Source organism: Scytonema sp. PRP1 (genome assembly GCF_036697665.2).
Taxonomy (GTDB): Bacteria; Cyanobacteriota; Cyanobacteriia; order Cyanobacteriales; family Nostocaceae; genus Kalymmatonema; species Kalymmatonema gypsitolerans.
Window position 1 is genome coordinate 114,632 of record NZ_JBAHYJ020000059.1, and the last position, 57,671, is coordinate 172,302.

Annotated in this window: 16 protein-coding genes and 4 pseudogenes (2 of these 20 running past the window's edge); 3 read left to right on the top strand and 17 right to left on the bottom strand. The window is 42.9% G+C overall.

Annotated features, from left to right (window positions below; translation table 11 throughout):
- The 3 genes in view from V5G28_RS11955 to V5G28_RS11965 are tightly spaced (at most 45 nt apart) and all read right to left on the bottom strand, a layout consistent with a single transcriptional unit that may run on beyond the window.
- Positions 1-3,191: the 5' portion of an amino acid adenylation domain-containing protein gene (locus V5G28_RS11955; RefSeq protein WP_332997525.1), read on the bottom strand. Its footprint begins 1,072 nt before the window's first position; the window shows 3,191 of its 4,263 coding nt (coding positions 1-3,191); it begins with the start codon at positions 3,189-3,191; the stop codon falls past the left edge of the window.
- Positions 3,192-3,193: 2 nt separating this feature from the next.
- Complete coding sequence (locus V5G28_RS11960; RefSeq protein WP_332997527.1) at positions 3,194-11,116, bottom strand: amino acid adenylation domain-containing protein; 7,923 nt, start codon at positions 11,114-11,116, stop codon at positions 3,194-3,196.
- Positions 11,117-11,161: 45 nt separating this feature from the next.
- Positions 11,162-15,400 (bottom strand): SDR family NAD(P)-dependent oxidoreductase, encoded by a 4,239-nt coding sequence (locus tag V5G28_RS11965; RefSeq protein ID WP_332997529.1) that lies wholly within the window; start codon positions 15,398-15,400, stop codon positions 11,162-11,164.
- Between the two features lie 366 nt (positions 15,401-15,766).
- Here V5G28_RS11965 and V5G28_RS11970 point away from each other — a divergent pair.
- A pseudogene (locus V5G28_RS11970) lies at positions 15,767-15,919 on the top strand (reverse transcriptase N-terminal domain-containing protein); the annotation flags it as partial.
- On the opposite strand, the gene V5G28_RS11975 reads toward V5G28_RS11970, so the two are convergent.
- From V5G28_RS11975 to V5G28_RS12035, 14 genes and pseudogenes are all read right to left on the bottom strand, one after another.
- Entirely contained in the window at positions 15,919-17,979 is a 2,061-nt protein-coding gene (locus tag V5G28_RS11975; RefSeq protein ID WP_332997531.1) for an ABC transporter ATP-binding protein/permease, read from the bottom strand. The pseudogene V5G28_RS11970 and the gene V5G28_RS11975 overlap by 1 nt on opposite strands.
- 378 nt (positions 17,980-18,357) lie before the next feature.
- Positions 18,358-19,536, bottom strand: a complete 1,179-nt coding sequence (locus V5G28_RS11980) for a 2-isopropylmalate synthase (protein WP_332997533.1) — start codon at positions 19,534-19,536, stop codon at positions 18,358-18,360.
- A gap of 202 nt (positions 19,537-19,738) precedes the next feature.
- On the bottom strand, positions 19,739-19,888 hold the full coding sequence (locus tag V5G28_RS11985; RefSeq protein ID WP_332997534.1) for a hypothetical protein: 150 nt from the start codon (positions 19,886-19,888) through the stop codon (positions 19,739-19,741).
- A pseudogene (locus tag V5G28_RS11990) lies at positions 19,875-25,252 on the bottom strand (amino acid adenylation domain-containing protein). Before V5G28_RS11990 ends, V5G28_RS11985 begins: the two are co-directional and overlap by 14 nt.
- Positions 25,253-25,515: 263 nt before the next feature.
- Positions 25,516-33,228 (bottom strand): amino acid adenylation domain-containing protein, encoded by a 7,713-nt coding sequence (locus V5G28_RS11995; RefSeq protein WP_332997538.1) that lies wholly within the window; start codon positions 33,226-33,228, stop codon positions 25,516-25,518.
- A 111-nt stretch (positions 33,229-33,339) separates the two neighbouring features.
- Positions 33,340-35,583, bottom strand: a pseudogene (locus tag V5G28_RS12000) (non-ribosomal peptide synthetase); the annotation flags it as partial.
- Between the two features lie 16 nt (positions 35,584-35,599).
- Positions 35,600-36,811 carry a condensation domain-containing protein gene (locus V5G28_RS12005; protein WP_336230445.1) on the bottom strand — a complete coding sequence of 404 codons (1,212 nt, stop codon included), beginning with the start codon at positions 36,809-36,811 and terminating at the stop codon, positions 35,600-35,602.
- A 119-nt stretch (positions 36,812-36,930) separates the two neighbouring features.
- Positions 36,931-43,518: an amino acid adenylation domain-containing protein gene (locus V5G28_RS12010; protein WP_332997543.1), complete on the bottom strand. Its 6,588-nt coding sequence runs from the start codon at positions 43,516-43,518 to the stop codon at positions 36,931-36,933.
- 740 nt (positions 43,519-44,258) lie between these two features.
- Positions 44,259-44,654, bottom strand: coding sequence for a hypothetical protein (locus V5G28_RS12015; RefSeq protein ID WP_332997545.1), 396 nt, complete (start codon positions 44,652-44,654; stop codon positions 44,259-44,261).
- An 895-nt stretch (positions 44,655-45,549) separates the two neighbouring features.
- Positions 45,550-45,939, bottom strand: coding sequence for a hypothetical protein (locus V5G28_RS12020; protein ID WP_332997547.1), 390 nt, complete (start codon positions 45,937-45,939; stop codon positions 45,550-45,552).
- A gap of 168 nt (positions 45,940-46,107) precedes the next feature.
- Positions 46,108-47,439 carry a 3-isopropylmalate dehydratase large subunit gene (locus V5G28_RS12025; RefSeq protein ID WP_442994256.1) on the bottom strand — a complete coding sequence of 444 codons (1,332 nt, stop codon included), beginning with the start codon at positions 47,437-47,439 and terminating at the stop codon, positions 46,108-46,110.
- A gap of 78 nt (positions 47,440-47,517) precedes the next feature.
- Positions 47,518-47,661 (bottom strand): annotated as a pseudogene (locus tag V5G28_RS36675) (3-isopropylmalate dehydratase); the annotation flags it as partial.
- Positions 47,662-47,800: 139 nt separating this feature from the next.
- The gene (locus V5G28_RS12030) at positions 47,801-48,892 is read right to left on the bottom strand and encodes an isocitrate/isopropylmalate dehydrogenase family protein (RefSeq protein WP_332997551.1); all 1,092 of its coding nucleotides are present in this window, start codon (positions 48,890-48,892) and stop codon (positions 47,801-47,803) included.
- 198 nt (positions 48,893-49,090) lie between these two features.
- Positions 49,091-51,316, bottom strand: a complete 2,226-nt coding sequence (locus tag V5G28_RS12035) for a patatin-like phospholipase family protein (RefSeq protein WP_332997553.1) — start codon at positions 51,314-51,316, stop codon at positions 49,091-49,093.
- 1,504 nt (positions 51,317-52,820) lie between these two features.
- Between V5G28_RS12035 and V5G28_RS12040 the strand changes: the two genes are divergently transcribed.
- Both V5G28_RS12040 and V5G28_RS12045 read left to right on the top strand, forming a co-directional pair.
- Positions 52,821-56,126 (top strand): non-ribosomal peptide synthetase, encoded by a 3,306-nt coding sequence (locus tag V5G28_RS12040; protein ID WP_332997556.1) that lies wholly within the window; start codon positions 52,821-52,823, stop codon positions 56,124-56,126.
- Positions 56,123-57,671 carry the 5' end (the start) of a non-ribosomal peptide synthase/polyketide synthase gene (locus tag V5G28_RS12045; RefSeq protein WP_332997558.1) on the top strand. The gene runs 15,752 nt beyond the window's last position, so 1,549 of the gene's 17,301 nt are visible here — the first part of the coding sequence; it begins with the start codon at positions 56,123-56,125; its stop codon lies off the right edge, out of view. Before V5G28_RS12040 ends, V5G28_RS12045 begins: the two co-directional genes overlap by 4 nt.

Below are 57,671 nucleotides of genomic sequence, written 5' to 3' on the forward strand. Positions count from 1 at the left end.
TTTGACCAGATTTGCACTAGTTGCAGTTCTAATTGGTTACGGGGTACGACAAATCTGTCTGACCTGGTGCTAATAGAAGGTGCGGGTAAAGCACGGCGGTTTACCTTGCCGTTAGGAGTTAGTGGCAAACTATCTAAGAATACAATACTTGAAGGTACCATATACTCGGGCAGTTTCTGTTTGAGTACATGGCGTATCTCGTTAGTTGTAAGTGTTTGTATGGCAACAATATAGGCTACTAACTGTTTGTCGCCTGATACATCTTCGGTGGCTATAACCACAGTTTCGCGTACACTAGGATGTTGAGCGATCGCTGCTTCAATCTCTCCTAACTCAATACGGAAACCCCGAATTTTGACTTGAAAATCTTTTCGTCCTAAAAATTCTAGGCTACCATCTGGTCTCAAACGACCTAAGTCTCCTGTGCGATAAATTCGCCTCGAACTAAATTCTGGGTCGGGGAGAAAGGCAACTTGTGTCAGGTTGGGTTTCTGCCAATAACTCAGGGCAACGTAGGCACTTCTAATCGCAATTTCACCGTAGATATCAGTTTTTTCACCAGCTTCATTAAGTAAGAAAATTTCAGTTTCCTCAACTGGATAACCAACTGGTACGGTATTTCGAGTGATTTCTGTTTGCTGATTGAGTAAATACAGCATAGTAATACTAGATTCTGTCGAACCGATACAATTGACAAAGATACTTTCCTCCGAAAAATGTTCTTTATATGAATCAACATCTGTTTTAACAACTTCTTCTCCGCCTAAAACAACTAGGCGAATTTGATTGAGCTTCTCATCTTGGACCAGACTCCTAATAAAGTGCCGATACAAAGTTGGTGTTGAGTGATAGATAGTAATATGATGCTGTTGTAAAACCTCAAATAGATATTTGAAACCTTCTTCCTTTATATTGATTGGGTATAAACTTGCACCATTTAAGATAGCAGAAAATATATCCACAATTGCAGCATCAAAGCTATAAGATGATAACAGCGTCAACCTGTCCCGTTCATTGATGTGAAGATTATTAGTGTAATTTCTAATGAAATGCAGAACATTGCGATGGTTTTGAATTACCCCTTTCGGCTGTCCTGTGGAACCTGATGTATAGAGAATGTAGGCAATAGTATCCGGTGATATTTCCAGCTTGACTTCATTATCAGAGTCAGTAAAACTGATGTCATCTATATTAATGAGTGGGATAAAACCTTTAGTTAATTCTTGGGCACGAGCTAAGTTCTTGTTGTTAGTGAGAACCGCACTAGCCTGGGAATCTTCTAGAATGTAAACAACTCTGTCACTGGGATAATTTGGGTCTAGGGGAACATAGGTTTTCCCAACCTGCAAAACTCCCAAAATCCCAGCAACCATTGGTGCATCATGTTCAAACAATAGAGCGATTCTTTCTTCTTTTAATGTGCATTGTTTCAGGATTGCCTGTGCAACTTGATTGGCATGGTAGTTCAAGTCACTATACGTCCAATGGTAATTATTGGTATGGACGGCGATATTATCGGGATATTTCCTAACTTGCTCCTGAAACCTCGCTGGAATTGATTGTTCAATATCTTGTTTGTCGAAGGTAATGAAAGGGTTGGATGGATAAACGAAGTTACCACAGCTTTTCAAATAGTAACATTCTGTTTCTGTTAATAAGGGCAAGGTAGAAATTTTCTGTTCTGGGTCAGCGACGATGCTTTCTAGCAAGGTTTGGTAATGCAAAAGCATCGTAGCAATCGTATCACTATTAAACAAATCGCTATTGTAGACTAATTCCAGTTTTATTCCTTGTTTTTGTTCTTTAACATACAAGCTTAAGTCAAACTTGGAAGCTTCTTCTGGTATCGATATAAATTCTACAGACAGTCCAGACAGTTCCAGTTGATTATCTCCCAAGTTAAGTAGATTAAACCACACTTGGAAGATTGGGTTATGGCTGAGATCTCGTTGTAGTTGCAATGCTTCCACCAACAGTTCAAACGGCAAATCTTGATGTGCATATGCTCCTAGAGCCACTTCCCGCACCTGTGATACTAGCTGCCTAAAACTGGGATTGTCTCCCAAGTGGGTACGCAACACAAGGGTATTGACAAAAAAGCCAATCAGTCGTTCAATTTCTGCACGGTTGCGGTTGGCGATCGGCGTACCTATGCAAATATCATCCTGCCCACTATAGCGCCATAGCAATATTTGGAATGCTGCTAACAGCGTCATAAATAAGGTGGTACTTTCTTTTTGACTCAATTGTTGGAGTGCAACAGTGAGCTCTTTTGAAAGTGCAAACTCTTGATGTGCGCCGTGGTAAGTTTGCACAGATGGTCTAGGTCGGTCAGTAGGTAACGACAATAAACCTGGTGCGTCTGCCAATTGTTTTTGCCAGTAAGACAGTTGCTTTTGCAGTACATCACCTTGTAACCATTGTCTCTGCCAAAGGGCAAAGTCAGCGTACTGGATGGGTAATTCCGCTAAAGGGTAGGACAATCCTTGAGTGTAAGCTTCATAGAGTTGAGATAACTCCCGGATGAAGATGTTCAAAGACCAGCCATCATAGATAATGTGATGCATCTTCAACAGGAAGATATACTCTTGCTCGTCAAGTTGCAGTAGGGTGAATTGTAATAAAGGCCCAACAGCCAGATCGAAGGGTTGGGATGCAAGAGACTTCGCTATTTGTTCAATCTGAGCAGTTTGCTCTTGGGCTGACAACCCCTCCTGCCAGTCTATAACTGGCAAAGTTAGGGTAGGGGGAGGGGCAATATTCTGGACTGGTTTTCCGTTAACTGTGGGGAAAGTGGTTCTTAAGACCTCGTGACGGCGAATCAATTCATTGAGACTCTTCTCCAATGCAGGGACATTCAGCGACCCGCTTAGCCGCAGAACCAGTAGCATGTTGTTAAAAGAACTGTCGGGTGACAACTGGTGCAAAAACCAGAGTCGCTGTTGAGCAAAAGACAGTGGTAGCTCACCGTCCCGTGGCACTCTTTGAATGGGCAAGTGATGAGAAGCTTTCACCTGCTTTGCTTTTTGCAATAGCTGAATAATTTCTGTTTTGCGCCCGGCGATTTCCTGTCGTAGCTTTGGAGTTAACACTCCTTCAGGCGCATGGCAACGCAGGCGATCGCCATCGTTTTCTAGATTAATATTCAAGCTACTCAGGTGAGAAAGGAATTCAACGGTGCTGTTAGTCATGCTCAAAACTCCACTATTTCGCCACTGACTTCTTTTACTGATAAATCTTGTGTTGCCCAATCCATGACTTTGAGGTAGGCTGCTAAACCAGCTACTGTGGGAGACTCAAACATCGTCTGTATGGGTAAGTCAAGTCCAAAAGCTGAGTTGACCCGTGACATCACTTGGGTAACTAGCAGGGAATGCCCCCCTAGTTCAAAGAAATTATCCTTAACGCCAATGCGTTCAACTCCCAAGACTTCACTCCAGATTTGAAGTAGTTGAGCTTCAATGGGCGTTCGCGGTAGAACAAAGCCCGTTGAAAGATTTCTAGTAGCTGTATCCGGTGTTGGTAGGGCACGACGATCCACCTTGCCATTGGGTGTCAAAGGTAGGGCATTGAGGACGACAAAAGCTTGCGGCACCATGTAATCGGGTAGCTTTTGTTGGATAAACGAGCGTACTTGCGGCACTAACTTCTGGACTAACTTGCCGTGTAGGGGATTGTTAGTGTAGTCAGTCCAGGGTTTGATAGTGACTGTTGAAATATCCCAAAAAGCGATTGCGTTGGCGTCGCCTCTCCAAGAGTTGCCCAACCCAGGCATCGCTTGATGTCCTGGCGTTGAACTGTTGCGGCACAACACCACATCATAACAACCATCTTGACTACTCTCCCACCAACTCAGGTGAACAGTATAGCCGAGATGCTGCCCCAGTTCCCAAAACTCTTCGGGATTGATGCCAACAGTTGGCTGTTGTGCTAGCAGTTGCCGTAGTTGCCCCACTGTTTCGACAGCTGGGGGATGTTCTAACCATTGCCAAATCTGTAGTGCTTGCTGTACCCGTTGATTAGGCACACCCCTGATTCCTAACAATTCTGGCTGTTGCTGGTGCAGTTGATTTTCAATTTGTGTCAACTCAAGCCCGTCTAGTTGCCAGTTTAACCAAGGAACTACCGTTTTTTGGACATCACTATCCACATGCAGGGTGACATCATAACGGAATTGGGTTAGCTCATTTTGACTGTTACCGCGTTTGGGCTGAATCTCCACCCAAGTAATCTGAGGAAAACGTGTTTGGAGGGCGATGAAGAAACCAGGATCAATCACCAATTCTTCTTCGGCAGCTACACTAGAGTGTACCATTCGCTGCCATTGTTCAATAGTTCTTTCTTCAGAAGCTTCGGACAACTGCACGGCGGCATGGAATGGCTGTAGTAACGGCAAGCTGCGGACATCGCCCACAAAGATAGTACCAGACGCGCCAATTGCCGCCATTGCTCCTTCGAGAACTTGCAACAAATACTCAACGCTGGGGAAGTATTGTATTACTGAGTTGACAATTACAGTATCAAATTCTCCTTTGGGGATACCTGCAAAGTTATCTGCCATTTGGTGCAGCAGTCGCACATGTTCTAGACCCTTAACCGTGTTGCATACCTGCTCAACGTGCTGTATAGCAGCGCTGGAATAATCACATCCCCAATACTGTTGACAGTGCTTGGCAACGCGGGATAGCAATAACCCCGTTCCACAACCAATTTCTAATACTCGCTGTGGTGACAGGGACAGGATTCGGCTCACTGTATTCTCAACCCACTCCTGCATTTCCCAATCTGGGATCGGTTGCTTGGTGTAACTACTGTTCCAACCACTAATATTAAACGTGAGATCATCTGCGGATGCTTGAGCTTGCCCGTATGCTTGCTCATAGAGTATTTGCCAGTCACTCACGTACTCACTCTGCCATTGAGCCAGCTGCTGGGGTAATACTTTGTTTTTGAGATCTGGCACTAAGTAAGCCACCAGCTGTTTATCACCAGTAGTGTCAACTCTGGCGACGACGACACCTTCCTGTACCAACGGATGTTGGCTCAAAACTGCTTCAATTTCCCCTAACTCGATACGGAAGCCGCGCACCTTAACTTGATTATCGATGCGTCCCAGGTATTCAATGTTGCCATCCGGTAAATAACGTGCCAAGTCCCCAGTTTTGTAAAGTCGAGAATTTGGCTCATCGCTAAAGGGATTGGAGATAAATTTCTCAGTTGTCAATTCCACACGGTTGAGATAGCCTCTTGCTAACCCTACACCACCAATGTGCAGTTCTCCGGGTACGCCAATCGGCACTGGTTGTAAGTACGAGTCTAAAATGTAAATTTGCGTGTTGGAAATTGGACGACCAATTGAAATTTTCTTGTCGTCAATACTGCATTTTGCCACTGTGGCACAGACGCTAGCTTCTGTTGGTCCGTAGGCATTGAAGAAGTTTCTGCCAGCAGACCATTGTTTTATAAGTTCAGCAGAACAAGCTTCTCCGGCGACAATGATTGTTTGCAGTGCTGGAAGTTCTTCCACAGGCAGAACTGCTAGTGCTGATGGTGGTAGGGTGATATGGGTAATGTCATAATTGCCTAATCGCTCAATTAACGGCGTACCCGGCATGAGAGAGTCTTTTGTTCCCAGGTAAAGTGTTGCTCCTGTTCTCAGAGCCATGATGACTTCCCAGATACAAGCATCAAAACTCAAGGAGGCAAACTGGAGAACGCGATTATCAGAATGTACGCCAAAAGCTTGAATCTGAGCTTGAGCTAGGTTGCACAATCCCCTATGTTCAACCATCACGCCTTTGGGTTTACCTGTGGAACCCGAAGTGTAAATCACATTAGCTAGATCGGAAGCTGTGGCTCCAATAGTCAGGTTATCTTGGTTGTTTTGGCTAATTTGTGACCAGACCTGATCTAAAAAGACAAGGTTTGCTTGATTTGGGGGTAGTTTATCAATAAGTTGCTCTTGAGTCAGGAGCAGTGAAACTTGAGTGTCCTCTAGTATAAAGCTCAGACGGTCAGTAGGATACTCTGGGTCAAGCGGCACGTAAGCACCACCCGCCTTGAGAATTGCCAACAGTCCTATGACCATTAAAAGCGATCGCTCCACACACAACCCCACCAGTACATCTGCTCCCACACCCAAAGACCGCAAGTAGTGCGCCAATTGGTTAGCACGGCAATTCAACTGGTGGTAGGTGAGTTGTTGGTTTTCAAACACCACCGCCACTGCATCTGGGGTACGCGCTACCTGTTCTTCAAACAACTGATGAATACACTTATTCTGCGGATAGTCTGCTTGAGTCGAGTTCCACTCCACTAACAGTTGATGGCGTTCCTGCTGGGTGAGCAAGGGCAGTAATGCTACTGGCTGTTGTGGATTTGCCGCGTTTGCGCCAGCGTGCTGTAGGCATATCGCTTCTAGCAAATTCTGGTAATGGTTCATCATGCGGGCAATAGTCGCCGCATCAAATAAATCACTGCTGTAACAGCAAAAGCCCTCAAGACCTTCTGGTGTTTCCCAAAAGTGTAATTCCAGGTCAACCCGAACCGTGTCCAGATGCCAAGGTATCTCCTCGACGCTTAAACCAGGCAAATCCCAAGGGAAGGTAGGAGCATTCTGGAGAGCAAACACCACCTGCACCAGTGGGTTACGATTCAATTGTCGCTCCACTTGCAACTCTTCCACTAATATCTCGAAGGGCAAATCCTGGTGTTCATAGGCATTCAGGGTGACTTGTCGCACTTGCGCCAGTAAGGCTTGAAAGGACGGTTCTTGGGACAGATCGAACCTCAGTGCTAAAGTGTTGACAAAGAATCCAATCAATGATTCTGTTTCCTGACGGTTGCGATTGGCAATAGGAGAGCCAACAACAAGATCCGTTTGTCCACTGTAGCGAGAAAGTAAGACGACAAAACCTGCCAACAACGTCATAAACAGAGTGGCTTCTGACTCTTGGCTGATCTGTCTAAGTTGAGAAGTCAGCAAGACATCTACTTGAAAGCGCTGTACACTTCCTCGAAAAGTCTGTACAGCTGGGCGAGGGCGGTCTGTGGGTAGTTCTAATAGAGGTGGTGCTCCAGTTAACTGTTGCTTCCAATAGCTTAACTGACGCTCTAGTACCTGATTTGTCAGCCACTGACGCTGCCACAAGGCGAAGTCGGCATACTGCACAGCTAACTCTGGTAAAGTGACAGAACTACTGGTGGAAATAGCTCGATAATGGTCAGACAGTTCGCGGATCAAGACACCCATTGACCAGCCATCAGCAGCAATATGATGAATCGCCAACAGCAGTATGTACTCGTCTTGAGCAACTTGCCACATCTTGACTCGCAGTACAAGACCATTCGCCAGATCGAATGGTTTGCGGGCTTCTTTGATTGCCTCTTGCTCCACTTGTTTCCTTGGATCTGGCAGATTCTGTAGATCTACTACTGGCAATGTGATGGTAATCTCAGGGGCTATGACCTGTACTGGTTTGTTATCTTTGACCTCAAAGCGAGTACGCAGAACCTCATGCCGCCGCACCATTTCTTGGAGCGCCCCTTCCAAAGCTTTGACATTCAGATTTCCCACCAGACGAGCGGTACAAGACATTGTGTAAGCACCACTTTCGCCTTCCAAGTGATGGAGAAACCACAGGCGCTCCTGCGCCCATGATAGGGGTATGTCCTTGTCTCTGGGGAAGGGCACAATCGCGGGCACTGTTAGAACTGAACCAGTTTGCAGCTCAGTTAAGATCGCCTCACTTAACTGGGCAACTGTAGGTGATTTAAATAGATAGCGCAGTGGCAACGAAATTTGAAAAGCTTCCTGCAAGCGAGAAATTACTTGTGTAGCTAGCAGGGAATGTCCGCCTAGTTCAAAGAAATTATCATTAATACCCACTTGCTCTACTCTCAGCACCTCAGCCCAAATTTGTGCCACCGTTTTTTCAATTGATGTGCGCGGGGCAACAAATTTGTCTGACATTTGCAGATCTAAATCTGGTGCTGACAGGGAACGGTAGTCTACCTTGCCGTTGGGAGTTAGTGGTAAAGTTTCTAGAATTACAAAAGCCGTTGGCACCATGTAAAGTGGCAGTTGACTGGAGAGGAAATTCCGCAGTTCACTGTTAATGTCTGTATGCTGTTGATGTGGCACCACGTAGGCGACTAAGTATTTCTCACCCCTGATGTCTTCACGGACAATCACACAAGATGCCTGGACATTGGGATTTTGGCTCAGAACTGTTTCTATTTCTCCCAACTCAATGCGGAAGCCGCGGATTTTTACTTGGTTATCAATGCGTCCGAGGTATTTTATGTTACCAGATAGCAAATAGCGTGCCTTATCTCCAGTTTTGTAAAGACGGGAATCAGGGTCAGTGCTAAAGGGATTGGAGATAAATTTCTCTGCTGTCAACTCTGTCCGGTTGAGGTAGCCTCTAGCTAAACATATTCCACCAATATACAATTCACCTGCTACACCGATTGGCACGGGCTGGAGATATCGATCCAGGATGTATATTTGGACATTATTAATCGGTCGTCCAATTGGTAATTGTAGTCGTGTATCTTCTAGCACTAACTCTGACAATTTGCAAAGGGTGACTCCTACGGTTGCTTCACTGGGGCCATATCCGTTGATCAACAGTGGAGGTTCCTCCAGCTTGTCGCAACGCAATCTATCGTCCACATACTTTCGCCACTGTTTTAATTTTTCTAGCAGCGCTTGTTCTCCCCCAATAATCACCAGTCGTACTGATGTAGGCAAGATTTCATTTATCATAGCCAATTCAGAGGTCAACTCATGCCAGTACGCTGTTGGCAGTTCCAAAACCGTTAGCTTCCACTCCCAACACTTTTGCAAAAATGTAGAGACAGAATTCAACATTTCATCGGTACGCAGCACCAGTGTTCCACCACAACTCAGGCAGTGACAAATCTCCTCAACTGCCGAATCAAAACTGATAGATGAAAATTGTAAGACGCGATCGCTACTGTTAAATCCAAATACAACCTTTGTTGCTGCAATTAAATTCACCAAAGACCGATGTTCAATCATCACTCCTTTGGGCTTACCAGTAGATCCAGAAGTGTAAATTACATAAGCTAAGTTATTCGCTTGCACATCTGCGGTGGGATTGTCCTGACTGGACTGGGAAACCAGATGCCAGTCACTATCCAAGCAAACAAGCGGTGCTTTTTGCTCAGGTAATTTCTCAACTAGATGGTGTTGGGTCAGCAGCACTGACACAGCCGCATCAAGGAGCATGAAACTCAAACGCTCTTGGGGATACTCTGGGTCAACTGGTACATAAGCACCACCCGCCTTTAGAATGCCAAGAAGTCCAATGACCATTTCGAGCGATCGCTCTACACACAACCCGACCAGTACATCTGCTCCCACACCCAAAGACCGCAAGTAGTGTGCCAATTGATTGGCACGACAGTTCAACTGGTCATAGGTTAGTTGTTGATTTTCAAACACAACTGCCACAGCATTAGGTGTCCGCTGAACCTGCTCCTCAAACAATTGATGGATACACCTATCTAGTGGATAATCCGCCTGAGTATCATTCCACTCCACTAATAACTGATGCCGTTCTTGTGAGGTTAGCAAAGGTAATTCCCCAACTCTGTGATTGGGATCGCTGACTATTGTTTCTAACAGAGTTTGGAAATGAAGAGTCATCCTAGCAATTGTATCCGCCTCAAACAGATCGCTGTTATATTCCCACGACCCAATTAATCCTTTTTGTGTCTCCCAAATCGAGAGGCTCAAATCGAACTGAGCCGTACCCCGGTCTACCATCTCTGGAGTCAGACTAATACCAGATATCTCTAAAGTATCGAGCGAGAAATTCTCCAAGACAAACATTACTTGAAACAAAGGATTGTAGCCGAGTGAACGTTCCGGTTGTAATGCTTCTACCACTCGTTCAAATGGAACATTCTGGTGTGCCTGGGCATCTAAAACAACAGAAGACACCTGGGCGAGCAACTCCTTAAAACTGGGATTGTCTTTAATTTGAGTACGCAACACTAAGGAGTTAATAAAACAGCCAATGAGGGGTTCAACTTCTGTGCGATTGCGGTTAGCAAAAGGAGAGCCAATACAAATATCATCCTGACCACTGTAACGATGAAGTAAGACTGCAAAAGCTGCTAGAAGCGTTACAAACAGAGTAGTTCCTGACTGTTGGCTCAAGGTTTTGAGTTGTGCAGTTAAATCCGAGTTGAGTTTCCATTTTTGAACCGCACCAGAGAAATTCTCAACCGAGGAGCGAGGATAATCTGTTGGTAGTTCCAATAACGGTGGTGCGTCTGCTAATTGTTGCTTCCAGTAGTCAAGCTGCTGTTGTTGCAATTCCTCTGTTAACCATTTTCGCTGCCAAACAGCAAAGTCAGCATACTGGATGGTTAACTCTGGTAATGAAGTTGGAGAACCAGTAGAAAAGGCTTGATAAATGGCTGACAATTCTTTGATGAATATTCCCATTGACCAGCCATCTACAATAATGTGGTGTAGGGTTAGTATCAGCAGATGCAACTCTGACTTCTGACGCAGTAGACTGACTCGCAATAAGGGCTGTTTGCCTAAATCAAAGGGCTGGCGAACTTCTTTAGTAACTAGTTGTTGAATTTCAGCTTCTTCTAATCCTTGTAAGTCTACGACTGGGATGTTTATAGTCAAAGTAGGGACAATCCGTTGCACCACCAATCCATCTACTGTTGGGAAAATACTCCGCAAAGCTTCGTGGCGACGGATAATTTCGTTGAGAGTTTGCTCTAGTGCTGCTACATTTAGCGTACCAGTAATCCGAAATTGGAAACTTTCATTATAAGATGGGTTTTGGCTATCTAACTGATTGAGCAACCACATCCTTTGTTGACTAAAAGATAAAGGTAAATCGCAATTTCGGTTAATAGATAATATGGGTTCAAAAGCTATTTTTTTCGCAGTTCTTGCTTCTTGAAGACAACTAAATATTTCTGCTTTCCGCTCCATTAACTCCTGTTTGAGGGCTGAAGTCATTACTCCCTTAGGAGCGCGATAGCGTAGCTGGTCGTCTTCAATCCAAACTTTTATATCTAAACTGTGTAGTGAAGATAAAAATTCAAATACTGTCATTTTATATGTATCCTTCTTCCTATTCAAAATTGAACTGTTGTGACTTTATAAACATCCTTCTTCGTATTCTTCTTCTATGTTAGTAATAAATGTATTTTCATCTTCTGCTGCAATTCGCAGTACCTCAATGTTACGAGCCAACTCACCTACAGTAGGAGATGTAAATAAACGGTGTAAAGACAACTCTATAGAGAAAGCATCGCGCAACCGAGAAATTACCTGCGTCCCCAAGAGGGAATTTCCTCCTAGTTCAAAGAAGTTGTCGTGAATGCTAAAAAGCGGTGTGCCTAAAACTTGCTGCCAAATTTGAGCAATTTGTTGCTCTACCTGGTTCCGGGGTGCTACATGGGTATCTGTTTGCTGACGAATAAACTGCCGAATCAATTTGTCTTTATCAATTGCACCACTTAGGGTGAAGGGCATCTCGTTAAGCTGTACTAAATTGCAGGTGCAAGAAGTTCCAAAGCGGTCTTGTAGCTGAAAGTCTGGTAATTTTATAACCTTGTCATTGCTACTAGAGGTAAAATAGGCAGTTAACTTTTGTAAGCTAAAGGCTTGAGGCTGCCAACGTTGAATGTTCTGGTTGCTCCCGTCCAAACCTATGAATATATGTGCTTGCTGATGTTGTAAACTTGCAAGCATTGAAGATATTCCTTGGGACAAAGACATAACATAGTAACCTTTGGCTCGGATCAGATTCTTCATCTGATATCCTTGGCTCATGCCTGTTTCGTCCCACATACTCCAAACCAAACAATAGCTCGATAATCCACTGTTGTATTTTTGATAATGGGAAAAGCTATCAAGAAAACTATTGGCAGCAGCATAAGCCCCGACAGCAGTGCTGCCAAAAAAACCGTGTGCTGAAGAAAAGTTGATAAAAATGCTGTCCTTATTGCCTTTAACCAATTGATGCAGCGCCCAAGCACCCAGCATTTTGGGACGCAGCACTGATGCTAAGTTCTCCTGGGTTTCTTCAAGTACAAGCTGCTCATGAAAAGTTCCGGCTAAATGGATTATGCCATCCAAATTCTTCCCCCATCGGGATTTAGCTTTTTCAACTATTATTTGCAACTGCTTGAAGTCACAGATATCAACAGCTTCGTAAATTACCTCTCCCTCAAGCTGCTCTAGTTCCTGATAAGCTTGAATGCGCTGTCCAATAGTGCCTCCTTGCTCTAGATGGGCATTCCAACTGATTTTTTCGGGTATTGGAGTTCTGCCGAGCAACAGTAGCTGAGCTTGGTAATGTTTCAGTAGGTACTGCGCTATCTGGATACCTATACCTCCGAGTCCTCCAGTGATTAAATAAGTTCCTCCTTGCTTGAAGGTGACTGGGGATTTAGGTTCGCTCGTTAAATCAACTTTTTCTAAACGAGGAACGAAACGCTGCCTATTTCTGTAAGCTACCTCTCGTTCTTTTGACGAAACTTGCATCTCTTGTAAGATATAAGCTCCATTTGTTTCAACTTCAGCGTAAGGCAAATCGATGTGGCGACAGTTCAAGTTTGGCAGTTCTTGGGGAATGGTTTTCAGCAGCCCTAATACTGCTGATTTCTCGTAAGCTATTGGGTCAGATGAGGAAATAGACTGGATATGAGAAGAAATAAATAGTAATTGAACAGAATTATCAGAACCCTGAACATTGGCTAAAGCTTGAACTAAGAATAATAAACTGTATATTCCTTGCTCTTGTGCTTGTTCGAGGGCATCAAGGCTTTTGACTTCGCCAATATATTGGTCATAAGTCCATAAGTGAAGTATTTGCCCAATGATAATGTTATCTGCTGCTAGAGATTCAAATAAGAGTTGATAGTCCTTGGCTTTTCCTGGAGTGATTGTGTAGTGTGAGCGATTGATTTTTCGGAAATTTTCTCCGGCTGAAATAGTTATGTATGGCAGGTTCTTCTCTGACAAGATTTTACATAAATATGCCCCCAGTCCCGAAGAATCTAGAAATACTAGAGTGGGATTAATAATAGATAAAGAAGAATTAAAAGTAATGGGATATTTGGGCTGCCATACTTGACGGTAGAACCAGTTGGAAATGGTATTGGCGTTACCAAGTAATATATCAATCCGTTTAATAATTGATTGAAACTCACCTGTATTGAAGCGCTGGCTCAGTTGGGAGCGTTGGATTTTACCAATGGCGGTTTTAGGAATAATTTCTTGAGATACTGGAATCAAATAATCTGGATTTACTCCCAGCTTGTTGACTATAGAAGTGCGAATTTTTTTTAGGAGAGTCACCAATTTACTCTCATCAGAAAGAGAAGTACTAAAAAAAATAGCTAATTTATCAATATTAATTCCGGGCTGTCTTACTCCGCAAGCGGCTGTATAAGAGATTTCTATTCCTTCAACTTCCTCAACAGCCGCTTCGATTTCGTGGCAGTAGTAGTTGAGTCCGTTGATGATAATCACATCTTTCTGCCGCCCGGTAATAGTTAAACGCCCCTGATGCAGAAATCCTAAATCTCCTGTGTTAAACCAGCCATCTGAGGTAAAAGCTTCTTGGTTTGCCTGTGGATTTTGATAGTAACCAGAGGTAACAGATGCACCCTTTACCTGTAAACGACCAATGGTATTTTCTGTAACTATTTGTTCGTTTTCATCAACGATACGTAACGAAGCACCAGCAATTGGAGGCCCAAGTTCCACAAATAAAGTGTCATCTGATGAAGATTCTAGAGAAAAACTGTCAGACCAAGTAATCCCAGAACAGGTTTCGCACATCCCAAAGGCTGGGTGAATAGCATTACTGTCCAGACCGTGGCGGCGAAGCAGCTTTAAGAAATTCCTTGCTATTTTAGCTTGAATAGCTTCCCCAGCGTTGACTAGAAACTGCATTGAAGATAAATCCCAATGCTTTTGGTTAATCTCAAAAGCGCGATCGCATATCAGGGAAAAGGCAAAATTAGGTGCCCAACTAATCGTAGCTTTATGCAAGTCAATTAAATCTAGCCACAAGAGCGGATTTTGCACAATCAAGTCAGTAGGTACATGAATTTGTTGGCAACCTAAATCAACAGCCATGATACTTAGAAAAACAAGGGCACCCACATGATCCAGAGGCATCCAGTTTAAAGTTATGTCCTGACTGGAAAAATGATTCATTAAAATTGTGCCAGCCGACATACTCAATAAATTGCGATGATTTAGCATCACACACTTGGGTATACCAGTGCTTCCAGAAGTCAAAAACAAAATCGCTAAATCCTCTGGCTGACTTTGATGTAAGTTAAAATCTGCTTCGCACTCACGCAATTTATCAATAGTTGCAACTTGAAAGTTTTCTAAATTCAAAACTCTTGACAAATTAGCAATCTTGTCAGCTAAAGAAGCGCTTGTCAGTACAAGGGGTTTCCTCAGTATCTGCCAAGTATTTTGAAGTTTGCTTGCAGTACTGTTGGCTGGCTCATAAGTTGGGGCGATGGAGATTGCTACTGGGACAAATCCTCCTAGCACGCAACCCCAAAAAGCACAGATGAAATCTTGATTGTCGTCAAGTTGAAAAATTACTTTGTCTTGAGGCTTGAGTCCTAACTTTCTCAATCCAGCTAAAATCTGTTGGGCGTCTTGCCATAGCTTGCTATAAGACTGAACTTTCTCAGTGCCATCAGGCTGAATGTAGATGATACCTTTAGTTGAACTTTCAGCGGCTCGTTGTAGTACTTGTACTAAAGTTCTTGGAGTGTCTTGGGCATATTGCAGTGGTTCCCCATAACTAATGGCTAGCTTTTTTGAAGAGGATGAGCTACTGTTTTCTATCTTCTGAATAGGTGTGATTGCTTGTACCTTTTGCTGGCTATCAGAAGAGGCGTTCGCTTGATTTTCAGGTAGTAAATCCTCTAAATGTATAGGAGGAATTCTTTTAAGTTGGGGTTCGACAACTACCGCAACACGTTCAATTTCTGACAATGACTGTAGTTGCTTTTCTAGACGAAGCATCAACTCAGAGTCAATAACTCCTAAAGTAGTTAGAGTAGCTTCATCTATGCGCCCTATATCTGTTAAGGGTATGGCGGAAACTGGCACAATTGCCTTGGGTATCGATTCGCTAGGCAGAATTGTTTGCAAGTGAGATAACAATTGTTCTGGTACAAATAAACTTGATGGAACTACATAAGCAACTAACTCTTGTTTTAACTTTTCCGTCTGCCTCTGTATGACTACACAATCGTCAACAGTCAAACTTGCTCGGATGGCAATTTCTACTTCCTGTATCTGAAAAATTTTCTGACTTGAAGCTAAAGACTCGCTATAACTATTTAACTGCATCAGCGATATTCTCCTGAAAATTTGTTCTTTGACAATCTGAATGACCTTCTCATTGGAAGTTGGTTTTTGTATTAATAGTTTTTGACGAGTGTTCTTGATTAATATTTGGGGTTGTTTCGATTGTTAGAAATTGACCGGAACTTCGCTTACCTGATTATGGATTTTTTTCAAAAAATTAATACTTAATTAAATAAACTCGTTCTCTTTCAACCCTGATGATGAATGTCTGTCCACATCATCTTGGATGATTGCAGATGGTAGTTTTTCACGAAATATGTTTTGCAGTATACATTGTCTCACCTTAATCAAGAAAATGCAATAGTAGTTAAAACATTAAGTAGATAGTTAAGACAGTTAAACAGTAGAATTCCTAGTAAATTTTGGATAAACTTACCGTGGAAGAAATTGCGCCGTAACTTATTCCACCTACAAAAACGAGTGTACAAAGCAGTTAAAGTTGGATGTATGCGGAAAGCGCGGTCTTTACAAAAACTGATTCTAAAAAGTATGAGTAGCCGCTAAATTCTCACCCATTTCAACACCTTGCGATCTTTGTCATAGCGGTAGGTGACGCCATCTTTAGTTGTGATTGACTTGCCAAGGCTTGCCTTGCTTCTGATGGTGTTAATGGAAGTGCCTGTTAATCTCTGCATTTCCTGATGAGAAAGCCCTGAACTGGCCCTGATTTCTAATTGACTTATGGATTGATTCTGGGGTGAAACATCTATTGTCATTTGAGGGTTTTCGGGAGAATTAGGAGCTTGAACTTCTGTAATTTGAGAGTTTTCGGGAGGATGAGTAATAATTTCGTTGACTCTTTGAAGGCGATAATCCTCCACAGTCACAACTTGCCAACTCGAATCTTGTGAAAGTTCTAAAACCCATTGATGATAATTAAACAAACTCTCTCGATGTCCAACACTGATAAAAGTTGTTTGAGTTGATTGCAATTGTTCATATAAATTGCCTTCATTTGTCAAATCCAAAGCACTGGTTGCTTCATCTAAAATAGTAAAGCTGGGATGAGTAATTAACAATCGTGCAAAAGCCAAGCGTTGTTGTTCTCCCAGCGATAAAATATTCTCCCAAGGGACTTCTGTATCAAAGCCATCGATTCGACTTAGCAAATTTTGCAGGTTAACTTGGTGCAAAACTTCTTCGAGTTCTGCGTCGGTCATTTGACGGTTTGTATTAGGGTAAAGTAACTGTTCGCGCAATGTTCCCAAGATAATGTAAGGACGTTGGGGTAAAAACAACACGGATTCTAGGGGAGGACGCACCAGACGACCAGTTCCCGCATTCCACAAACCAGCGATCGCTCTCAACAGAGAACTTTTTCCTCGTCCACTCGGTCCAACAATCAATAAACCTTCTCCCGGTTGAACAACGAGTGACAAATCTTCGACAATGACCTGTTCATAGTTTGGCGTTTGTAAGGTGACATTCTCAAAAGCCAGACGGTTTTCTTCTATTGTTTTGATGGTACTCATGTTCTCTGGCTGTTGCGTCACAGCTTTCAAAGCACCGGACAACTCAGCTAAACGCTCAACATAACTGGAAAACCGTCCTGAAGTTGCAAATTCTCTAATTAACTCTGCCATAGCAGTGGCAAACAGATTACAAGCTAAACTGGCTTGGGCAATTTCTCCAAAATCAATTTCACCTTTAATCTGTAAAGGTCCGAATACTATAAATGGAAATATTTGGATAACCGCCTGATATCCTCTGTTAAAAATATCCTGAGTAATCTCCCAATTAATCTTGCGTTTAGCACTTTTGATAATATTATTAAATCTTCGTTGAATTATATTTGATTCTTGTTTTTCTCCCTGAAAAAAAGCTATTGATTCAGCATGATTCCGAACATGAGTTAGGCTGTAAGTATAGTCGGCTTCAAATTCGAGTTCTTCTTGCTTAATCTTATTCAATTCTTGTGCTAAGTAAACAGCAATTAAATTGCCTATTATGGTATAACCAACCAATGCAATTGCAATCCATTGGGAAAGAGACCAGAGAATTATTAAAAAAGTGGTCATTTCCAGCACTTTTTCTAGAAAAGTAGCCGAAAAAGTGAGAGCATTTCTGGTAAGGGGTTCGATTTCTTGAGATATCCGTTGATCTGGATTATCAACATCGGATTTAAAGTTGATTTTATAATAAGCACGATTGCTCAAATATTTTTCTAAAATAGAATTATTTAGCCATTGGTACCAATCAAGAGCAATTTGCTTTCTAACAAATTTAGAAAATCCTACTAAAAGCGTTACGAAGACAAGGGCAACACCGTAAACCAATAACGTATCAACAAATTTCGTTAAATCCTTTTCTTCAGTGATAATATCGAGCAAATAGCGGTTAACGAAGCTATTAAAGGCAGTTACTGCCACGAGCGCGACGATTAATAATATCAGGAGAATGAGCATTGCCCATGAACGAATCACATCTGAAAATGCTCTTCCTTGTGCCTCTGTTGGATACCAGTAAGACCCTGTGAGCGCTTTGACATTCTCCCAAAATTGATTAAAACCCGGAGAAGAATCATTCGTTGAGTTTTTATCAAGAAAAGTTGTAGATTGCATATTTTAAAAATTAGTTTAGCCTCTTAAGGCTGACTGATGGATTGTTATAATTCAGCACGCAGGAATCAGAAGTCATCCTTTAGAAGGAATCGAATATGATTGGTATACTTATATCTTGCAAGAGTTGCAACAGTGAGGAGGCGAAGCCTCTAAACCCTCGTTACCAGGTTCAACCTGGTAAGGAGATATTAGAGCCTCTGGCTCTTGTTGGCTGCAAGATCTGAGTATATTGATTTATCACATATTCTCCTGATTCTTTAACTATCCTGAATCCTGTAAGCGTAAGCGCACGCGGAGGCGTTAAGGTAGCGTCTAGTGGAGGAGATACAAAGCAGCGTGCTGTAGGGCATATTCTGAGTTCTCAATTCTTACAATGGATTATTCAAAGACACCATTTTCCCATAGCTCTAACACCTCGTTGGCTGTAAAATAGCGTTCTTGTTCAGTAGCAAGAGATTTGATAGCGGAGCGCATTTTCTCGTATTGCTCTTTGGGTTGAGGATTTTGCAGTTGCTTTTCAAATAGATATTGGAAATTACTGACTCCACTCCATTTGCCAAATACAACGTCTACCGTATTATAAGGAAATACTGCATAGCTTTTGGGATCAGAAAACAAAGAATTGATATGGATACCTGATTCATGGCGTTGAGCAGTTTGAGAGTAAGGGGGAGCGGGACGAACACCCAATTGCTCAATGTAATCAGTCACGGCGGCGATCGCATCATAGTTAATCCCCTTGACTTCAATTCCGAAGCGGACTCGCAACCCATTTAACACCTGCTCAAGGGCAACATTTCCGGCTCGTTCACCAATTCCGCTAAAAGTACCCGATACTAAAGTCGCTCCGGCTATGACGGATTGGAGAGTATTTTCCAGAGCCAAGCCCATGTCATTGTGGTAGTGTACCCCGAAAGCAACCCCTGTTGTACATTGGAGCAGGTCGTTAATCCAGATATAGCTCTTTTCTGGACTGAGGACTCCGACTGTATCACAGAGCATAAAGTGTTCGACATAAGGGCTGCATGAGCGGATACATTCCACTAAAAAGTCAAAATCAGCTCTTGAGGCATCCTCGGCGGCGAAGTCTACGATGAGTCCAGCAACCATAGTGGCATAGCGTAAATTTTCGACAATCAGATCAATAGCGTTTTGGCGAATTCTCTCGATTACTTTTGTTGGAATATCGTCATCAATGGTTTTTCCTTTAAACTCGTTCAACAAACGGATCTGAGGATCTCGCAGAAACAGCAGTCGATCAGAAAGTCCGTAGAAAAGTATGATGCGTTTAACTCCATACATTTTGGCTTGATCAATGTACTGCTTTCCCATCAAAGTAGAAGCAGTGATCAGACTACCTAATCCCTCTGATACTAATGATTTGACTAGCTCTTGTTCTTGCTCACAAACATGGGGCATGATGGCAAGTCCATGAACTCCCGTTTGGGCAATTAGATGGGCAAGTTTTTGTTTAGTTGGGTAAGAGAAGAAAATGCCTGCTTGTTGTTCTCCATCTCGCAGGGTTTCATCACAAATTTTGATAGGAAGAGTTTCCATTGTTTTACACCAATTCAACATTCAAAATTAAGAGAGTTAGAGGATGTTTGAAAAGTCATGTTTGTTGCCCAAACTATTTTAGATACCCCTAAATACCCCTTAAAAAGGGGGACTTTGAGAGGCTTTTTGCCCCCCTTATTAAGGGGGGTTGGGGGGATCTGCTTCAAATTTTGGTGTTATTAACAACTTTCTAAATATCCTCTTAGAATGATGCACTTTTGATGATATGGTCAATAATTGTGAGCGATGCTGTAAAGCAACTGCTACGCTCCGGGGCAAAGCCCCGCATAAAGGCGATCGCCTTTTTAATGATTGATAGTCTGGATTTGAGTGAATCTCTACTCTGTTTCATCTACCATCGCTGCCTGTAATTCTGTGGCTAACATTTTTACATTGGGTTCATAAAGCATTTGACCGTGGTTACCAGGTACAGATATGATTTTGACAGGCTTTTGAGTATAAGCTTGCCATCCCCAATCCGGTAGATTGTAATCGGAAAAGGCTTGGTGTTCTTGCACAAGCATCTCATGAACTTCTTGAGCCCGGAATAAAACAATAGGGGCAGAAATTCGATAATTAGGCTGATAATTCGCGTAATTAAGCGTCAGCATTTTCATCACTTTCATATTGGTTTTCAGTAAAGAAAGGGTTGAGTGTTCAGGTAGAATATTATGTTGGTATAAATACTCTGCTGCCAGTTCCCAACGAGCTTGGTCATCGTTTTGAGCAGCTAAATCATCGTATTTCAGTCCTAAAGAAACTTCCTTTAAGGCTTCAATCCGTTGAATCGATTGCCAAATCCAATCAATATCTGCTCTATTAGTTATATGCTCAGGGTGAGAAACCAGTCCGGCGTCAAAGATAGCCAGTAAACCCACTTTTTCACCTTGCTGTTCCAGTTGGGAAGCTATTTCAAAGGCAACAGCACAACCTGAAGAGTATCCTGCTAGTATGTATGGGCTCTTAGCTTGCTGTTGACGTAATAGCTCAATCAATTGACTTGCATGGGCTGCTACTGAGTTAGGGAGTAAGTTCAGTCCGTCTCTTCCTGGAGTTTCCAGTCCATAAACTGGTCGTTCAGTTCCTAAATTTCTGGCTAAATCTCGAAAATAGAAGCCGTGTCCGTTTGCGCCAGGAAGACAAAATAGAGGGGCTGCATCTCCGTCATGTTGGAGTGATAGTAAATCGGGATGGGATTGAACCTCGGTATGACAAAGTTGTTGTGCCAGTTGAGCAATAGTCGGGTTTTGAAATAAACTGCTTAAGGAAGGTTGTTGCCCAAACACCTGTTGAATATTATTGAGCAGTTTTACTGCCAATAAAGAATGACCGCCCAAGTCGAAAAAATTATCATGAATGCCAATTTCTTGACGTTCGAGTACAGCAGACCATACCTGTGCTAGTTGTTTTTCAACTTCGTTGCGTGGGGCTGTATATGAGCCTTGAACCCCAAAATTGGGAGCGGGTAAAGCGCGATGGTCTACCTTGCCGCTTGGTGTTAAGGGTAGTTTGTCTAGCAAAACAAAGGTGGAGGGTATCATGTAGTCGGGCAATAGTTCCTGAAGATTAGCCCTCAATGACTGTGTTAAATTATCTGGTTTATTATTTTTTGTATTGTCATAGTCAGCAAATAATCGTTGATAAAAGGGTGTTTGTCGGAAATTATTTTTATAGTGATAGGAGACATATTCAAAGTCAATACTTTCTCCATTCCTTTTCAGCAAACGACCTTTAATTAAATAATCTGGGTTGAGATTATTTTCGCAGAGTGTTCTGGAACAAACTGCTTGGATGATATCACCATATTCAACCGCAATTCCTGGTTCAAATAACGGAAAATAAACAGGCAGCCAGCAATGTTCATGTTCGAGAATATCTATTTCTTCTCCGGTAATAGTGTGCAAATTTAGCCACACTAAAAATCCATCCATTCGCCCATTTTTCTGAATTTCAAGTTTCACTCTATGGGAGAACTCTGGACTAATATATTCATTGAAGTTCAAGTCTTCTAAAACATCCACGGTAGACAGAACATTTGCTTGAGGAAATTTCTTAATACATACCCTTAAGTCAAATGGATATCCGACTTGCTTAAAGATTTCTTTGGTGTAATGTGCGGGAGTTTTAGCAAATTTGGGGTTGTGTAATATTTCATCTGGGAGAGTAACAGCAGCCATCTTAGTCACACTTCTTTCAGGAATCATCAAACCATCAGGCTTGAGAAGTCTTCTAGCGTTATTAATAATTACTGCTGCTCCTTCAGAGCCACCAATTGCTCCCACAATTTCTGAAACGCAGACATCAGCAAGTTCTGGGAGAGCAACTAAAGTTGCATCGCCATGAATAACTGTGATTTTGTCTGCTAAACCTAATTTTTCAATACAAGCTATTGCTTTGCGGCAGGTTTCTTTGTCTCTTTCAATTGCATAAATTTTCTTAGCACCCCCTTGGGCACAAAATCTAGACAAAATAGCATCTTTACCTGTGCCAATTTCAACGACTATTTTATCTTTGACCAATTGATTAATGGCGGCTTTATAGCTATCGTTGCGCCGATGGTCATTGGTCATAGCATAATACAGTAATTCGTCATAGACATAGTATTCAGCTACAGATGGCCATAGTTCTACTTTGTCTGTTGATAAATTTTCTACTTGGGATGATTCGAGGTTTTTCTGTTCTGGTACAACATAAGCTACTAGACGTTTATTATCTGGTTGGTCTTCTCGTGCGACTACTACTGCTTTCTGCACTCCAGGTTGCTGGGACAACACATTTTCAACTTCTCCGAGTTCTATGCGATAGCCGCGAATTTTGACCTGATGATCGATACGACCGAGAAATTCGATGCTACCGTCATTCAAGTAGCGTCCTAAATCTCCTGTTTTGTAAAGCCGGGAATGCGGCTCATTGCTAAAGGGATTGGGAATAAATTTCTGTTGTGTCAATTCTTTTCGGTTGAGATAGCCTCTTGCCAATCCAACACCACCGATGTGCAACTCTCCTGGCACACCAATCGGTACTGGTTGCAAATTTTCGTCTAAGATGTAAACTTGCGTATTGGCGATCGCCTTACCAATAGATATTTTCTCGTCTTCAAGGGTGCATTTTGCAATCGTGGCACAGACACTAGCTTCTGTCGGTCCGTAAGCATTGAAGAAGTTTCTGCCAATAGACCATTGTTTGATTAATTCAGCAGAACAAGCTTCTCCGGCTACAATTATTGTTTGCAGTGCCCGAAGTTCCTCTACAGGCATCACTGCTAACGCCGATGGTGGTAGGGTGATATGGGTAATGCAATGATTGCGTAATTGCTCAATTAATGGCTGCCCTGGCAGTAGAGAGTCTTTTGTTCCCAGGTAAAGCGTTGCACCTGACCCTAGAGCCATCAAGATTTCTGCGATGGAAGCATCAAAACTGAAGGAGGCAAACTGGAGAACGCGGCTATCAGAATGCAAGCCAAAAGTTTGGATTAGAGCTTGAGTTAAATTGCATAGTCCCTTATGCTCAACCATCACACCCTTGGGTTTACCTGTTGAACCAGATGTGTAGATGACGTAAGCCAGATTCGCTGCTGTTGTTTCGGTAATCGGGTTTTTTAGACTTTGTTCGGCAATAACTGACCAGCTTGTATCTAAACAAACTACATGTACTTGATGCTCAGGTAATCCAGTTGCTAACTTTTCAGTTGTCAACAGCAGCGATACCCCCGAATCAGATAGCATGTAAGCTAAACGCTCTTGTGGGTAGGTGTGATCGAGCGGTACATATGCCCCACCAGCTTTGAGGATACCTAGTAGACCAATAATCATCTCACTAGAACGTTCAACGCAGATACCAATTAAAGTGTCTGGTTTAATGTTATGATTTTGAATCAGGTAATGAGCAAGTTGGTTCGCTTTTTCATTCAATTGTTGGTAACTTAACGTTTTTAAACCATTACTGTTCGCTGTCAAAAATTCTCTGTAGGATTCAAAACTGACAGCAATGTTATCAGGGGTTTTGGCAACTTGTTGTTCAAATAGGTCAACCAGGGTTTGATTGTGGGGATAATCGGTTTGAGTTTTACTCCAGCGTTGTATTTGCAGAAGTTCCGCTGCTGTCATTAAAGGCAGAGTATTAATAGGTTGGTTTGAGTTACCAACAATGGAATTAAGCAGAACTTCAAAGCGTTCCGCCATCCGTTGTATAGTACTCTTCTCAAACAGATCGGTAGCGTATTCCCAAGAGCAATTTAACTGGTTGTCATATTCCATCACCATCAGTGTTAAGTCAAACTTAGCGATCGCATGACTTAATCCGAGCCATTGAATCTCTAGTCCTGGCAAACTCAGGTCGGGACTTTCATTATTTTCCAGCGTGAACATGACCTGAAATAAGGGATTATGACTCATGCTGCGTTCTGGTTGTAACTTTTCTACCAGAAGCTCAAACGGGATGTCTTGATGACCATAGGCGTCTAAACAAGTTTGGCGACTTTGTTGCAGGAACTCGATAAAACTTTGCTCAGGCTTGATTTGAGTACGCAATACAAGGGTATTGACAAAAAAGCCGATTAACCCTTCCGTCTGGCTATGGGTGCGGTTAGCAATCGGAGAACCAATACACAGATCGTTTTGGCGACTGTAACGAGAAAGTAAAATACTCAAAGCCGCCAACAAGGTCATAAACAGGCTTGCCCCTTGTTGTTGACTGAAGGTTTTAACAGCAGTGCTTAATTCCGGCGTGAGAGAGTAGAAATAGCGATCGCCTCGGTAGCTTTGCTGTGCTGGGCGAGGATAATCGGTAGGCAACTCCAGTAATGGGGAAGCATCCTTGAGTTGATGTTTCCAATAGTTGATCTGGTTTTCAATACCTCCCCCTGCAACCAGTTTCGTTGCCAGTTTGCATAGTCGCTGTATTGAATGGGTAAGGGAGCCAGGTTTGGGGTTTGACGTTGGGCAAAGGCGGTATAAGCTTGCCGTAACTCACGGACAAACACCCCGATTGACCAGCCGTCGCTGATAATGTGGTGCATATTAATGAGCAACACATATTTCTGCTCGTTCAATTGCAGCAGTTTTGCTTTAAACAAGGGACCAGTATTTAAGTCAAACGGTTCTTGAGCATGAGCATCGATTAAACACTGGAGGGTTGGATATTGGGGAGCTCGGGGTTCCCTCTGGGGATGAGGGGCAATGGGGACTGGGGACTGGGAAAAAGTTTCTTGATTCCCAGTCCCTAATTCAAGGTTTCGGCAATCTTGTATAGTGAGAACTTCCATGTCGTCTAAATTTTGGATAACAACCTGAGGATGTCCCGCCACTGTAGGAAAATACATCCGGAGACTGGCATGACGGTTAAGCAGATAAGCCAAACTAGAGCGCAGGGCATTAGTATTGAGGTTGCCTTCCAATTGTAAAGCCATCGGCATATTGTAAGTAGCTGACGGCCCTTGGAGTTGTGCTAACAGCCAGAGGCGTTGTTGAGCAAAGGAAAGAAGCTTGGGGGTATCATCTGTTAAAGTGGGAATTTCCTCTGCCATGACAGTTTTGGCTTTGGCAGCATTTAAGAATGCTAATATATCTGCTTTGTTAGTTTGAATTTCCTGCTTAAGTTCAGAAGTGAGAGCGTTTTTACTAGTACGAATCCGTAACTTATCATCTTCAGCCCAAATTCGGCAGCCCATGTTCTGCAAACGAAGCATTAAAGAAACTACTTGCTTATTTTTTGTCATAATATAGGACTCCTCCACAGATTTTTGAACGACACGTAAGGTGGGCAGTGCTTAGCAAAATTCGGATGTAGTGGGCAAAATACGGTAAGCACTGCCCACCCTACAATACTGTCGCTGTTGATAAAAGTAAGTAATTTTTAACAGTAAGTAATTCTTAAGAGTAAAGTGGAATCAGATAGGGCAATCATAGGTTAAGTTTCTGATGAAAGGATAAAATTTACTTGAGGACGTGTTTTCAACTGTTGTAGTTTAAGGGTTGTAATTTAAAGTTCAATTTCCTCTTCGTCTGAGTTGAGAGGCTGCATACTTTCGTCGATGGAATTAACCCAAATGCAGGTATCAAGGTAATTCGCCAATTCATTAAGGGTGGGGAATTCAAATATCTTCTGCAGAGGCAATTCCACTTTGAATTTATCACGGATGCGGGCAATCAGTCGGGTGGCTAATAGGGAATGACCTCCTAAATTGAAGAAGTTGTCTTGTCGGGCTATGACTTCATATTTAAGCAGCTTTGCCCATAGTTGAGCCAGCAATTTTTCTGTTTCTGTTACAGGTAATTCGATGTCTTTTGCTGCAACTGCCGTCTCTGGTGCTCTTAATGCTTTGCGGTCTACTTTTCCATTCGGCGTCAGTGGTAGTTTTTCTAAGACAGTGAAATGGTTAGGAATCATATATTCGGGGAGATTTTTTTCCAGAAAATCCCGCCATTCTTCTAATAAAGCTGGATCAACTTGAGGAGTGCGAAATTGCAACGGTTGATTTGCGTAATGTTGCCAAGGTTTCAGGCGCAGATGGTTTGTTGTTGCAAATCGTGGTACTGTCACCTGTCCGGGGATATTCCTTTGAAAAACAACATCGTAACAGGCAAACCCTGTAGAACTATATTGTATGAAAGGCGTATAGGGCAAATCTTGCGCTAAAGTTCGGAAGGCTTCAGGTTCTATCCCTAATTTGGCTTGTGCAACTGCTGCTTTCAAGTCTGAAACAGTACCATCTAATTGAGCAATTTGTTCTAACAACACCATTTCGGAAGTCAGACGCGCATTAGGAATATCTTTAATGCCTAGCAAATCCGGTTGCTGAGTTGTTAAAATTTTCTCGATTGTTTCCAGATTCAACTGTTGGGCTTGCCAATCTAACCATTCAGGTTCTCCCACGGGAGTATTTGTCTGATCCAAATGTAAAACAACGTCATAACGAAAACGGTTCATCTCCGTCTGAGCATAACCCCGTTTTAATTGAATCTGCACATGACTAATCCGAGGAAATCTTTGTTTGAGGGCGATAAAGAAATCAGGATCAATCAGTAATTCACCTTCGGTGCGGATGCTTTTTTGAATCTGTTGACGCAAGTCCTTGATTGATAAGTCATCGGGGGCGCGATAAAACTCAACTGCGGTGTGGAACGCTTCCAGCAGATGGAGATTTCGCACATCTCCAATAAAGATTGCTCCCTGAGTCGTCACAGCGTTAACAGCCCCCTCCAAAACTTCCAAAAAGTAATCCAAGGAGGGAAAATACTGGATGACAGAATTCATGATCACCAAGTCATAAGCACCCGTTTCAATGCCGTCAAACTCGTGAGCTGCACTCGCTTTTAAGCTAATGTCATCAAGAAACTGTCGTTTGAGATGTTGTTCAATATACTGCAATGCGCCCGGTGAAAAATCTGTTCCTAGATAATGCTGAGTATGAGGTGCAATTTTAAACAATAACATTCCCGTGCCGCAACCAATTTCCCAAACTCGTTTTGGTTCAAGTTCCAGAATTTGGTCAACTATTGTATCTCTCCATTCTTGCATCGCCGCTTTGGGATACGGTTGTCCCGTATATCTGCCATTCCAGCCAGCTAGATTGAGAGTTGGATCGTCTGGTGAATTAGGGTTGTTGGAGTAAGAATCATTAAAGACTTGCTGCCACAATTCTACCTGTTGACCTTGCAGATTCTCATCCTCTATCGCTGTTGGGACAATATATGCCACTAGACGTTGATCAAAATCAGTGTCCTCCCGTACAATGACAACTGCTTCCTTAATTTTTGGATGTTTGACTAATGACGCTTCAATCTCACCTAATTCAATCCGAAAACCACGAAGTTTAACTTGATGATCGATGCGACCTAAGTATTGCAGATTGCCGTCAGGTAGCCAGCGGGCTAAATCGCCAGTTTTATAAATCCGCTCAGTTTGGTTGAACAAGTTGAGGTGAATGAATTTTTCAGCGCTTAGATCGGGACGATTCAAATAGCCCTGTGCTAAACCTGCACCTGCGATACAAAGTTCCCCAGGAACACCAGGAGGAAGGGGTTGGTTGTAGCTATCTAGAATATAAGTGCGGGTGTTGGCGATCGCCTTACCGATAGTTGGTTCATGCTGGGCATTTTTGGCAACTTTCGTAAAAGTCGAGTAAGTTGTGTCTTCAGAAGGACCATAGAGATTATAAACTTCTGTCACAGATGTGGATTGATATAAAGCCTGTACCAAACTATTTTTTAGTGGTTCGCCAGCTAAATTGATAACTTGAACACTTGCCGGAATAGCATTCATATTCAGCAGTTCAGCAGCAGCACTTGGTACAGTATTAATCAACGTAATCGGTACAATACTTTTACGTGCTTGCTCAATGTAGAGTGCATTTTCAACCACAATGACACTACCACCTTGAGTCAGGGGGACAAAAATTTCAAAGATGGAGAGGTCGAAACAAATTGAGGTTGATGCTAAGACACCTGCAAGCTGTTCTGCACTGAAAACTGAATGCGCCCACTTGAGCAGAACTACCGGACTATAATGGGCTATGGCAACACCTTTAGGTCGCCCTGTGGAACCAGAAGTATAAATGACATAAGCCAAATCATCAGGGCTATTTTGTAAGTTGGGATTGTCCGTTGACTGATGAGCTGGTGTTTCTTGCTCCAGAAACACAACTTGACAGGAATTTTGCAGTTTTTCTAAAGGAAGTTGCTTTTTAATAGATTTTGTTGTTAGTAATACAGAGGCATTACTATCTTCGAGCATTAAATGAATGCGTTCTTGAGGATAACTCGGATCAATCGGCACATAAGCCCCACCTGCTTTGAGGATAGCAAAGATACCAATGACCATTTCCAGTGTTCGCTCTACGCAAATCGCCATCAATGGGTTGTTAGGTAACTGTTGCTCTCTTTTGAGTTGCAACAGGTAGTGGGCAAGCTGATTAGCTTTTTGGTTGAGTTCTTGATAACTCAGGCTACAATCTTCAAACACCACTGCAATGTTATCGGGCGTTTTTGCTACCTGTTGTTCAAACAGAGTCACCAAAGTCTGGTCTTTGTTGTTGATACCGGTGTGATTCCAAACTTGCAGTTGTTGGATTTCTGCTGTTGTGATTAAGGGTAGCCTACTGATGGGCTGTTGGGGATTTTGGGCGATCGCTTCAAGCAAAACCTCCAAGTGTCCTGCCATGCGCCTAATCGTTTCAGCCTCAAATAAATCGGTGGCATATTCCCACATACAGTGCAGCTGGTCGCCCCTTTCGCAAAGATACAGTGTCAAATCAAACTTGGCAAATGGATAACTTTGCTCCAAGTATTGAATATTAAGCCCTGGTAAATTAACATTCGTCCCCGCACTTTCCGTGTTTTGCAACACCATCATGACTTGGAATAAGGGGTTATGGCTCAGACTGCGTTCTGGTTGTAACTGTTCTACCAAATACTCAAAGGGAATATCTTGATGAGCATAAGCATCTAAGCAAGTGTGGCGGGTTTGTTGGAGTAACTCGCTAAAGCTTTGCTCTGGCTTGATTTTGCTACGCAATACCAAGGTGTTGACAAAAAAGCCGATTAACCCTTCTGTGTAGCTATGGGTGCGGTTAGCAATGGGAGAACCAATACATAAGTCGTCTTGCCGGCTGTAACGAGATAGTAAAATACTAAAAGCCGTCAACAGGGTCATAAACAAACTCACGCCCTGTTCTTGACTCACAGCTTTGAGCAATGAAGTCAGTTCATTGCTTAAACAGTATTCTTCTTGGGCACCTTGGTAACTTTGCAAAGCGGGACGAGGATGGTCAGTGGGTAACTCCAGCAACGGGGGAGCATCGCTGAGTTGTTGTTTCCAGTAATTTTCCTGCTTTGCTAAAATATCCCCTTGTAACCAACTGCGCTGCCAAGCTGCATAATCACTATACTGAATCGGTAACTCTTCCCAATTTGGGGCTTGACCTTGAGCGAAAGCACAGTAAGCTTGTTGCCATTCCCGCTTAAATACACCCATTGACCAGCCGTCGCTGATAATGTGGTGCATATTAATGAGCAGCACATATTTCTGCTGTGTAAGTTGCAGCAGTTTTGCTTTGAACACCGGACCAGCATTTAAGTCAAAGGGTTCTTGGGCATGGCTATCGGCTAACCGTTGTAGTGTTTCTGCTTGAGTGTGGCGATCGAGTTCCTGTAAGTCTGCAATCGCCAACACTTCTATATCCTCTGGATTTTGGACGACGACTTGCGGCTCTCCCTCCAAGACTGGGAAATATGTGCGTAAACTAGTATGGCGTTTGAGCAAATACGCGAAACTTGCACGTAACGCCTCTATATTCAAATTGCCCTCAAGTTGCAGAGCCATTGGCATATTGTAGGTAGCCGAGGTTCCTGTCCCTTCAAGCTGGGCTAAAAACCAAAGTCTTGATTGGGCAAAGGACATTTTAGGAGCATTTTCTGGCTGGGGTGCGATGGGAGGTAAGGTAAGCTCGGAAGCGGCTTTGTCAATTTCTGTTGCCAACTCAGACAAAATGCTCTGCTCAAATACCTTGCGGACAGGCAATTCTACGCCAAAACTGTCACGAATACGGGCAACCAATTGGGTAGCTAATAGAGAATGTCCACCCAGTTCAAAGAAGTTGTTAGCGCGACCAACAGATTTCACTTTTAAAAGAACCTGCCATAAACTAGCCAGCAGTTCTTCTGTTGGAGTCACTGGCATTTCCCAATCAGTGGAGGTAGCTATATCTGCTGCTGGTAGACATTGCCGATCTAGTTTACCGTTAGGGGTAAGGGGCAACCTATCCAATACCATAATCTGGCTAGGAACCATATAATTCGGCAGGCGAGTTTTGAGGTAATCCTTGAGTTGACCCGCTAAATTAAAGGCTTTTTCCGCCGCCGTGACATATGCCACTAACCTAGGACTATTATCAGGTTCATATAAAATGACAACAGCTTCTTTAACTGAAGGATGATGTAATAATAGCGATTCAATTTCACCCAATTCGATGCGGAAGCCCCGCAGTTTTACTTGGTTGTCAATCCGCCCTAGGTATTCTAAGTTACCATCCTGCAACCATCTTGCCAGGTCACCAGTTTTGTAAATTCGCTCAGTTTTACCAAATAATTCAACACATATGAATTTTTCGGCGGTAGTTTCAGGACGGTTGAGATAGCCTCGTGCTAATCCAACCCCAGCGATACACAATTCCCCAGGAATACCAGGGGGTAATAGTTGATTGTGTGCATTTAAAATATAGATGCGGATATTCGGCAAAGGTTGACCGATAAGTGGTTTTTTGCCGTTCGGTTGAACTAGAGCGATCGCAGCATTCACCGTTGATTCCGTCGGTCCGTAGCAATTGAAGAAACGCCGTCCCGTTGCCCATTGTGTCACTAATTCGGCTGAGCAAGCTTCACCACCAACGGTTAAGCATTGTAAATCGGGTAAACTTGCTTGAGGTAAGACAGATAAAGCCGAAGGAGATAAAAAGCTATGGGTAATTTTATGCTGGGCTAAGAAGTCAACTAAGATTTGACTGGGTAATAAGGTGTCTTTGTTGGCAAGATACAAGCAAGCACCAGTGACGAAGGTAGTAGCAATTTCCGCAATAGACAAATCAAAACTAAAAGAACCAAACTGAAGCAAACGGCTTTGGGGTTGAACTTGAAAAGTTTTCGCCCAAGAATTGCTGAGATTGACAATAGAGTCATGCGAAATCATGACCCCTTTAGGTCGTCCTGTCGAACCAGAGGTGTAGATGACGTAAGCTAAATCATCAGGTGTACTTTTTGGACTGGGATTATCTGTTGATTCTTCGGCAAAAGTTTCCTTATCCAAACAAATGACTTGAGGTGAGTGTTTCAAGTTCACGCCAAGTAATTCATCCTTGAGGAAACTTTGGGTCAGCAACACCGATGTCCCAGAATCTTGTAGCATGAACCCAATACGCTCTTTGGGATAATTGGGGTCAATCGGTACATAAGCACCACCTGCTTTAAGGATACCGAGTACACCAATAATCATTTCTAAAGAACGTTCAACGCAGATACCAATTAAGGTGTCTGGCTTAATTTGGTGATTTTGAATCAGATAATGAGCCAGTTGGTTGGCTTTTTGATTCAGTTGCTGGTAAGTAAGTCGGTGGGATTCAAACACCAAAGCCAGATGATCAGGGTTTTTGGCAACTTCAGCTTCAAACAGGTCAACTAGAGTTTTATCGTGGGGATAATCAGTTTGAGTTTGATTGCAGATTTGCAGTTGCTGATGTTCAGCTTCTGTAAGAAACGGTAAAGAATGAATAAGTTGTTGAGGGTTAGCAACAATTCCCTCAAGCAGAACTTCAAAATGTCCCGCCATCCGTTGAATGGTTTTAGCTTCAAACAAGTCTGTTGCATATTCCCATTCTCCTATCAATCCCTGGGACGTTTCTCGAAAAATCAGCGACAAATCAAACAGAGTCGTCGTGTTTTCCCACTCAAAACGGGTAACAGTTAATCCATTGGTTTCAAGTTGCTGCTGAGTTTCATTTTGTAAGCCAAAAGCTACTTGAAATAAGGGATGATGAGAAAGCGATCGCTCTAAGCCTAGTTCATCGACTAGTTTCTCAAAAGGTAAGTCTTGATGGTCATAAGCATCCAAGGTGACTTGCTTCACCCGGTTGAGTAATTCTAAGAAACTTGGATTCCCTTGCAGGTTGGTACGCAAAGCTAGGGTATTGACAAAAAAGCCAATCAATGGTTCTATTTCACGACGGTTACGATTGGCGATCGCAGAACCAACCACAATATCCTCTTGTCCACTGTAGCGCGACAGTAAGAGCGTAAATGCTGTCAGTAGAGTCATAAACAGGGTGGTTCCTGACTCCTGACTCAAGCGCTTCAGCTTCTGTGTTAAATCTTGATTGAGTTGCAAAAACTCGCTACGCCCCCTGAAACTTTGAACTGAAGGGCGGGGTTTATCTGTGGGTAATTCTAACAGGGGCGGGACTGCGGCTAATTGTTTTTGCCAGTAATTGAGTTGGGTTTGGAGAACCTCTCCCTGTAGCCATTGTCTTTGCCAGTGGGCGAAATCGGCATATTGTAGCGATAATTCGGGTAAGGGAGACGGTTGTCCAGCACAAAATGCAGTATACAGGGTGAACAATTCATTGCGGAATATGTCCATTGACCAACCATCACAAACGATATGATGGATGACGAGGAATAGCAGATGGGATTGGTCAGCCAGTTGTAACAACTTTACCCGCAGCAAAGGTGGATTTGATAAATCAAAAGGCTGTTGCAATTCTTCTGTGGCTAACTGCTGCGCTTTCCGTAACTGATTTTCTTTTGTCAATTGTCGCCAGTCTAGCAGTTGTATTGTCAGCTCGGGATGAGCGTGAATCACCTGTATGGGCGATTCATTGACAACTGCGAAGGTGGTGCGTAACACTTCATGACGTTGAACAATTTCTCTAATAGTTTGTTCTAAAGCAGCTTTATTAAGAAATCCGTTAAGTAGCAAGAAAAACGGGACATTGTAGACGCAATTTTCGCCTTCTAGTTGGTCGAGAAACCACAGTCTTTGTTGGGCAAAGGAGAGGGGAAGGGGTTGTTCCCGCGATACAGGTGTTAGGGGGGGAGTGAGCCTGCTATTATTTTGTGAAGATTGCTGTTGCTTTTTCAGTTTTTGTAGGACTAATTCTCGCTTTTCTGGTGAAAGGGTTTCAAGACGTTTTAGTATATCGCTCATAATACTTAATTACTGAAAATTAAATTTTTTGAATATAACCTACCTCTTGTGGGGTGGGCTTCTAGCCTGCCCAGGTATCAAGGGCGGGCAGGATGCCCACCCCACAAGAATCTATATTTCTACAAAACTGGCATCTTCCCGAAGTAATTGTTGTGTCACTTCTTCCTCTGATAACTGATCGACTTCCCCTAAAATCTGTGCTAAGGCATCATTTTCTGCTTGTTCAATCTGTTGAGCAATCACTTTTTGGGCGAGTTCAGCAATGGTTGGATTTTCAAACAGATAACGCAGAGGAAAATTTAGAGAAAAGGCTTCTCTTAATCGAGAAACGACTTGGGTTGCGAGTAAAGAATGTCCACCCAACTCGAAAAAGTTATCGTGAATTCCAACCTGTTTTAATCTGAGAACTTCAGTCCAAATTGTGGCTAATTCTTGTTCGGTAGACGTGCGAGGAGCAACAAAATCAACGTCTAAGCTTCTTTGGGAAACATCTGGAGCAGGCAAAGCACGGCGATTTATCTTACCATTAGGAGTTAGAGGGAATTCCTCAAGAAATACGAAAGCGGCGGGAATCATGTAGTCAGGCAGCTTTTTCTTGAGGAAGTTTCGCAGAGTGCTAGCAGTTGGTGGGTTATCTTTGGTTAGGAGATAGGCAACTAAGTACTTGTTTCCGGGTTCATCTTCCCGCGCAATGACTACGACTTGCTTTATATCTGGGTGTTGAATTAAAACCGCCTCAATTTCTTCTAATTCGATGCGAAAACCCCGAATCTTAACTTGTGTATCAATTCGACCTAGAAATTCCAGATTTCCATCAGGGAGACGGCGGACTAAATCTCCGGTTTTGTAAAGTGTTTCACCCTCAACAAAAGGATTAGGAATAAATCTTTCACGGGTTAATGTTGGTTGATTTAAGTAACCTCTAGCAACACTTGCCCCACCCACATAAAGTTCTCCAGGAACCTCAAGAGGAACCCTGTGTAAATCCCCATCTAGTAAGTAAACTTTCCTGTCGCCGATAGGTTTTCCGATGGGAATGGAATGGACATTTTGAGCAAGTTGTTTAGGAATCGGGTAACAAGAAGTAAAAACTGTACATTCGGAAGGACCATAAGCATGAATAATTTGGGTTCCAGGCAATAGTTCTAAGGCGCGACGAACATGAGGTATAGAAACGGATTCTCCCCCAAACAGCAGTTGTTTAACTCCTGACAAACCTTCAGGCATTGTGTCAATCATGAGATTGAATAAAGCCGTAGTCAGAAACAGGGTGTTAACCTCCTGTTCTTGGATGATGCGGCTTAAGCCCTCAGGTGTGGGAATTTTGTCTGGATAAAGCACACAACGCCCCCCGTAAAGCAAGGGCGTCCAAAGTTCTAGGGTTAGTGCATCCCAGGAAATCGATGAATGTTGTAGCCAAATTTGGTTTGCATCAAGTTGAATGTAATCAACCCCAAACATAAAACCAATAATGCTACGGTGGGGAACTTCTGTTCCTTTTGGTGTTCCCGTTGATCCAGAGGTATATATGATATAAGCTAAATTTTCTGGATTAACTTCACTAAGCAAATTGTCTTCTTTGTATTGGCCAATTATTTCCCAATCTGAGTCAAGATTCACCACTGTTTGATTGTGGATAGGAAGGCGATGGGCGAAGCCCCGCCGGGTACGGCGATCGCAATCGCACAAGTGAGTTTGTGTTAGTAAAATTGGTGCCTGTACATCTCCTAACATAAACTCTAGTCTTTCGGTGGGATAAGCGGGGTCTAGCGGAACATAAGCCCCACCCGCTTTGAGAATAGCGAGTATTCCTATCACCATTAAAGGCGTTAGCGAAGCTCCTCCTACGGAGGCTCGCTCGACACAAATTCCCACCCGTACTTCGGGTTTAACTCCCAGCGCTTGTAGGTAATGGGCTAATTGATTGGCGCGGTTATTCAACTCTCGATAAGTTAAGCGTTGCTTTTCAAATACAACTGCTACTGCGTCAGGGGTTTTTTCTACTTGTTCTTCAAATAAACTATGAATACATTTATAATGAATAGAATCTATATTTTGGCTATTCTCTTGTAGAAGTATTTGTTCCTGTTCGGCTGCACTAAGCAGGGATAATTGCGAAATATCTTGTTGTAGATTGGTTGCCATTCCTTCTAGTAATGTTTGGAAATGTCCAATCATGCGGGCAATTGTCTGTTCCTCGAAGTGACTGGTATCATAGACAATCCTGCCAGACAATTGCGATTCAGGATTCACCACGACCGTGAGAGGATAATTCGTGCGTTCAAAACAACGAAGATGACTAATTTCTAAAGTTTTTTTGGTTTGCTGTTCAGTAGAATCGAGCGGATAATTCTCCTGACTTTTTTTCACGTCATCTGGAAAAACCAACGCGAAACCTAACCCCCCAGCCCCCTTCCCTAATAGGGAAGGGGGAGAATTTAAAGCCTCTCTCCTTGCAGGAGAGAGGTTTGGAAGAGAGGTTTGACCGATCCCGTGAAAAGTAAGGATAATTCTCAAATACTAAAAGGCTGTCGAACAGTGGCATTTTTGGGGGAACATCACTTAGGCGCTGAATTTCTGCCAGGGAATAATAAGCATACTGTTCCTGCTCAAATGCTTGGGTTTGTAAATGCTTGAGCCAGGGTAATAATTCTGTCTTGGCTGTAACTTGTACCCGTATGGGGAGGGTGTTGATCAATAGCCCGACCATTGAATCGACTCCCGCCAAGTTCGGTGGGCGACCGGATACAGTTGCACCAAAGACTACATCACTTTCCCCGTTGTAGCGGGAAAGGAGTAACGCCCATGCTCCTTGCACCAAATTATTCAAGGTTAAATGATGCTGTCGCGCCGCATATTGCAGCTTCTCAGTTACCGATTGAGATAATTGGAAAGGTTGCTCATCGTATCTTCCTTGTTCCCTGTCCCCTGTCCCCTGTCCCCTGTTCCCTCCTAAAGAGGTAGGAGCCTCAAATCCCTGGAGAGTTTGTTGCCAAAAGTTTTTTGCCTGAGCAATATCCTTTTGTTGTAACCAATCAATATACTCTCGATAAGGGCGAGAGGGAAGCAGGCGTAAATGTTCGCCTCGATGGTTAGCTTCATAGAAAGCTAAAACTTCTTTCAGCACAATCTGCATTGACCAACCATCAAAGAGAATATGATGATGGCTCCAAATAAATTTGTATATCTGTTCCCCTAGGTGGATGACGGTGAAGCGCATTAGGGGAGCAACATCTAGTTGAAAGCCTTTTTGGCGATCGCCTTCCAAAAAATCCTCTAGATGCTGTTGTTGTTCATCGGGTGTTAAATTACGCCAATCCAGTTCCACCCATGGGAGTTCCACTTGCTTACTCACCATTTGCAAGGGCTTTTCTATCTCTTCCCAATAAAAAGAACTGCGTAAAACTGGGTGTCGCGCAACAACCTGCTGCCAAGCCTGCACAAATGCAGGAAAATTCAATTCCCCAGAGAGGGTGCAAAGCAATTGCTCGAAATAAAGTTCTGATTCTGGCGCATAAAGGGTATGAAAGAGCATCCCTTGCTGCATGGGCGAAAGTTCATAAAGGTCTTCGATATTCTTCACTAAACTACCTCTGGTTTGGGGATTGGGGACTGGGGATTGGGGATTGGGGATTGGGGATTGAGGGACTAATGACAAAGATGTACAGACGCGCCATGGCGCGTCTCTACAATGACTAATGACTACTTGGTTTTGTCTTTGTTAATTTTGGATAGGAATTTATCAAGCTGTTGTTGATTGAGTTTGGCAGCCGAAAAGTCAGAAGGGGTATAACCTTGTGAGTCTTCTGACTGACAGTGAGCAATCAAGGTTTTTAATGCCTCCATAAATCCCAAAGCCAAACGCTCAATGGTAGTTCTTTGATGAACTTTCTCGCTGTAAGCCCAAGTCATTTCCAATTTGCCTGCACGAATGAATCCGCTGACTCCTAACAGATGGCTGCGCTTATTGAGTAAGCTTTGTTCAGCTTTAAATTCTTTAGCCGAACCCAACACGTCAGACGCCCTAAGCACCTGGTCGAACTGACCAAGATAGTTAAAACTCACTTGTGCTTGGGGGAGTGCTTGTAGTTTTGTGCATATTGCAGCGTTTTCGTTCAAATATCGCAACACCCCATAACCAATACCCCGATTGGGAATACGCCGCAGTTGTTCTTTGACTAACTTTAAAGCCTCTCCTGGAAGGTCAACTTCTTCTAGCTGTAGGCGAACGGGGAACAAGGTGGTAAACCAACCGACAGTGCGCGACAAATCCACATCCTCAAATAAGTCTTCCCGTCCATGTCCCTCTAAATCAACAAGCAGGGAACGTTCTCCTGTCCATTGGGCAAAGCTTTGCACTAGGGCAGTTAACAGCACATCATTAATTTGAGTGTTGTAAGCAGACGGCACATCCTGCAATAAGGTACGGGTCTGTTCTTCACTTAAAGAAAGTGACACAGTAGCGGTTGAGGCTAAGGTGTTTTCCTCTTTACCTAAAGGATAGTCTACTGGCAAGCTAGTAACTTTAAAATTATACTTATTCAACCAGTAATCTAACTCCGTGGCAATTGCCTCTGATTGTCCATATTCTTTCAGGCGATCGCTCCAATATTGGAAGGAAGTTGTCTTAGCTGGTAGTTTAATAGCTTCGCCACGGCTAATTTGTTGGTAAGCAGTAGCTAAGTCTTCGAGCAATATCCGCCAGGAGATGCCATCTACTGCTAAGTGATGGATGATGAACAGTAACCGACCTGGTTGATTCTTACCCAACCGAAACAGCGCCACTCGTGCGATTGGCCCAGTAGATAAGTTCATACTAGCCTGAAGTTCAGCATCCGCAGTGTTCATCGCTGTTTCTTGTCCTTCTTTTGACAAGTATGACAAATCGATGACACTCAATGGTATAGTTTCCTGGGCTGCGGCGTTAATTTGCTGCCAGTGTTCCCCTTCCTGCATAAACTGCAGACGTAGAGCATCATGATGCAGTAACAATTGTTGCAGTATTTGCTGCAATTGCTTATGTGTCAACTCTGCTGGCACTTCCAACAGTGCTGACTGGTTAAAATAATCAGGTTCGGACAATTTCTGCTCGAAAAACCACTGCTGGATTGGTGTCAGCACCACCTTACCTGTCACTAACCCTTGTTCTGCTTTGACAGAGCGAGTAATACCTGCCACAGCAGCTAACTCAGCAACCGTTTGGTACTTAAATAGCTGTTTGGGAGCAATTTGGATACCCGCCTGATTCGCACGGGAAATTATCTGAATGCTGAGGATAGAATCTCCACCCAGTTCAAAAAAGTTATCATGGATGCCGACTTTTTCTAGTCTTAAAATTTCTGACCAGATTGCCGCTAATTTCTCTTCTGTAAGTGTACGGGCCGCAACAAATTTATCTTCTGCACTGCGAGAAAACTCAGGCGTCGGTAGGGCGCGGTAGTCTACCTTCTGGTTGGGTGTCATGGGCAGCGCTTCCAGCACCACGAACGCCGAGGGCACCATATAATTAGGTAGCTTCTGCTTGAGAAAATGGCGCAATTCATCGGTTGTTGGTTGCAGCTGGTGCGGCACAACATAAGCCACTAAGCGTTTTTGTCCGGGAATGTCTTCACGGGCAATGACGACAGCTTGGAACACCTGTGGATGTTGACGTAGCGTCGTCTCAATTTCTCCCAACTCGATGCGGAAGCCGCGAATCTTCACCTGGTTGTCAACTCGACCGAGATATTCCAGGGTGCCATCTGCTCGAAATCTTGCTAAATCTCCTGTTTTGTATAGTCGGTCACAGGTGGCATAAGCAATCGGATTCTGGATAAATTTTTCCGCTGTAAGTTCAGGACGTTGCCAATACCCTCTAGCTAAGGAAGCTCCGCCAATGTGCAGTTCTCCAGGAACTCCTATCGGTACAGGTTGCAGATATTGATCTAAGATATAAACTTGAGTATTGCTTATAGGTCGTCCAATCGCAACAGAAGTGGCGGTTGAGGAATTGAGGCAGTGTAGGGTGGTGATGACCGTTGCTTCCGTTGGTCCGTAACTATTAAATAATTGGGGTGGATTAGGGAGATGAGCAACACTACTGTGCCAATGCTTCACTTTTTCAAGTTGAGCTTCTTCTCCACCAATAATCACGATTTTCAGACTTGCGGGAATACGTCCGTCTTGAGGGTTAAGTTCCGCCACCAACTGATGCCAGTATGCTGTGGGGAGATCCAACATGGTCAATTGCCATTCTCGGCAACATCGCCAAAATTCATCGCTGGAGTGCAACATCTGTTCGGTGCGTAATATTAACGTTGCACCGACTAAAAGACAAGGAAAGATTTCTTCAATAGATGTATCAAAGCAGATAGACGCAAATTGGAGAATGCGCTCGCTTGGATTAATTCCATATTCGTGGGTGGCAGTCATGACAAAATTTATCAGTGACCGATGTTCAATCATCACTCCTTTGGGTTTACCCGTGGAACCAGAGGTGTAAATAATGTAAGCAAGGTTGTGGAGTTGAACGTCAGTAATAGGATTGACAGTACTGTGTTGAGCAATGACTGACCAGTCCGTATCTAAACAAATTGTTTTTCCAGTATAATCTGGTAGTTTGTCCTGCAATCTTTGTTGAGTCAACAGGATGCCCAGTTGCGTATCTTCTAGAATCTCAGCCAGTCGCTCTTTGGGATAAGCAGGGTCAAGGGGAACATAAGCACCACCCGCTTTGAGAATGCCGAGTAAGCCAACTATCATTTCAAGAGAACGGTCAACGCAGATACCAACTAGGGTTTCTGGTTTGACTCCCAAACTTTGCAGATAGTGTGCTATTTGGTTGGCGCGATCGCTCAATTCACGGTAGGTTAATTGTTGACCATCCTGCTCTACAGCTATAGCATTAGGTGTTAACTCGACCTGAGTCGCAAATAACTCATGGATACACTCGTCTTTTGCATATTCCCTGTGAGTTTGATTCCATTTCACCAGCAACTGTTGTTGAGCCTGAGTTAACAGAGGTAATTCCCCAAGATGCTGCTCTGGGTTAGTAACAATTACCTCTAGTAAATTTTGATACTGCTCCAGCATTCGTTGGATTGTAGCAGCATCGAAGAGGTCGCTGTTGTATTCTAAGACTAGGGTAATTCCCTTGGCTCCTGTTTTAGAACCGTTTTGCACACGTTGTTCAAAACGCGGTATGACCAGGAAATCCAGATCAAACTTAGCGGATTTGTTGCTGATGGGTTCATGCAAGCTGATGTCCAAGCCAGGGAGACTCAAGTCCGGCATGGGGGAATCATGGAAGCTGAACATTACTTGAAACAAGGGATTGTGACTCAAGTTGCGTATTGGCTTGAGAACTTCCACCACTTTATCGAAGGGTAAGTCTTCGTTAGCATAAGCTTCCATAGTACAGGAGCGCACTCGACCAAGTAACTCCCGAAATGTAGGATTACCTGACAAATCGGTGCGTAAAACCAAGTTATTGACAATCATGCCAATTAACTTCTCTATCTCGTGCATCCGCCGATTGGCAACAGCAGTCCCCACGCACAGATCGTCCTGTCCAGTGTAGCGGTGTAACATTACCAAAAAAGTTGCCAGCATCGTCATGAATAAGGTAACACCTTCTTGACGGCTCAGAACTCGCAGAGATTCGCACAAGTCGATGGGCAACTCTACCCTAATTTGATTGCCCTTGTAAGTTTGTTCGGCTGGTCGCGGGCGGTCTAATGGTAATTCCAACAACGGTGAACTGCCGGATAACTTCTGTTGCCAGTAAGCTAATTGGGCTTGGGCTTCCTGGCTTTTGACCCACTGTCGCTGCCAATGGGCAAAGTCTGCAAACTGCAAGAGTGGTTCAGTCAGTGGAGAAGGATTACCCAAAGAGAATGCTTGATAAAGTTCCACCAATTCACCCAGGAACACGTTGAATGACCAACCATCATGAATCATGTGATGTTCGATGTGGATCAACAGATGTTCTTGGTCATTTAACTTCAACAAAACCCACTTAACTAATGGTAATTGATTCAGGTCAAGGGGCTTTTGCACTTCTGTCTCAACTAGTTTCTGAGCCTCTGTTTGACGCTCAGATTCAGGGAATGACTGGACGTCAATTACTGTGAAACTGATTGGTTGGTGTGGGTGGATGACCTGAAATAGCCGCCCATTTACCCCAGGATAAGTTGTGCGAAAGATTTCATGACGCAGTACAATCTCGCTGAGGCACTGTTGTAATACTGCTATATTGAGTTGACCATGAAATCGCAGAGTTGCCTGGAATTGGTAGGCGTTACTTTCTGGAGCCAATTGCTGGATGAAGTACACTCGCTCTTGGGCAAAGGAGACTGGCAAGAGTCCTTCATGGGGAATTCGTTCTATGGCAAGACGTTGCCACTGTTGGTCTCCTTGACCCTGTTGAATGAGTTGAGCTAGACTCCCTATAGTGGGGTTTTCAAATATTTGGTGAAAAGATAACTCGACAGTGAAAACTTCGCGCACGCGAGAAAGCATCTGAGTTGCAATTAGGGAATGACCACCCAGATGAAAAAAATTATCATTAGCTCCAATCTGCTCAAGTCCCAGTAACTCAGCCCAGATGAGGGCTAACTTCTCCTCAATTGGGTTACGAGGCGCGACGAAGGTTTCTTCGAGATTGGGACGCGAGCGATCGCTTGCGGGAAGGTTTCGACGATCCACCTTACCATTAGGGGTAAGGGGCAAAGAGTCGAGAATCACAAAGACTGCTGGCACCATATAATTGGGCAGCTTTTCTTCAAGGAAGCGTTTTAAGGTAGTGACGTTCCCTTCCGGCTTTTGATTAAGAACAATATAGGCGACAAGCCGCTTATCACCAGGAATGTCTTCACGGGCGATGACCACTGCCTGACGTACATCCGGGTGTTGACTCAAAAGCGCCTCAATTTCTCCCAGTTCAATGCGGAAGCCGCGAATCTTCACCTGATTATCAACTCGACCAATGAAGATAATGTTGCCATCGCTTAAGAACCGAGCTAAGTCACCTGTTTTGTAAAGCTTCTTGCTTCCTGCATCCTCAAACGGATTAGGAATAAATTTTTCCTGGGTTAATTCTGGGCGGTTGAGGTAGCCCCGTGCCAAGCCGTCACCGCCAATATATAATTCACCAGAAGTACCAATGGGGACTGGTTGAAGTTTGGAATCGAGTATGTAGATTTGTGTATTGGAAATCGGGCGACCAATCGGCAAAGTTGTTGCCGCTTCTGCAACGTCCTCTACTAGATACCAACAAGAGAATGTTGTACTCTCAGTCGGACCATAAACATGTAGCAATCGCTGTGGTGCTCCATTCCTCAGAACTGCTTTGACCGACTTAGGATCTACAGCTTCGCCGCCAAATAGCAAGTATCGCACATCTTTAAATGCCTGGGGGACAATACTTGCTAACTGATTAAATAAGGCAGTGGTCAAGAATAATACACTGATTCCTTGTTCACGGATGTACGCTGCGAAATGCCGAGGCGAAAGCAGAACATTTTGAGGAATGATTACCAGCTTAGCCCCGTGCAAGAGAGCACCCCAGATCTCGAAAGTGGCTGCGTCAAAGGAAGCATTTGAGGCTTGGGCAATGCGTAGTTTACCGCCGTAGGCATCGCTCTTGTCTAACTGCACATAGTTGGTGTTGCATACTAACCGATTGACAGCCCGATGCGGTACAGTGACTCCCTTTGGTGTTCCTGTAGAACCAGAGGTATAGATGACATAAGCCAGGTTTTCAGGCGTCACGTCGCTCGTAGGGTTCTCTTGGCTTTGGTGATTGATAAATTCCCAGTCAGTATCTAGACAAACCGTCTTCACCCCGCTTTCAGTAAACCCTGCAACGAACTTTTCCTGAGTCAATAGCACCTGCACTTGTGAATCTGCCAGCATAAAGCTCAGACGTTCTTCGGGATATGTTGGATCTAACGGCACATAAGCTCCACCCGCCTTGAGAATGCCCAACATTCCTACTACCATTTCCCAAGAGCGTTCAACGCAAATCCCTACCAGTCCTTCTGTCCCTACACCCAAAGATTGCAGATAATGTGCTATTTTGTTGGCTCGGTGGTTCAACTCTTGATAGGTAAATTTCTGGTCATTAAAGACGACAGCAATATTGTCTGGAGTTTTTTCCACTTGTGCTTCAAATAAGTGATGTATGCACAAATGTTTGGGGTAATCTACCCTTGTATCATTCCATTCCACCAATATTTTATGTCGCTCCTGCTCAGTTAAAGCAGAAAAATCATCAACAGAATGAGTAGAACCAATCATAATTTCTTGCATAAAGTTAATTAAATAGGCGTCAATATTTCATATGTGGGATAAAGGAGCAGGCTGAATCATTTTAGATTTTGGATAATGGTTATACAGCAATCCCAGATAGGACGTGAACATTATGCTTTTTATATCAACCGCCAAGACGAGCCAGCGCGAATGACGGCTTTCCCGACCTAGACGACTGGCGTCGCCAAGGACACCAAGAGAAGAAATAAAGAGATTTGTTCACAAACTATTTAGGATGACTGTAAAATGTGTTTTTTCAAAGTTGAGAAAGTAATCTGAGATTTTGCATCTGTTGCAACAGTGAGTCGGCGAAGCTTCCAAACCCTCGTTACCAGCTTCAACCTGGTAATGAGATATTAGAGCCTCTGGCTCTTATTGAGAATGGTGCAAGATTTGAGTAATGGAATACACGAGCATATCAATTATTTTTAATAATAACCTTTGAGGGTTTAATCCGGTGAAATTGGACTAACAGACTATTTTCTTTTCTCACCACAATTGCAATTTAATGCGTTAGCGTTCGTGCACCGTTTAGTTGTCGCTTTGCGCAGCGTCTCGTACAGAAAAAATCGCTTAACTTAGTACAGCATTTGATTAATTTGTAGCACATTAAATTTTGCAAAATTCTACGTTACTCCACGCAAACTCCACATTCCTTTGCATTAAAAAAGTTACAAACTTATGCAACGCCTGTACATGGTGCCATTTGATCTAGAATGTCAGCGATTTTAACAGTAAAATTATTCATCGACAATTTCAACTGTCCTTGGTCCCTCAGATGCTTCAGTATAAGTACTGGTGGTTTTTGGACTAAGTTGATTTTTCAGTTTGAGTTTTAGCTCCTCTGAAATGGGTAAATCTTTAATTTCTTTAAGGAGAAATGTCACAGATTCGGTTTTGCTACGTTCTGCATAGATGCCCTTAAGAATGGCTTCAATTCCATATTCGGCTATCTTATCTCCTAAAACTGTTGCCAGACCAAGCAGAGTGATACCTCCTACGATGCCAAACGGTCCTCCCCACGCTGTAAGGGCAGCAGTAACAGCAGCAGAACTGCCTCCTGCTGTGGCTGTTAGAATCACGAGAATTATGCCAGGAAAACCAAGACCGGCAAGTTTTTTAACGATTTCGTCCATTGGAATTACCTCTAAGTTTTTACGTTTTGGTTAAAACATGACTAAGGGTACGAGACAGGAGTTTTTGTAAATAAAGAAACCTATTTCAAAATCTAGACTAAGCTAGATAAGAGCCACTTACGCTTAGCTTGGGTTAAAATTTTACAAACTTTCTCTGTTTGCCCTGACCTGATAAAAGCTTAGCTCACATCTTGCACCTATCCGTATAAGCCTCGCTTTAGTCAACACTAGCGCAATAAAGTTACATCTCTTTTATTGGCTTTTATCGGTAAAACAAAGACTTCAAGCTTAGAGGATGTTTGAAAAGTCATGTTTGTTACCCAAAGTATTTTAGCTCCCCCTAAATCCACGCCAGTTGCTCTACTTGGGGAGCCAGCCGCGTGCGGGGCTTCCCCCGCCCGTGCCGTCTGGCGTGAGACCCCTGCGTACCCGTCACTGGCTCCCCTTAAAAAGGGGGACTTAGAGAGGTTCTTTGCCCCCTTTTTAAGGGGGGGGTTGGGGGGATCTGCTTCAAATTTTGGTGTTATTAGCAACTTTGCAAACATCTAGTACTGAGTCTTACAAACATCAATTATTCCTGATGCAAAATGTGAGTTAGTCTTTAATCAAGATGGTGACTGATTTTCCCTTTTACGGCTGAGGTCGCCACTGTTCTTGGGGAGGTCAAATATAGCGGTTTGCAAGCCGGAGTAAGGTACACAAAGAAATAATGAACCACAGATGGACACAGATAGACACAGATAAAATCTGTACTTCATTCAATTGAATTCCGCTATAGTTTTTAGCTGTTGGATCGCTACTGCGTTGTTCATTTGCATTAAAAAAGTTACAAACTTATGCAATGCCTGTAGATGGTGCCATTCGATCTAAAATGTCATCGAATTTAACAGTGAAATTATTCATCGACAATTTCAACTGTCTTTGGTTCCTGAGGGACTTCATAGGTATGGGCTGTTGGGCTTAGGTGATTTTTCAGTTTAAGTTTTAGCTCCTCTGAAATGGGTAAATCTTGAATTTCTTTGAGGAGAAATCTCACGGATTCGGTTTTGCTACGTTCTGTATATATGCCCTTGAGAATGGCTTCAAGTCCATATCCAGCTACAGCATCCCCCACAACCGTTATTAGACCAAGCAGGGCTATACCTCCTACGATGCCAAATGGACCTCCCAACGCTGTAAGGGCAGCAGCAACAGCAGCAGAACTACCTCCTGATGTGACTGTTAGAACCACGAGAAGTATGCCAGGAAGACCCAGACCGGCAAGTTTTTTAACGATTTCGTCCATTGGAATTACCTCAAATCCTTACGTTTTGGTTAAAAAAAGACTAAAGTCTTTGTCAACAAAGAAACCTATTTCAAAACCTAGACTAAGCTAAATAAAAGTCACTCACGCTCAGATGAGGTTAAAATTTTATAAATTTTTCTCTATTTGCCCTGAGCTAATAGCTTAGTCTTAATCAAGATTGTGACTGATTTTCCCTTTTACAGCTGAGATCGCCACCGTTCTTGGGGAAGCCAAATAATTTTTGCCCGTTGGATCGCCACTGCGTCCTTTAAAATTGCGATTGGTTGCATAAACCCCCGTTTCTTCTTTTGCCAAAACCCCAAGTCCAGAATTGATACAAGCCCCACAACCAGACTTAAGAATCTGTGCGCCTGCTTGTTCAAAAATCTCAAGATAGCCTAATGCTTCAGCTTTTTCACGAATCTCCACGGAAGCAGGTACAATAAACAAGTTTACTCCGTCTGCTAGTTGGCGACCCTGCAAAACTTCCGCAGCCTGAGCTAGATCGTAGAGTTTGCCCCCCGTACAAGAGCCAATAAAAGCTTTGGTAATCGGAATGTCCTCTAACTGACTAATAGGTACTACCATGTCCGGTTTCGGGGGGCGGGCGACTTGCGGTTCTAAATGACTGAGGTCAAATTGATACACTCTTTCATACTCAGCATCAGAATCGGCAATAATTTCTTCAAATCCATCTGAACTACGACTTCTCACATAATTCCGGGTCGTCTCATCAGGAACAATCAAGCCACACATAGCACCACACTCAACAGCCATATTGGCTAGAGTCAACCGTTCATCAAACGGCAGTTGTGCAAGAATTGGTCCTCTAAACTCCATGACCTTACTGGTAGCGCCAGCACAGCCGATTTGCCCCAGAATAAACAGGATAATATCTTTGGCGCTGATTTGGGGAGGTAGGGTTCCAGACAACTCGAATACTAAGGTTTGGGGAACACGAATCCACATATCCCCTAGGGCATAAATATTAGCCATATCTGTGGTTCCTACTCCCGTGGAAAAGGCTCCCAATGCCCCGTATGTGCAGGTATGGGAATCTGTACCTGCAATTACCATTCCTGGTCGGACAAACCCTTTTTCTGGTAGCAAAACATGGCAAATGCCTGCTGCTTCCCCTGGCGAAACTATATCAAATAAATGGCATCCTTGGTCATGGGCAAACTGAACCATCTGTTCATACATCAGATAGGCTTTTTTGTCAGGACGGATGTCATTGACTTGAATAAAGTGATCTGCAACCAAAACCACCCTTTGAGAATCCCACAACTTTGCCCCTTCTCCATAGTGTTTATAAAATGTCTTGGCTACAGGCGCAGCCACAGCATCATGGGATAAGGCTAAATCGACCCGAGCAAAAACCACTTCTCCTGGCTGGACATAGGGATTGCTGGAGGCTTTAGCCAAGAGTTTTTCGACTAAAGTCATGGATCGTGGAGGAGTCAGGCTAGGAGGAATGGTAATTTTTCCCTGACGACGCATCTGATTAAAAGGTATCAGCCCACCTGCTGCTGCGATCGCATCAACTACTGGATTTTGCTGTTTTTCCCCCAGAATTTCTAAGGACAATCCAATATTAATGCTATTACGATAAAAAATTTCGGCGAACGATCGCGCCCGAATCTTCTCAATTCCAGCGGCTTTGAGGGCAATGGGGGCAATTTCTCGACTCGAACCACACCCGAAATTTTCCCCGGCTTCAATCACATTGTATTTTAATAGCTCCCCGACTCCAATCAGATGCTCTAAAGCATACTGTTTTAAATAATCAGGATCATCTGTCGTTGCCCGATTAGCCGGAATAATATCATCGGTATTGATATCATCTCCTAAGTATAAAACCTTATTTGCATGAGTCATGAAGTACTCCTAATTCAGAATGTTGCACGGTCGAAAGTTCTTCCAGCAAAAGCTCAACTAGGATTTCAGTGTTGACAAAAGTTTCTGCTCCTTGAGGAGACAAATCAGCTGTCCGATATCCTTTGGCTAAAATTCGGTCTTGCGCTGCAATAATCCGTTGGGCAGCTCGCGTTTCCCCCCATTGCTGAAGCATTAAAATACAGGCTCCAAGGGTGCCAAGGGGATTAGCAATTCCTTTGCCAGCAATGTCTGGGGCTGTACCGTGAATCGCTTCGTATAGCCCTAATCCATCAGCGTTCAGACTGGCTGATCCTAATAAGCCGATGGAGCCAACTAAGGCACCGCCAATATCACTAAGAATATCTCCAAACATATTGCCCGCCAAAATCACATCAAATCTTTGGGGATTCAGAACCATTTGCATGGCTAAATTATCCACCAGCAGGGCTTCGACGATAACACTTGGAAACTGGGTGGCTTCTTCTTGCACTAGACGAGTCCAGGGCAAGTGGGGTAAGGCGTTTTCTTTGTGGGCGACAGTGAGTAATCCTCGTCGCTGTTGGGCTTGTTGTAAGGCTTTGCGAGCAATTCGCCGAATCTCCTCATCATAATAGCGCATAGTATGGTAGCCATAAGCTCCATTATCATCACAAGACCGTCCAGCCGGACCAAAATAAATCCCACTGACTAGTTCTCGAACGATGAGCATATCAAGTCCTTGAACTTTCTCTGGTCGGAGGCTAGATTTATGCAGCAGACTACTAACAATACGGATCGGACGAAGATTGCAAAAAAAGTCGAAGTGCTTTCGCAGTTCTAGCAGTCCCCCAAAATTTGTCGCACCAAATACAATTCCATCAGATCCATCGCATAGTTGGGCGGTGGCTTGAGGGAAGTAAGTACCAAATTGCTCTAAGGCTGCTGCACCGAGCCAACCATAGTCTACCTGCAAAGTAAACCCTTCAAGTTTAGCAACGTGTTGCAGAATTTTTAAGGAAGCTTCCACAACTTCTGGACCAATCCCTTCCCCAGGAATAGCGACGATCCGATAAGACGGCTTACTTAAAGACCCCATTGTTCCATAACTCCAACACTTCGTTCGCTGTAAAATAGCGTTCTTGTTCAGTCATCTTGGTAGGAAGGGTTTCGATTGTTTAGCTCTCTTATTAAGAGTAATACAGCAGTTTGCAGCTCTTGTGAAGTACAGAATCTAAGACTAAAAACTAGATATAAAAACTGTTTTACCTCTGACTTCTGAATTCTGCTATAATAACTAATCTAATAAAAAACTACACAACTCATCAATTTCTTGGCTTTTTTCGGCAATCAGTCGATGGGCTATTACTTGTAGCTCGCGGAGATTCTCCGGTTTGGCATTATCTATTTCTTCCAATTCACCAGTTAAGAATGTTTGGAACCGATAATAACTTTTAGTTTCTTTGTTATTAGACTCAAACAACCGTTCTAATTCTCCGGCTACGACTTCACTACCACCGTCAAACACAATATTTAAAAGCGGTCTTCCCCATTGCAACAGTCCCCAATTTTTGACCTCGTTATAAGGGTAAACACTCGTTAGGGAACCTGTACCTAACGAAAGTACTAAGATATCCTCCGTGTTGAGGACTTGTTTGTTTTGTTGTCTACTAATTTGTGCTTCCACAATAGCCAAATTGGCTGGATTATTAGCGACCAATCCTCCATCTACTAAAGTATAGAAGCTGTTTGTATTATGGGAACTAGGAATACGATGGGGAGCAAAATAAGTCGGAGTAGCGCTCGTTGCCAGTGCCGCATCTGTGAGCGTAAAACCTCCACATAACTTGCGAAACTTTCGAGATTCTGTCTGTTGTTTTTCCAGTTTATTTGTAAAGAATATAGGAATTCGCTGCTCAATATCGTAGCTAGTGACAAAAACTTCTTTGAGATTCTTTTCTAAAGGAGTGTCTCCAAAATATTGCCGGAAAATTTCTTCTCTGCCGTTAGAAGAATATTTTGGCTGGAGAAATATATCCTCTATCTGACCGAGTATTTTTTCAAAGAATGGCTCGTAAAATATCTCACATCCATATTCAAGAAATATTTGCACGAGTTCCTCAGCACTGTATTGGGCGGCTGACAAGTCCTCAGATAGCTCTGAAGTTAATCGGGGTTTAGTTAGTCCGAGTGCAAGAATTCCTCCACTTGAAGTACCTGCAATTAAATCAAACAAACTAAAAATTGGCTTTTGCGTCCGCTTTTCAATTTCTGCTAGTATCAGTGCTGGGATAATGCCTCGAATACCGCCTCCATCAATGGCAAGTATTTTATATTTGGGATTCGCTGTCGTATTCATCGTTTCTTGCGATTCCTCCTGAGTTAATGTTTTTGTTTGTTCCTGCGGTTGAACAATGACTACAACTTCGCTTTGACTACTTTGGTTTATAACTTCGCTTTGACTAGTTTGGTCTGTAACTTCGCTTTGACTAGTTTGGTCTGTAACTTTGCTTTGACTAGTTTGGTCTGTAACTTCACTTTGACTAGTTTGGTCTGTAACTTCGCTTTGACTAGTTTGGTCTATTTTGATTTCCCCCTCCTGCTTTGGCTGCGAGGTTACAGAGGTTTGGGCGTTAGCGGATTTTTTCCTTGTCTCTTTTTTTTCTTTTGGTTGACGCTCATCCTTCGCTACCACTGGCGCTAAAGCAGCCGTCGCTTGAGTGGAGGGATCTTTCTGCTCCACCGCAGTTTCTGTTAAAGGGGGATTCTCCTCTAAACGGCTTGCTGTCTCACGTTGTTTGTCACCCTCATTGGAGGATTGTGCGAGCGTAAATGGAAATTCTGCTAAATCCCAAGTAGGATTGCCATGCAACTTTCCATCATAGCCATTTCCAGTTTGGTCTCGGATAGCCGTCCCTTCTCCTTCATTTAATGTCCAGTAAGCTACTAATCCTTGTTCATTCCCAACTAGAGGCTGATATCGTTGCGTTTGGATTTCCGTTTGGGAACAGGGGTAATTCCAGATGCTGATGTTAGCTAATTGACCTGTAAAATATATGTTGTTGTGTAAAGTTGCGCCAAGAGTTACAGCACTCGTTGCTTTGTTTAAAGAAGGACCTGCCAAAGAGCCAGCATACTCATGCTCATCAAGATATACAGTTAGTTGACCTTGATTAAAAACAATAGCAAAGAAGTGCCATTGTCCGACAGTTAATTCTCCATTGCCAAAGGTTTTGATAACATTGTCAACCTTTTCATCAATGTATACATCTAGATTTCCTGACTCACTTATGCCGAACTCAAAATTATCACTGAATCTATCTGAAGAACGGGCAAAAAAAACATTGCGCGTCCCATAGGTACTGGCTTTATTTGTTAGTTGATGAGGATTAACCCATCCTGAAATTGTAAAGCCTGAACTCCCCTCAGCAAAAACACCACCAATATCATTCCTACCAAAATCTATGTAATCATCCTGACCATCAAATGTCAGAACTACTCGCGTATCTACTTTGTTTATCACAAAATTTTCATCTCCAAATCTGAGTGGAACTTATGCATTGATAAAAAACTTACTTTGTAGGTTAAAACCCATCTTCTAGTTGAGGTATTTCAAAACCCAGTCACGAGCTACTTGAAAAGATAAATTTTTCACTTTGTTCATACGAACTTTCATGCAAGAGCAAAAGAAAGATAGGTTCTGGGAACTACTGCTTTTTGTAAATATGTTGAAGAACCTCTACTAAATGTTTATACCAGTTTTGATATCTCACTTGCTTGCTGGGAGACTGATACGAATGTATTGATATTTGTCTGACCAATATTCCTATAAACAAGGGAAGAAAAACCTACTAGGTACAATAATTACACCTACCTGCTTTAGTTGTTAGTACAAATCCCAGTCATTAATAGGTAAATTCTTGAACCACAACCAAGTATACATTGCTCCCTGATCTTTGTAGAATGTCTACTCAACCGACTCAAGCAGTTCCGTTGTGTAGCTACATAATACGAAAAGCGCATTGTAGCCATCATACTATAGTTGTGAGTTTGCAGACACGCCCTAGCTGCAAATAAATTATAGTTTGTAACTATTCTTTAATTCACTTTTTTAATTCTTTTTTTATCCGTTTAAAGATCTGCTTAACTGTCTTAACTGTCTTAACTGTCCGTTTAAAGATCTGCTTAACTGTCTTAACTGTCTTAACTGTCCGTTTAAAGATCTGCTTAACTGTCTTAACTGTCTTAACTGTCTTAACTGTCTTAACTGTCTTAAGTACTGTTGCATTTTATTTGTGAAGCTGACATGATTTGTACGCTACAATTCAAAAGATGTTTTCAAAGTGGGGGGGTTGTAAGCTTTATTACAAATGTAATTGCTGAAATTTGGAGAATAGCAGCTTGGATGGAGGATATCGAGGTTTTTCCTACATCACTAATTTTCCCGAAATTGAAAAAGCCAAAGTCTAGGGTCCATAAAGGTTTTAGCGTATGCTATGCCCTCGGGCGAGCGTTATGCCCATCGCGTTGCTGCAAATGGATAAAGTTGAGATGACAAGTCATTTATTAAGTAAATATAAACACATGGCTTGATGAAGATGCGATCGCTTATCATATTATGTGTATATAATCATACAGGTTTTCGATGATAAGAAAAGCGTATAAGACGGAGCAAAATACTTGGCAGATGCTGGGGAAACCCCTTGTACTCATAAGCGCTTCTTTAGATTCCAAGATTGTTGATTTGTCCAGACTATTGAGCAAAGCTCATTATCAGATAGTGTTTTTCTATTTGTGATACCTAGATTTGGTTTGCTTTCATAAAACTATGATTTAGTCTGTTGGATAATTCTGGCTCGCCCTAATAGGCACGCAATTTGGAGATTAGTCAAAACTATTAGTATTTATCTTTGATACTATGTATGTTAGCTTTGAAAGACTTTAAGTAATAAAAACGCATCTTTGTTCATACAGATTCTTTCTAAATAGTTTGTTCAGCAAAAATTACAACGATTTTTAGGAAACTAATGAACCAGATTGTACAAAAAAGTTATCCGCTCTCCTCTGGACAAGAAGCAATGTGGTTTATCCAGCAAATTGCTCCAGAGAGTGTTGCTTATAATATATTGATTGCCGGAAAAATTAATTCTTATTTAGATATTAATATTGTCAATCGTGTATGGGAAAAGATTATTGAAAACCATCCTATTCTTAGAACGACATATACCAGTCATGAAGGTAAACCCGTTCAGCAAATTAATCAACAACAGAAATTTAATATTGAGGTAATAGATTCCAGCAATTGGAGTGAAGACCACTTAAAAGAGAAAATATTTGCCATAGCTGACTGCCCTTTTAACTTAGAAAAAGATGCAGTTCTGAGGGTGAATTTATTTACTCTATCCGCCAAAGAACATATTCTTGTGCTAACAATGCACCACATTGCAGGTGACATGTGGTCTTTTGATTTACTACTTAGCGAGTTTCGGGATTTGTACACTATCGAAATTGCACAAGTTAGTCAAGAACACACAGAGACAGCAAATGATTTTTTGACCAAGAATAAATCTTATATAGATTTTATCCATTGGCAATCAGAAATGCTATCCAGTTCTAGGGGAGAGAAACAGTGGCAATACTGGCAAAAGCAATTAGCTGGGGAATTACCAATTTTAAATTTACCCACCGATAAACCCCGTCCCCCAGTACAGACTTATCGAGGAGCTTCTTATATTAAACAGCTAGATGAACAGCTAAATCAAAAACTCAAACATCTAGCTGTAGGCTCTGGAACAAGCCTTTATCGGATTCTGCTAACAGCATTTTACGTGCTACTTTATCGCTACACTAATCAACAAGACATCCTGGTAGGTAGTCCCATGAGAGGTCGATGGGGCAAAGAAGAGTTTAAAGAGATTGTTGGCTACTTCGTCAACCTGACCGTTTTACGAGTTGCTATCAGGGAAAATGCCACATTCAATGAACTTCTTGCTCAAGTCAACAAAATAGTTACAGAAGCCCAAAAGCATCAAGATTACCCTTTTTCTCTGTTAGCAGAACAACTTGAGCAACAGCGAGATCCCAGCCGTCCTCCTTTGTGTCAAGTTAGTTTCACTTGGCAAAGACAACATTGGTGTGAACCAAAAGAGAATCCATCGCACATTCAAGAAGAAGTGCTTCAGATGGAGCCATACTTGGTTGGACAAAGAGGTGCAAACCAAGATTTGAGTTTAATGGTGAAAGAAGCTAAGGGAGTTGTCGAACCCTGTTGGCAATACAATACTGACTTGTTTGAGGCTACCACAATCAAGCGGATGGCAAGGCATTTTGAGACCTTGCTGGAAGGTATTGTTGCTAACCCAGAGCAGCAAATTTCAAAATTACCTCTGCTGACAGAAGTTGAACAACATCAACTGTTAGTTGAGTGGAACAATACTCAGGCGAACTATCCGCTAGATAAGTGTATCCATCAATTGTTTGAGGAACAGGTAGAGAATACACCAAATGCAGTAGCGGTGGTATTTGAAAATCAACAACTTACTTACCGCCAGTTGAATACTCGCGCTAATCAATTGGCGCACTACTTGAAGTCTTTGGGTATAGGTACAGATGTGCTGGTAGGGTTGTGTGTGGAGCGATCGCTCTATACAATTATCGGTATACTAGGCATTCTTAAGGCGGGTGGTGCTTATTTACCCCTTGATCCAGAGTATCCAACTGGGCGTTTACTTTTTATGCTCAAAGATGCTCAAGTTGGAGTGTTGTTAACCCAACAACATTTAATTGCAGAGCTTCCACAACACCAAGCCCAACTTGTTTGCTTAGATACTGACTGGCTGGTGATCTCTCAAGCAAAGGAATCAAATCCCATTTGTGAAGTTCAAACTGAGAACTTGGCTTATGCAATCTACACTTCAGGTTCGACAGGAGAGCCAAAGGGCATAATGATTCAGCATTCCTCCGTTGTGAATCTTGCTCACGGGCTGCATCAAGCTATTTATTCTTACAACCAGAATTTTCCATTGCGAGTCAGCGTGAATGGATCTTTATCTTTCGACACTTCTGTCAAACAGATTATTCAACTGATCTATGGTCATAGCCTGGATATTGTGCCAGAAAAGGTACGATTTGATGGCAATGCCATGTTGTCCTACCTACGGCAGCAAAAAATAGATGTCTTGGATTGCACACCATCGCAACTGAGATTGCTAATTTCGGCGGGATTGCTCGAAAGTAAATCTGCTCCTCAATATGTTCTAGTGGGAGGAGAACCTATTGATGAATCTATGTGGGCAACTTTGGCACAAGTTGAAAATATTAATTTTTATAATGTTTACGGTCCGACAGAATGCACTGTAGATACTACAGTGTGTTTGATCGCAACTAACCTCAAGCCAGTTATTGGTTGTCCTATAGTTAACGTAAAAACCTATATTTTAGATGAATATCTGCAACCTGTTCCTGTTGGTGTGCCTGGAGAATTGCACATTGGCGGTGCAGGATTAGCAAAAGGTTATCTCAATGCTAAAGAGTTAACGCAAAAGAAATTTATTCCTAATCCTTTTGATTCGGCAGGAGGGAGTAGATTATATAAGACTGGGGATTTAGTACGCTATCTACCAGATGGCAACATCGAATACTTAGGACGCATAGATAATCAAGTAAAAATCCGGGGTTTTCGGATTGAATTGGGAGAAATCGAAGCAGTCCTAGGACAGAATCCTCATGTGCAAACTTCTTGTGTCATCGCCCGTGAAGATAACCCAGGAATTAAACGTTTATTTGCTTACATAGTGCCGCAAAAAGAGGTGACACCAACCACAGACGAACTGCGGCAATTTCTGAAAGCTAGGCTGCCGGAGTACATGATTCCTAGTGCTTTCGTCATTTTAGAAGCCCTACCTTTAACTCCCAATGGCAAAGTAAACCGCCGCGCATTACCTGCACCAGACTTGCGCGAGGGGCTAGAACTGAGTTTTGTTGCGCCGCGCACCCCGGAAGAAGAAATTTTAGCCCAGATTTGGTCTCAAGTTCTGCGAGTGGAGCAGGTAGGTATACATGATAACTTCTTTGAACTCGGTGGCGATTCCATCCTCACTATTCAAATCATCACCAGAGCAAGACAAGCAGGATTGGAACTGACTCCCAAGCAACTTTTTACCCATCAAACCATCGCTGAATTAGCCGCAGTCGCAGACAAAATCACAGAGACGCAAATAGAACAGGAATTAGTCAATTCTTCCTCTTCTGAAACTGATGGTTGTACTCCCGAAGATTTCCCGTTATTACAACTGAACCAAACAGAACTAGATCAAATATTTGCAAATCTATGAAATCAGATATTAAAAACACAAACAGACAAAATGTTGAAGATATCTATCCCCTATCTCCGATGCAACAGGGGATGCTGTTTCATAGTTTGTACGATCCAGAGTCAAGCGTATATTTTGCTCAAGTGAGTTGCACTTTGACGGGGAATTTGGATGTGCAAACCTTTGAGCAAGCTTGGGAGAAAATAGTAGCAAAGCATTCCATCTTCCGCACGGCTTTTGTTTGGGAATCTTTGAGCCAGCCTGTACAAGTAGTGTATCGCCAGGTGCAGGTTACTGTCGAAACCTATGACTGGCAGGAGTTATCTGCACAAGAACAGCAACAGCAATTAGAAATTTTCTTAGAATGTGACCGACAAAAGGGCTTGCAATTATCTCAAGCTCCATTGATGCGCTTACATCTGCTCCAATTAAATAGAAATACCTACCAATTTGTTTGGAGTAGTCATCATTTATTACTAGATGGTTGGTCTTTACCATTAGTTTTTCAAGACCTATTGAACTTTTATCAAGCAATTTCTCAGGGTGAAACTTTCCGTTATCAACCAACTGTCACCTACCGCAACTATATTGCTTGGCTACAAAAACAGGATCAAAAACAAGCTGAAAAGTTCTGGAAACAAAAACTCCAAGGGTTTACCGCACCCACTCATTTGACAGTGGAGAAACCCCTATCAGATAAAGACGGTATCAGCTATGGTGAACAAAAAATTCAGTTCACAGCATCGCTAACAACGGCACTCCAGTCTTTTGTACGCCAAAATCGCTTGACTCTTAATAATTTAGTACAAGCAACTTGGGCATTATTACTGTCTCGCTACAGCCAAGAAACAGATGTAGTTTTTGGTGCGACTGTATCTGGTCGGGAGCCATCTATTGTTGGGATCGAATCAATGGTGGGACTATTTATCAACACCCTGCCCATGCGAGTTCAAGTTGCAGCAGACACCCAAGTACTAGCTTTATTGAAAGATTTACAAGCGCAGCAGATAGAGTCTGAGCAATATTCCTATAGTTCATTAGCAGATATTCAAGGTTGGAGCGAAATCAAGAGAGGAACGTCTTTATTTGATAGCATTGTTGTCTTCGAGAATTTTCCTGTTGATGCTGCCCGAAAATCACGGAATGATAGCTTCTCCATTGACAATATTCAGATATCTCAACATACTAATTATCCTCTAACAGTTGTTGCTTATCCTGGTCAGCAATTACAGATAAGGATGAGCTACGATACCAGCCAATTTGATGATGCAGCGATCGCCCGAATGTTGGGTCATTTCCAAACATTGATAGAAGGCATAATCGCCAATCCACAGCAGCACCTAGCGCAATTGCCAATGCTAACAGCAGTTGAGCAACAGCAGTTATTAGTTGAATGGAACAATACTCAGGCGGAGTATCCCCAGAATCAGTGTATCCATCAGTTGTTTGAGGAGCAGGTGCAGCGTACCCCCGATGCAGTGGCGGTGACGTTTGCCAATCAACAACTGACTTATCAACAATTAAACACCCAAGCTAACCAATTGGCGCATTACTTAAAATCTTTGG

Coding starts and splice junctions, on each gene's coding strand:
- V5G28_RS11960 (WP_332997527.1), bottom strand. CDS start 11,116: ATGACAGTATTTGAATTTTTATCTTCACTACACAGTTTAGATATAAAA.
- V5G28_RS11965 (WP_332997529.1), bottom strand. CDS start 15,400: ATGCAGTTAAATAGTTATAGCGAGTCTTTAGCTTCAAGTCAGAAAATT.
- V5G28_RS11975 (WP_332997531.1), bottom strand. CDS start 17,979: ATGCAATCTACAACTTTTCTTGATAAAAACTCAACGAATGATTCTTCT.
- V5G28_RS11980 (WP_332997533.1), bottom strand. CDS start 19,536: ATGGAAACTCTTCCTATCAAAATTTGTGATGAAACCCTGCGAGATGGA.
- V5G28_RS11985 (WP_332997534.1), bottom strand. CDS start 19,888: ATGAAACAGAGTAGAGATTCACTCAAATCCAGACTATCAATCATTAAA.
- V5G28_RS11995 (WP_332997538.1), bottom strand. CDS start 33,228: ATGAGCGATATACTAAAACGTCTTGAAACCCTTTCACCAGAAAAGCGA.
- V5G28_RS12010 (WP_332997543.1), bottom strand. CDS start 43,518: ATGCAAGAAATTATGATTGGTTCTACTCATTCTGTTGATGATTTTTCT.
- V5G28_RS12015 (WP_332997545.1), bottom strand. CDS start 44,654: ATGGACGAAATCGTTAAAAAACTTGCCGGTCTTGGTTTTCCTGGCATA.
- V5G28_RS12020 (WP_332997547.1), bottom strand. CDS start 45,939: ATGGACGAAATCGTTAAAAAACTTGCCGGTCTGGGTCTTCCTGGCATA.
- V5G28_RS12025 (WP_442994256.1), bottom strand. CDS start 47,439: ATGCGTCGTCAGGGAAAAATTACCATTCCTCCTAGCCTGACTCCTCCA.
- V5G28_RS12030 (WP_332997551.1), bottom strand. CDS start 48,892: ATGGGGTCTTTAAGTAAGCCGTCTTATCGGATCGTCGCTATTCCTGGG.
- V5G28_RS12040 (WP_332997556.1), top strand. CDS start 52,821: ATGAACCAGATTGTACAAAAAAGTTATCCGCTCTCCTCTGGACAAGAA.